Source organism: Streptococcus australis, from assembly GCF_019930045.1.
GTDB lineage: Bacteria > Bacillota > Bacilli > Lactobacillales > Streptococcaceae > Streptococcus > Streptococcus australis_D.
On record NZ_JAHZQQ010000005.1, the window covers coordinates 1 to 57,671 of the forward strand.

Here is a 57,671-nt window from a genome sequence, read left to right on the forward strand (position 1 = left end):
CTGACACACTTGAAAGCTTATTTGATTAACACTCCGCAACTTTACTTGAGTGTTTACACAAAATTATTGACAGAATCAGATATAGAGAGCAAGTCCACCTAAGACAACTGCTAAGACAATACTTACAATCGAAACAACCGTACCCGTACTTGGCAAGAATTTCTTCTGAACTGGACGTCCAGGTTTTTCTGGTGTTGATGGCGGTGTTGACGGTGGAGTCGATGGCGGTGTTGATGGCGGTGTTGATGGCGGTGTTGACGGTGGTGTTGATGGTGGTGTTGACGGTGGTGTTGATGGTGGTGTTGATGGTGGCACTGTTGGTTTGTGCTTATTGGTCAAGATCACATTACTTGGATCTTCCTGCACTTTTGTACCTTCATAACCCGCTGGAACCACCATTTCACTTGCCGTATAGACAATGGCTTTTCCTTTTGCTTTCTCTGGAAGTTTTGAGAAAGTATAGGTCCATTTATTGGCTTCACTGAGCTCAATTTCGCTTCCAACTTTCTTACCATCTGCAAAGAGTTGAACCTTGATGCTCTTCGGACGGATGCCCGCTTTATTATTTTCATCATCCCAACGTTTCGTCACGGTTAGGTGAGTCTCACCTGGCTTGTGAGTATTGGTGATGACATAGTTGGTTTGATCGATGTCAGCTGTATAGTTGGCTACTTTTTCTTCTTCAAGGGTGTAGACAATGGCTTTTCCTGCCTCGTATTTTGGAAGGTTTTCAAAGATTCCTGCCCAGCCAGTTTCAGCTGTGAGGGTCTGACTAGCTACCTTCTTACCATTTGCCAACAGGTTCACTACGATTGACTCTGGACGAAGACCGTCTTGGTTGCCATCGTCTTGCCATACCTTGCTGAATGGAATGGCAGTCCGTTCAGGAGTATGGGTATTGGTGAGGTTAGTTTCTTCTACACTGGTTTCATAACCCGGAACAGCTTCTTCATCTACAGAGTAAACAATTTCTTGTCCATTCTCATATTTTGGAAGATCTTTAAACTCATAAGCCCACTTGTCTTTTGCTGTGACCTCTTTACGAGCGACTTCTACTGCTTCTGATCCAGCTAGAGCTTTTTTCAAGATAACAGTGATTTTTTCTGGACGAAGTCCATCACGGTTGTCAGCGTCCTTCCAAGTCTTGCTTCCTTTAACGGAAACAGTGGCCGGTGTATGGCTATTGATGAGGTTGGTCCCCTCTACCTTGCTACTGTATCCCGGAACTTTTTCTTCCGAAATTGTGTAGGTGATTTCCTTACCATCTTTGTATTTTGGAAGGTTTTGGAAACGGTAGGTCCAATTACCGCTTGCATCTGGGCTAACAGTAGCACTGTCCACTTTCTCCCCATCTGCAAGAAGGTTGACAGTGATTTGACTCGGACGAAGGCCGTCACGGTTGTTGTCATCCTTCCAGGTCTTGCTTCCTTCAATAGAAACAGTGGCTGGAGTGTAGGTATTGGTGAGGTTGGTTCCCTCTAGCTGACTGGTATAGCCTTCAACTGCTTCCTCAGATACCGTATAGACAATCTCTTTTCCATCCTTGTATTTTGGAAGACCCTTGAAGCTGTACGTCCAGTTCCCATCCTTGTCAGCTTTCACTTTTAGGCTGTCTACTTTTTCTCCATCTGCAAGGAGATTGACAGTGATCTGGCTTGGACGTTTTCCATCGCGGTTGTTGTCGTCCTTCCAGGTCTTGCTACCAGAGACTTCTCTTGTTTCAAGACTATTGACAAGTCGGATGCTATCTTTTGCTTCTGATTCAACAGTTGCGACATAGCCGGTTACATCGACTTCTTGGACTGAGTAATTGCCAGTTTCATCTAGATCTGTGAAGGCCCCTGTCCAATGATTGTCCTCGCTCAAGACCAGACTCTTACCTTCGACGACGACACCGTCTTTCAAGAGGTTGACAGTCACAGATGCTGGACGAGTCTTGTATTGATTCTTTTTATCATTCCATTTCTTAGTGACCTTGAGTTGACGGTTGTTTTGTTTCTTATTGCTAATCACAACTGTCAAGATTTTACTAGTCACATCGAAATTCGGATTACCTTGGGCAAAATCATTCTCTGAGATGGTCACCGGGTCTTTGAGCAATTGATAACCATTTGGCGCTGCCACTTCTGTAACGGTGTAATCATCCTTGAGCAAGCCTGGTACATTCAAATCCCCATTTTCATCTGAAGTGAAGATATCGGTTTCTTTTCCATCCACTGTATGAGTGAGGGTTTGTTTGTTGGCATTTCGGACGATCTTGAATTGAGCCCCTTGAAGTGGCTCACCAGCTTCGTTTTGCTTGTGGAGTTTGATATGGTAGGCATAGCCTTCTACATTACCTCCACCTTTTTGCCAGAGAACACGCGCTTCGGCATTCTTCACAATCGAATCTTCACCGTTTAACGTAGCATTGTTGACAAATTTTTCATTATCTCGAGGAACATAACCTAGCTGAACGTTGTAGCGAATACGGTACATTTCTTTGTCTGTGATATTTGCAATCTTAATCACAAAAGACTTATCATCTGGAAAATCAATTTCATAGATGGCTGGCTCAGCATCTTTGAAAACCCAAGTGGCATTTTCCCATACCCATTGCCCTTTTTCAACGATGAAGGAATTCCGATCGTAGTGGGCATTGGTGAATTGTAAGGTATCTTTTAAAACCGCATTTTTGATATTGAGTGGTTTGCGGTTGATGGCAATGGTGTAGTTAAGGGTTGGAGTGGTTGCTTCCCGGTTATAAGAACCAACCTTGTTGAGGGTATAAGTGTCAGGTTTCTTAACCCCAATGTAGTCTACTGGTGGTTGAGGAGGTTCATTTGGAACGACCTTGTTTTCTACTGTTATACTAATTGGAATCTTCTCTGCATTTGGAACGAGCAAGTGGTCCACACGAACATAGAAGAAGAAACTACCTTTGACATCTGAATTCTTTTCAGCAAAGTCTGTATAGGTCAAGGTCAACTTTTTGTAGGTTGGGTCGACATGAGCATAAGCAGCAATTTGTTCTTTGCCATCCTTGTCTTTCCCTTTTAGTTCAAAGTCCGTACTGTTGATAATCAACTGAGATGGAACTGAAACTGTTGTAGTATCCCCTGCGTGAATTTTATTATTTGGCAAGGCAAAGGTCGCGTTGATCTTAAAGGTCGCCCAAGGCTCGAGTGACCAGTTCAGTTCTCCGCCTTCATTGTTGGTATATTTGATGCTCGTGATGACATCATCTACAGCTTTTGGAGCGCGAGGTGCTGCTGCTCGATCGGCTCCTGATGGTGCTAGCGCCCCAGTCGCACTACTAGTTGCTTCTGTCGCACTGCTAGATGCCTCTGTTGCTGACTCTGGCTGAACTGCCTCGGTACTAGGCGTCGTCCCTTCACTTGTCTCTGCTATGGTGACAAGCGGGGTCGAAAACATCGAAAACACCAGCAAGAATAGACTTGCTGCATTTAGGAATTTTGACATGAATTGCTTCATTTGTCTTTCCTTTTTCATATGATTCTCCTCTCTTCTTTCGCATGGTTCGCAAAATCATCCCACACAGTATAGTTGGATTTAAATGGAACTAATCCTCAAATTATTTTCCCTATAAAACCTTTTATACACTTTGCATTATAATACTTTTCTAAACCAATTTCAATAAAATAGATGCAATATTTTCAAAAAAATGTTTTTTACGTTCATTTAATTTAAAAAGAACTTCAAACTAGTAGTATTTCCGAATGATTTTTTTTGAGTTGTCTGATTAATTCCGATTCGTGGCTAACGTTTTTTAAATTACACTAGTTAATCATAAACGAAACCCGAACCTATCACTAATTAGTTTTTTATTTTCCCAAGCTTTTCCAAAAGCAACTCGCTGGCCTCTAATCTAAGCTGGCCTCAGGAGAAAAAACGACAAAAAAACAGTCCCTAGCTTGCTAGGAACTGCTCTTCTTTTAATAATAACGTGGCGTTGCAAATCCACGGATATTGCCATGGCCGACACGATAGACCTGGCGACGGACGGCACCATTGGAGTTTCCTTCGATGGTATGGATTATGCCATTTTGGACACTTTCAACAATCCCGATGTGATCTGCCCAACCGTCGTTTTGTTGGCTATTTTGATCCCAGTTAAAGGTGATGATATCCCCTGCCTTTGGCGTCGTCAAGCCATTCTCATTCCAGATCCCTAAGCGCTTAAAGATCTGGATATGGCGTTCAACCCCGCATTCGCGACCGATCAAGTGGCTCAAACCTTCCCGCTGGAAGACGGTAGTCACAAAGACATCACACCAGTCGTCTGAGTTTTTGACAGTATAACCTACAGGGAGAGGTTTGACACTATTATAGTCTGAGACCAACTGGCGATGGGCTGCGCTACCTGCGGTCACTCCTACGAGATTTGCTGCAGCACGGAGGGACACGATCTCGTTGCCCTCTGGCTACAACTGGAGACAAGCCTGTTTGCCCCAGGTTAATCCCCTCGACAGTACCATCGGTATAGTCCACGTAGACATGGGTGGTGTAATCTCCTTGGCGGTAGCCATGGTTGGCAGCATTCACCTGTACCTCTGTACGGCCACCCACAGAAGGAGTGGTATACCAGTGAAGGTTTTCTTGGTGGGCTTGCGACCAGACAGCCACACGGACATCCTTGATTTGACGCCCTTGAGGAGCTTGATCTACTTCGACTGTGAAAGTCCCAGAGGTCGGATTGACATACTTGATCTTAGCTTGAGTCTTGGTCTTGGCTTGGCGGAATTCTACATCGGTCGTTGCCGTAGAGACACCAACCCGAGTTCCGTCCGCTTGGACGTAGTAGAGATGGACATGGTAGCGTCCTGTCGAATTTTTATGGTCTGTTGCTTTGACAGAGACTTTATAACTACCGTCTGACTGACGATGCCCACTGTACCAGATAACGTCATCCTGGCCGTCCTTGTCAGACCAGATCGGCACTTGGACAGATTGAACACCTTTTGGACTAAAGACATCAGAGATAATGACGTCAAAAGTACCGGTCTCCTTGTTGTTGTTTTGGATGGTTAGGGTACCAGTCGGCTTGCTAAAACGAACTTCCGTAGCTGTACTAGAAAGGTACTCCTTCTCTCCACTCTTGTTTACCAAGTAAGCATGAACTAGGTAACGCCCTTGCGATTGTTTGTGTTCACTCGCCTTGATGGTCGCACGGTAGGAACCATCTGACTGACGGATTGCCTTATGCCAAACCAAATCATCTTGGCCATTTACTTCACTCCAAGATGGAACAAGGATTTCTTCCAAACCAGTCGGAGCTACTACATTGCGAATAACAGCATCAAAGGTACCAGTGTTCTGATTGTTGTTTTCAATGGAGACCATCCCTCTGGCGCGAACCTGACGGACCACTGTTGCTGTACTTGTTATATAATCCTTTTGCCCTTCATGGTTGACGTAATAAGCATGGACCAAGTATTTCCCTTCAGAATTCTTGTGCTGGCTAGCCTTAATGGTCACGCGGTAGCTTCCATCTCCTTGTAAGCTAGCTTTATGCCAAACCAAATCATCTTGGCCATTTACTTCACTCCAAGATGGGATGAGAACTTCTTTTAACCCATTCGGTGCAAAGACATTGCGAACCACTGCATCAAAGGTACCAGTGATGAAATTATTATTTTCAATGATTAAGTTCCCTTTAGGGCCCGAATATTGAACGGTAGTGGCTGTGCTAGCTACAAATTTCTTTTCATCTTTTGCTGTGACATAATAAGCATGAACTAAGTATTTGCCTTCAGAATATTTGTGGTCACTAGCTTTGATTGTTACTCGATAGCTTCCATCTTCTTGTAAGCTAGCCTTGTGCCAGATCAAATCATCTTGCCCTTCATCTTGACTCCAGCTTGGGATCAAAACTTCTTTCAATCCCTCTGGAGAAACAACCTTGTTGACTACCGCATCAAACGTCCCTGTAGCCGGATTGTTATTTTCAATCGTAAGCGTTCCACTTGGTTTTTGATTGACATTCTCATTTACTGGATCTGCAGGCTTTTCTTGATTAGGTTTGCTTGGGTTACTTGGCTGTGGGTCGTAGATTGGCGTTGGTTGTTTAGGCACTTCTGGGACAGTTGGTTGTTCTGGTTGAGGTGTCACGGGACTCTCTTCCTTTGGTCCATCTGTCGGACTGGAGCTTGTAGGTGTGGAATTGTTCGAGAGAACATTTGTTGGTCGATGATCATCAACACTTGCTCTATTCTGTTCATCTGCAAGAACAGAAGGCGTCGTGAGTGCGAGCAAGGCAGCTGCACTAGCAAAATAGATAATATCTTTCTTTTTCATGAAACTTCCCTTTTTAGATTTGAAAAAGCCTCTCTCTTAGTTCTATCAAAGAGCGATGCTTCCTCATTTTATACTCTCCTATTGTACCACAGGAGAGCCCAATCTAAAAAGAAATTCTATCAAAAATGAGGAGTTTCCGAATAATAAAAAAGTGAAGCTAACTCAATGTATCAGCTCCACTTGTATGATTGAAAGATGTCTATGAGATAGATAGACTTTAGGCAAAGATTGAGAAGAAAGGTGATCCTAATTTTGTATCCATCGGATCTGTACTCTTCAATGAATGGATATAATCAATACCATACCAGCCGTTGTTGGCTGCATTAAATGGATCTCTGACATAAGTTTTACCATTATCGTAGCCATGAAGGACAATTTCATGGGTATATGGAGCATTGATAAAACGACTAGGTCCGACTGCTGCAAGGACATGTTTCCCAGCTTGCAAGGAAGCCGCAATGGTAGAAGCCCCTGTCAACATTTGGCTATTGAGTCCCCATTTTTGTGTTGCTGAAACAATTCCCTGGGCATCTGTACCAGCTCCAGATGTCTTATTAAATGTATCCGTTTGGTTGTACAAATAATCGGCTACTGCTGTCGGAGTCACTCCAACTCCCAAGATATCCGTAAAGGTCATGGCTAACGAAGTTGGGACACAGCCAGATTGGTCCATGTTACTAATCCCATACCACTTAGAACCCCAACGAGGATCCCGCTGAGAATAGTAGGTCGTTTTAGGATTTACCTTCTGATTCTGAGGGGATAGACTGGTCTTACCAAGGTTAAAGCCTTCTACTGTGTTGTCCGTATAATCGACATAAACGTGGGTCGTGTAATCACCTTTTTGATTGCCATGGTGAATGGCCGAAACCGCCACTTCTGTGTGCGTACCACTAGAAGCAGTGGAGTACCAGTAAAGGTTTTCTTGGTTCGGTTGAGACCAGACTGCCACACGGACTTGTTTGATCCGACGACCTTGAGGAGCTTGGTCGACTGCTACTGTATAGGTCCCTGCAGAGGCATTGACGTTGGTGATATAGGCTTTGGTTTTATTGGTGAGATTTTGATAAGTCACTTCTGTTGCACTAGTCGCAACACCCACTCTGGTCCCATCTTCTTGGATGTAGTAGAGATGGATATGGTACTTACCAGTCGAATTCTTATGGTCGCTAGCCTTGACAGAGACTTTATATGTCCCGTCTGTCTGACGATTGCCATTGTACCAGATAATATCATCCTGACCGTCCTTGTCAGACCAAATCGGTACTTGAACCGTCTTCACTCCTTTCGGACTGAAGACATCTGATACGATGACATCAAAGGTTCCCACTTCTGAATTCTTATTGGTAATGGTTAAAGTTCCTGTCACCTTGCTTTGGCGAACAGTGGTTCCCGTGCTTGCTACATATTCTTTCGTTCCCGTATCCGTCACGTAATAGGCATGAACCAGATATTTACCTTGGGAGTTCTTGTGCTCACTCGCCTTAATGGTTACACGATAGCTCCCATCTGCTTGCTGAGTTGCTTTATGCCATACTAGGTCATCCTGGCCATTGACTTCGCTCCAAGCCGGTACCAATACTTCTTTCAAGCCATTTGGTGAGACGATATCTCGGATAACAGCATCAAAACTACCGGTGGTCGAGTTGTTATTTTCAATAGTCAGGGTTCCAGCTGAACGCCTTTGCCGAACTGTAGTAGACGTACTCGTCACATATTCTTTCGTTCCTGTTTCAGTTAGGTAATAGGCGTGAACTAGGTATTTCCCTTGAGAGTACTTATGGTCACTCGCTTTGATCGTCACTCGGTAAGAGCCATCTGACTGGCGGACTGCCTTATGCCAGACCAGATCATCCTGGCCATTGACCTCACTCCAAGTTGGAAGCAAGACTTCTTGTAAACCTGTAGGGGCGACGACATCGCGAATGACTGCATCAAAGGTCCCAGCAATATCATTCTTATTTTCAATCGTCAAATTACCAGTTGGTTTGACGTGATGAACAGTCGCTCCTGTGCTTGCGACATATTCCTTGTCTCCTATCGGCGTCACGTAATAGGCATGGACCAAATACTTCCCTTGGGAGTTCTTATGCTCGCTAGCCTTGATTGTTGCTCGGTAAGAACCATCTGACTGGCGGACTGCCTTATGCCAGACTAGATCATCTTGGCCATTGGCCTCACTCCAGACGGGAAGCAAGACTTCTTTCACACCATTTGGTGCGACGACATCACGAACCACTGCATCAAAGGTCCCAGTAGAGCCATTATTATTTTCAATCGTTAGGCGCCCACTTGCTTTTTCATTGCTTACAGTCCCACTTGGACTTTCAACAGTACGGTCCTTGCCGGTAGCTAACTCTGTTGTCGTTGCAGCTACACCGACGGATTGGCCATTTAATTGGTTGTAATAAAGGTGAACGTGGTACTTGCCCCGTGAATTTTTATGGTCACTAGCTTTGACACTGACCTTGTAGGTTCCATTTACCTGTTTGGTAGCAGTATACCAGACCAAATCATCTTGGCCATTGATATCTGACCAGACAGGGACAGAAACTGTGAGGACCCCATTTGGAGCGGTTACGTTTGAAATTAGGACATCAAAACGCCCTGCTGCATCATCTTTATTTTCAATGCTGATCTTACCATTCAAGTTTCCTCTAGTCGGATCAGCAATTGGTTTGGCATTGGTCGTGAAGCGACCAGAATAGTCGACGCTCTGGTCAAAGACGTGCTTACCAGGCAATAATTCTGCTTGAGAGGTAAACTGCCAAGCTCCTGCCCCACCGTTGTAACGCAAGTTCTTTGCATCATTGACAGAGAGTTTTGGAGATGGGTATTGAGCCACCCAGAAGTTTTTCAGGCCAAACTGAGCAGTCGAAACAGGACCTTTTTTGCGAAGATTGTTTTCATCAATCCAGCTAGCACTGGTGTAGTACATGAGATTGGTATAACCATTCTTACGCATCTCATCTGTCCAGGCTTGAGTATTGCGGTTGATGTTGGCCTGCATCTTAGCATCTTCCATGTCATTGACCATGACAGTTGTCGTAGGCAGGTTCAAGCGTTTGGCAACTGAGATATAGTGGCGGGCTTCCGCCTTAGCTTGCTCCTCGCTTGTATAGCGTGAGAAAGCATAGGTAGACACTTGGAGGCCAGCTGTTTGTGCATTTCGAACTTGGCCTTCCGCATAGGGATTAGTATAGGTCGTTCCTTCTGTCAGCTTGACAACGACACCTCCCACGCCTTTTCTAGCCAAGACCTGATAGTCTTCGACACTGATGTAGCCATTGTGACTGCTGACATCGACAAAGGATTTAGGCTGCACTGCTACATCTGTCGAGCGACCATTTGGAGCTTGTGAAGAAGCAGTGAAGAAGGTGCTTCCAGCTCGTGTTTCAGGCTTGGCAACCTCTTCTGTAGAGGTTGTAGCTTCCTCTTTTTCTACTGAAGCTCCTGTCCCTTGCTCTTGAGTCTTTTCGCTTACTCCTGATTCATTAGAAAGCTCCGTAACCGTCGCTGGAGCAGGATAACTAAGGCTCGTCTCCTTAGCAGCATCTTCTACTGTTGAAGCTGAAAGATCTGGAGAAGCTAACCTTTGTTCGTTTTCAACTTGGGCTGGATCTTTACCAGTCAGTTCATCTGCTTGAGCTACCTGTGTTGAAGCAGCCATCAAGACAGCTGCACTTGCAACATAAATCAAATCTTTTTTTCTCATTGTTATTCCCTTTGATGTAGTAATAATACTCTTCTTATTTTATCACAAGTCTGATTGTCTGAACAGTTAAAACAAAAACCCTCTAGAAAAAATTATCAAGCCTTTAATCAGGCAAAACAAAAAGTGCTAGAAGGGCAACTGCATCCTAACACTCTTTCTTGTCGCTTATCCAGTCATACAGAGCGACAGTCTGACTTCTTCCCTAGTTCTTAACCAAAGTCGCTTTTAACTCTGAAATATTTACCACACGCAAGGCTAAAATAAGTCCAGCGTAGATTAAGCCACCCGCTCCTGAGTAAATTAGAACATTTAGGGTCGGCGAAAAATGGAGGACAATTTGCAAGAGGCTCAAGGCTCCATACATGACAAGTGAAGCTACAATGATTTTCAACATAGCCGGCAAGATGGATACTTCCCGTAGATACTCTCTAGCAAAATACATTTCGAAACACCACCCTAAGACTTCTGTCAGCACTGCAACAATCGAAGCTCCGATATAACCAAATGGCGGAATCAAAAGGAGATTCAAGGCTACACTGACAAAAGCTGGAATAGTGGTAGAGAGCATGAATTCACGGTGTTTGTTGTGTGCAATCAGAATCTGTACTCCGATAATATTGGTCCAACCGACAAAGAACATCCTAAACACCATGATAGCAATGGCATAGCGTGCATTCTGGAAGTCCAGACCGAAGAAAAAGCTCACAAAGTCATTCTTAACAATTAGAATCCCAGCAATCATAGGGAAAATGACGAGATTGTAGATAAGAAAAGAAATCTCGTACATCTTGTTCACCGCTTTGTGATCGCCCTCAGCAATCAAACTCGCAACACGCGGGAGCATCACACTCCCTAAAGTCGTCACCAGGGTCAATAAAATATTGATAATTTTCAAGGCCTGATCATAAATCCCGACATCTGTCGCCGAAGATAAGGCTCCTAACATAGTTTTATCTAGGGTTACATATAAGGAAACGGCAATTTGGGGGAGGAAGAGAACAATGACTGGTTTTACGTGTTTCTTGCTATTGGCCCAGTCGATATACGGTTTGCCAATATACCGTTTGGCTGGAAGCCACATACTAATCTGTCCGATGAGTTCCGCAGCGGATAGGATGAAAACATAGAGGTAGAGATCTTTCTCTGATTTCACAAATAGGAAAATAGAAGTAACCCCGATTAAGCGAACGGAGGTATTTCGAATGGTAATCCGTCGAAAATCTTCCAAACCTTGAAAGAGCCAAGAAATGTCTAAACTCTTGGAAAGCAAACTAATCCCCAAAATGTAGGCTACTGGATTTCTCATTCCCGGAACGAATGCACATAATAAAATGTAGAGGAGCATAGACAACATGGAAGATCGCAACTGTAGGGTGTAAATCCCCCAAAAATTCTTTCGAACTTCCTTTCGATGACCGGAAATCTCCTTGGTCCCATAATTATTGACTCCAAGAGTCGCCAACAAAATAAAGTAGGTCACAATGGAATTAAAGTAACCATATATCCCTAGATCACTAGAAGAGAAAATCCGAGTGACATAAGGGGTGGTAATAATGGGAAGAATAATAACTAATAATTGATAAGATAAATTATAAGCATAATTTTTTAAGACTTTCATTGGACTCCTTCAACTCCTTGAAATAGAAGCTAGGACTCCTATTCCTTTTTAGAAATGTTCTATTCCATCCATTCGATGAGGGTTTCTACGGCTCTTTCTAGTGAGAAGCCTTTTAGATCCTTGCTACCCTTACGAGCCAGATCATGGCGGAGATCAGCATCCTCAATAGCTCGCAAGATATTGGCTGCAAGGGCTTGAGGATCATTGACTGGAGACAACAAAGCATTGGTATCATTTGCATATTCAAAGACACCCTTATAGGCGGTTGAAACCAAAGCACAGCCACAGGCCATACTCTCTGCTCCGGTCAGACCAAATCCTTCATTGACACTAGCACAGACAAAAATCGCCGCCTGATTATAGAGAGCTCTCAATTGAAGGGCTGTTTGGTTTTGATGATAGCTGATCCACTCTTTATCAATATCCTCTCTCTTTTCACGCGCACCAAACATGGTCACATGGAGGTCTGGATAACGTTTGCGAACCAATTCCAAAGCTTCTAGTGCGACTGGAATTCCCTTGTGTTCTCCATAGTGATAGAGCATAGCAATTTCCAGTGGATTTCTTTCTTCGATGGGCTTGACTACAGAAAAAGCATTGGTGTCAATCGGATTCTTAAGGAGCTTCACTTCTGGATCATAGGGGCGAACCATATCACAGAGCCACTGAGAGACGACAATATTGGTCATCCCCATTTGGTAGGTCTGGTAGACCTCCTCATCCGAAAAGGACCAATTCTCAAAATCTTGAATCAGATAATACTTGCGCCCACATCGCTTGGGTAAGTCATGGACGATCTCTGCTGTATTGACAGCTGTCGCAAAAACCACATCTGCATCCGGAAAGTGGGTCTCATCGCGATAAGGGGTCGCGATTTTTTTGACCCGTTTATCGAGAGGAAACCACTTGGGATAAAAATGTTTATAAATATAGGACAAGTAATATTTGATGGTATAATTCTTAATTCTTGTAAACTTTTGATTGGTAAAGCAAACAAGGGAGACTTCATGCCCTTTATCGACCAGTCGATTAGCATATTCAAAGACGACCTTAAAGCCACCAACCGGCACATCTGGTAAAGACGGCAAGCAAAAAGTAATTTTCATTGATTTCTCCTATTGTAGGCTACTTGATTCTGTTTTGGTTCCCACTCGTGCAGCCATGACTCCCCATACCATGTAGAACAAGAAAAGGGTGATATTGTTTGCGAAAAAGTCAAAAAAGAACATTTCAATCAAGGTCATGACTAAAAATAGGAAGATAAAGCGATCAAAAGGCTCCTTGGTGTCTAAAGAAATAAGATAAATAACCAAGCCAACTGTTAGCAAGATAGAGCCAATTATACCGGCTTCTACCAAATAGGTGGTCAACATAGAATCTGTTGTTTGAAAACCAGCAAAAAATGAATACTTAGGTAAAAAATCATATACTGTAGAGGCATATCCACTTCCTACCAAGGCTTTAAGAGGGCGCTCGGCCATATAAGGAGAAACATTTTGCAAGGTCCCAAATCTCTGTCCTAAAGATCCATCCGAGAACCCCATGGAAAAGATCCGGCTGAATCGGGTCGAAACAAGAGCTGCCACTCGTCCAACAATCCCTGTCACATACAAGGCAATCAATGTGATTGGTGTCCCGATCACCCAAGTCAGCCTAGCCTTTCGTGCAAAAAATAGATAATAAATCGCCATGAGGGCAATAAAGGTGATCCAGGCCATCCGAGACTGGCTGACAATCAGGGCAAAGAGAACTGCCCCCTTATAGAGGTAATCAATTACTTTGTTCTTACTTGGGAAACTTAAGCCTAAGAGCCATCCCACTAAGAGGACATAGGCAAAATAGGTATAGTGAGTGAAGAAGGAGCTAGGGTAATACACAATATGTGAAAATTCATTCATCCGATTAATCCACTCTGCGGCCCCTGTAGAAATAAAACTGGAAATTGGATTATGTCTTACATTCCACTCATAGATTCCAAAGAGTGCAAAAAACATAACAAAAGACTTGAGGCATTGAACAAAGAATAATTTAGATTTATTGCCATTTACCACCAATAAGCTAGCAACATAAAAAGCTATGATTGGTAACATTACATAACGAATGACTAAATTTGTAAAACTAGCGGATGAGCGAAAAAAGGCCCCACTGACAAAAATATAATAAACAGCAAACAATACTAAATAAACACTATTTTTGTTTAAGCGAATGATGAGCCCTTTTGAAAAAATCCTATGAATCAGCACTAAAACAAACATAGGGAGGATAAGAGTTAAATTCATATTACGATAATATGCAACTCCAATAATAATCCAAAGAGAAAATATCATATAGGTAATGAGTCTACTTCTTTGGGATAATCTATTCATGTTTTCTCCATTCTTGGATCTATTTTAACGTTTTTATAATATTTTTAATTGATGGAATTCTTAAATAGTAGTAAAGAATATAGTGAAAATAATGTTGGACTTTTGATTCTCGATTCAACTGTCTTAAAAAAGTGACCATTGATGGTTCAATTTTCGGAAATTTAATCCGTTTCAAACCAAAAATATTTGTCTTCGTACCAAAACCAATCGTATTGTTTTCATGAATACGATATCTTATTAATTTTTCATTTAAAAAACATACTTTTCCAATTTTTGAAGCAATTAATAATAATTGATGATCGTGATACAAGGTTCTATTATCAATTTTCAAATACAGTTCTCGTGTCTTCTTTGAAATACAATATGTAGCACCTTGGACAACATTCCCCAACATAAGGTAATCAAATGATAGATCAATAATTCTATCATTCTTTTTCTCTAATTCTGTGAAAAAACGATTGGGAACAAATTGTGCTGTAGTTTTTAATTCACTACCATTTTTATCGATTAGGCTAAAATTTGTACAAACAGCTTCACACTTGTACTCCTTCATAACTTCCATTGTTTTTTCAACTTTATCAAACTCCCAAACATCGTCTTGGTCCGCTAAAAAAATGAAATCTCCAGTACAAGCTTCAATCGCATTATAAAAATTTTGAATATATCCTACATTTTCCCGATTCCGAATGAATTTCACCCTAGAATCTTGTACTTTTGATATAACACCAGCTGTATTATCGGTCGAACAATCATCGAAGATAATGACCTCATCAACTTCTACACTTTGATTTAAGATAGACTGTAGCTGAGTAATCACATAATCTGCACCATTATAGGTTGTCATTGCTACAGAAATCATTTTATGAGCTCCTTCATAATTTTTTTATAATAAGTCCCATCTTTCATCGTTTCAGATTCATCAAACTTATAGGTTAATTTATGAAAAGGTGTTGTCAATAATAGATTGTCCCACCACGTTTGGTTATAATCTTCAAATAAATTAAGCAAAAGAATATGTGGCAAAGTATTGGATGCCGGAAAAACTTCTTTCCACTTTTCAGGATAGGTTTCAATTGCCAATTGAAACATTAAATGGAAAATGAAATAGTCTTTCACATAATCATATTTTTCCCAATATTTATACAATAAATACTTTGTTAATTCCAATAATTCATTGTGAGTTTCAGAGGTGATAAACCAATTAGAAATTTGCATCACATGACCATCGATTGGCTTTAAACCTTGAAACACAAATAGATTGGAATCTAACATATAACTTGGAACATCTGGAGATGTACAAAAAACTGTAGAATCAATCCAGGTCCCGCCATGTCGGGTTAATAATTCCAACCTCAGTAAGTCAGAAAAATGTGTCGGACTTATAATTCCTTTAGCAAATTTGTTCATAACATGCTCAGGAAATTCAACATATTGCGAATAGTTTTCTTCCGTGATTAGAACAATATCCCTATCAGGAAGATTCTCTTGGATAGATGCGACGCACCTTTGAACAAGTTCAGGTGCATTTTCTAATCCTTGCATCCAACAAATCCACACCTTGTTACTTTTCTTTTTATCAAATAATTTCTGTGAGGAAAGAAATTCTTTAATTACAGGTGCATTTTCTTTTCTCAATTTTTTCATGAGCTTATAACGTACAATTAAACGCACTAGTTCAAGACCTTTTCTATCCCGTCCTATGAAAAGCGTCCCCAGCGTTAATGGAAAAAAAGTCCCATTCTTTAAGGATGTCAGTAATATTTCTTTTTTATTTATCTTCTTTTTCATTATTTCTCATATATTTTTTATACAATTTACTAAATAGAATCACTGCTCTACTCAAGGTTTTGACTGGTTTACCCCAATCAATCTTTTCAGACCGAACTTTCTTGACCGCATAAAACCCACCCCGTTGGATGATCGCTTCGACCTGGTCCAAAAGCTTTTGTTCCGAATCAGAACTTACTTGTTTTTTCAGTAAACGCGTAGCCACCAAGGTCTGTCTGTAAGTCAGGGCATGGTCCTTGGCTAGTTCATTCACCTTGGATAAGCGTTTAAAAATGCGACTCCATTTAAAATTGTACTCGTGTTTACTAGTGACATTGCTTCCATAACGACGATAGCCCATCACTGTTTCAGGATAAAAGTAGACCTTGCCTTGCAAAGCTGCTACCTTTGTCGTGAAATTATCATGTGATAGATAGGCCAATTCGGGGGCATCATTTGCCAACTCTGGAAGAATCGAAAACAGTTCCCGGTTGAAAAAGGTATTGCATCCATAGACCTTGTGAGCCATGAAGGCAGAAATCGGATTGGTATAGTGAATCCCCATCAACTGGTCCATACTCGGATAGGTTTCCTTACCAGCTCCGTCAATGATTCTCATATCCGCATAAATCAGGGTTGGTCCACCCGTATGAACTTCTTGATAGAAATCTTGCAACCGTTCTAACTTGTCTGGATCCCAAACATCATCCTGGTCCGCAAATACATAATAATCAGAATGAGCGCCCTGCTGACGAACTGCATTGATTAATCCGAAGAAGTTGTAATAGGCCCCATGAAAATCAGATTCATTTTGAATCAACTGAATCCGTTCATCCTTTGCCATGTATTCTTGGATAATGTCAACCGTCTGATCTGAAGAATGGTCATCTCGAATGATGAGGCTCCAATCCGTCACAGTTTGACGGAGGATACTATCCAACTGCTCTCGAAGAAAGGCCTCTCCATTATAAGTCGCCATCATGATCAATAACTTATTTGTTTGCACGAGCGAACTCCTTTAAAATTTGATAGGTATGGCCAAAACCGGTCTTAGCATCAAACAATCCTTTCCAGCCTAAACCTTCGAGTTTATCACTGGTCAGACTGGCATTTTGCATAGGATTGGCCTGTTTACGATCTTGTTCTGTTGGAAGATCCATCACCAAGGCCACCTCTCCAACTTGGGCAATCACTTCTGCCATCTGCTTGATGGTAATAATCGAAGTGGAATTTGAAATATTATAGGCTTGACTTGAGGTTCCTGCCAACAAGACCGTCAAAATTGCACTGGCACAATCGAGACTATAACAATAGGATCTCAATTGGCTTCCTGTACTTTTCATTACGAGATCCCGTCCTGCGAGGGCTTCGTTCATAAAGAATGAAGAGACCCGATTGTCTGATCCCTTGGCACTTGGTCCGTAAATATGACCTGGCCGAACGATGCTAATCTTTAAATCATATTCCGAAGCGAAGCTGACACAGAGGGTTTCCGTCGCTCGTTTAGAACTAGCGTAGGAAGAACGGACATGGAGATGGTCAACCTCCCCAATAAAATCCTCAGCTAGCGGTTGAGCCGTCGAACTTGCCCCATAGACCTCGCTCGAGGATACATAGACCAGATTTGAAACACCTGCATCCTTGGCATAACTTAAGAGATGGTACATACCCATAAAATTACTGGTCATGGTTTCGACTGGTTGTTGAACATAGAGTTCTGGACTAGCTGGGCTGGCTGCATGGATGACAAAATCGACAGTCATCTTAAAATCAGGGACTTGAGTGGCATCATAAAAGATAAAGTGCAAGTAACTTGTTTCCTTGCCAAAGCGCTCTTCTAAAGAGGACAGATTCCGACCACAGCAGTAAATCTCTATGTCAAAGTCTCTGACCTGATTGAGAAATAAGAGCTGGTCGACCAGGGTTGAGCCAATTAAACCAGAAGCTCCTGTTATGAGGACCGATTTCCCTCTCAGCTCATCGAGACAAACGATTGAGGACAAGGAGTGCTCAACGTCTTTTCTATAGGTGGCGTTAGCTAATAATTCCATTGTTATTTGATCCAATTATCCCGTGTTGAACTTAGTAAGGCTTTAAAAATATCTAAATCTTCAACAGTTGTAATTTTAAGATTTTTCTCTGATCCGAGTGAGAAATAGCTCTTCTCACCAAACAATTGCATCATTTGGCAAGAAGCTGCGACATCTGTAATCCCTTGTTCTAAGGCTTTGTGATGAAGGGACAAAATCTTGTCCAGATGGTAGACATGAGGTGTCTGAGTACGAAGCAACAAATCACGGTTCAAGGATTCAGATGAAGAAGTTGATTGAGGCTCATCCAAGACAAAGACAACCTCTGTTGTTGGAATGGCTGCAACCGCATTTCCAAATTGTTGGTAGGTCGCCAAAGCATCGCTAATAATCTCATTGCTGACCAAAGGACGGTTCCCATCATGGATCAAGACAGTTACATCTTCGTCTGGATGAGCTTCTTTAACAGCTGTCAAGCCCTTGAAGATTGACTCTTGCCCAGAAGCTCCTCCGGTTGTAATGATTTTCAACTTGGTGATCCCGAATTGTTCGGCATAGGCTTTTACCATTTGCTCCCATCCCTTTAAGATGACGATACAAATTTCATCGATTTCTGGATGGTGTTGGAATTTTTCAAGAGTATAAATAATAACTGGTTTATTTTCCACATGGATAAACTGTTTTGGGATATCCTGTCCAATACGGCTACCAATACCAGATGCTGTTAAAATTGCGATATTCATTATTCTTCTCCATATTTTAACTCTAGGAACAAGTGTTGTTCTCTCTTATCTGCAGAAGGAACCACCATGTAATCTTTGCCATAAAACATTTCCAAATATTCTTCAGACCAGACTGGAATATTGACCATCTCTGTCTCGAAAGGAACTTTCTTATAAACGTTCATGTTTTCACGTAGATAAGTCTCTCGTCTAAAGTGTTTGCGCCCTGTCGGGATAGAAACATATTTTGTATGAGGATCTTTACAACTGGAGTTGCACTTGTCTAACCAGGTTAACCAAGTCTTCATCGGAATAATCCCAAAGAACCAGCCCACCATCAACTTACCAGCTGAATAGTTAAGCTTTCTCCCCTCTAAGCGAAACATCTCTTTCATCAAAGCATGATTCTTTGTTTCACGCACAGAGGCCAAGGCAAAGGTTAGAAACATACTGGTAAAACCTTGGAAAAAGCGTTTGATGGGTTGATCAAAGACATTTTCCACAATATATAAGTCGATGGAGATCCCACATTCTTTGGCTGCGTAATCATATTTCCTACGAGCCACTGTCCCTTTTTTGCGAATCTGTGAGACATGAAGCCCAAGCTCTGGGTGGGTTTTAGGGCTTTGAAGATAGTAGTGAGAACTAAAATCCTGATCCGTTTCAAATAAGGCGACTAGTTTATCATAACTTTCTCGTGGAATATTGATATCGACATCATCATCCCAAGGGATAAAACCTTTGTGGCGAACGGCTCCTAAAATACTCCCGCCACTCAATGAATACTGAATCCCATGCTCATCGAAAAACTTGAAAACATCGGAAATCATCTTAAGGAGTTCCGCTTGGTACCGTTTCAAGCCCTCATCGTCTAAAAAGATAATATCTGATTTGTCGTATTTTAATTTTTCTGCCATTCTTTTTTATCCCTTAAACTCTTTCTCATAATCGGCTACGATCTTTTCCCAAGTAAAGGCTTTTGCGATGCGTCGGCTTGATTTCTCATTGAGGGCTTCAATTGCTTGAGCGTCTAATTGCTCAGCCTCATTGATGACCCTTGCCAACTGGTCTTTGGCCCAATAGAGAGCCCCATCTTCTCCCACTTCTCGGTTGAAACCAACATCTAACAACAAGTTGAGCTTGGTTGATTCCAAAGCTTCAAGAAGAGAGGGGTTGGTCCCGCCTACCTCATGACCATGGAAATAAGCAAAAGCTTGTTCGCGAATGTACTTCAATAATTCCTGATCATAGACCGTCCCGACAAACTTCACTCGAGGATCTTGATCAAATCCAGTATCTTTACGCAACTGTTCATAGAACTTGTTTTGTTCTACATTGGTAATTAGAACAAAATCTTTTTGGGAGTTTGACTGCATAAAGCCACGAATCATGGCCTCATAGTTGTTTTCCGGTACAAAACGTCCCACGACAAGGTAGTAATCTCCTTCAGTAACTTGCTTATCTGCAAACCAAGTCCGTACTTTCTCGTCTTCTTTACTCAGGATAGACTTGCTTGTATCGGTTCCATAAGCAATATAGGTCGTCTGTGGCTGATACTTAGCATAATCCTTCTGAATATAAGCCTCGATATTCTTGCTATCGCAGATCAAAAGATCGGCGTTTTTAACCATGAGTTGTTCAGAAAACTTCCAGTATTTACGGACTGGAAGACTCCATTTCGCACGAAGCCATTCATGTCCATCCGGATTGACCATCAGAGTCCCTCCGATCGCCTTGATTTTCTTCTTGATACCAGCGATAAAAGGGCCAATCCGACATGCCAAAACATAGAAGATAGGGGCTTGATCCTTGTTTTCTTTTGCGATTTCAATAGCTTTATTGAGAGCTGCAATATCATAAGCAATAGCACGTGCAGGACCGATATTAGGGACATCAATGTTGTAGCAAATTGCGCCGTTATGTTCAAAAGTATCTGCAGTAATCCCTGATTTTGCAGAATTCTCCCGCATACATGCCACATAGTACTGAATCTCTCGATCTTGTTGGCACTCTGTCAGCTTTTCGACAAAAGTTTCAAAACCACCATATTTCGCTGGAATTCCCTTAGAACCAACGATATAAACTGACTGTTTCATTTTTCTCCTTACATGGAAAGGACGAAGCAGGAATTTCCTACTTCGCTCCATCTCGTTTAAATACAACTTTGATCGTTTTCAGCAAGATTTTAATATCTGACCAGATGGTCCAGTCATCGATATAGGACACATCTAAGCGAACCACTTCATCAAAGTCTGTAATTTCGCTACGTCCACTCACTTGCCAAAGCCCTGTAATTCCAGGTTTGAAACTCAAACGACGTTTTTGTTCTGGAGTATACTTCTCATACTCATCCACTGTTGGAGGACGGGTTCCAACTAGGCTCATATCACCTTTTAGGACATTAAAGAATTGTGGCAGCTCATCCAGACTGGTCTTGCGGATAAAGCGACCAATCGGCGTAATCCGAGGATCATTATCCATCTTGAACATACCACCGGTCATGGTGTTTTGATCCATCAATTCTTTTTTCCGTTCTTCTGCATCGACATACATGGAACGGAACTTATAAAACTTGAAATAGCGGCCATTTTTCCCGACCCGCTTTTGGGCGAAAATAGCCGGTCCTCCATCCTTGCGAATCAAGGGCACCAATACAATCGCCACCAAGCCGCATAGGAGCAAGCCCACCAAAGAACCACATATATCAATTACACGTTTCGCGGTCACATGGCTAGGTTTGTAGAAGTTGGTCGAGAAGGTGACAACATTGAGGCCAGCTACTTCGCAAATTCGTTTGTTGCCGGCAAAGTTTAAATCAAAAGCATTGAGGTTGACGGTAACGTCGATCCCCATGGTCTCAAATTGTGAAACATACTCCCCAATTTCATACTCTTCACTTGGAAGATTGAGAAATACTTCATCTACCACTTCATAGGTCGCATAGGCCAACAGGTCTTCCTTTGGAACAACCTGAACAAAGGGGTGTTGAAAGTCTGGCCGGTCTAATACAGTGACCGCAACCACTTCCCCTCCGCTATCATTGGACGAAAGAAGTCGATCCAGGACTTTATCCAGACGAGAATTCGCTGTAATCAAGAGAATCTTGTGACTTCCTTTGAGACTGTAATAGAAGCGACGCCAATACCGTTTAATGAAGTAATTCATTAAATAAAGGACAAGAGTCAGAAGAAACAGAAAATAAATCATTCCCCGGCGGGAGAGGGAGAACTTCTCCTCCAAAAAGAAGCTCGAAAAACTGATGGCTAACGCGAAGCACAAGCTGTATTTCAAAGTTTGTAAGAATTCAACTAGATGCCCACGTTTGAAGTAATCTTGGTTGTAATCACTGACGTAGAAGGCTACGAAATGCAATAAATACAGATAGAAAATTGTATTAGAGTGGATTTCTGTCTCTGTCACAAAACTAAACAAATAAGCCACAACTAAGACTGGTAAGCTTTGGACAAAGGCCAAAGCAAATTTGTGAAATCCCCTTCCTTCTGTCATAATATCCCGATCCTATTCTTTATCTTTTTTTCCCGTAATTGCCATAGTTCCCGTAATTACCATAAGAACCATATTTTTCTAATTGAATATCAAATTTATTGAGGACCACTCCTAGGAATGGTGTCCCCGTCTGCTCTAGTTGCTCTTTGGCCTTTTGAACAGCCTTGCGACTAACAGCTCCTGCTGCTGTCACAATCAAGCTACCATCACAGCGTTGAGCAATAATCGCCGCATCAATCACCATCCCAATTGGTGGGGTGTCGACAACGATATAGTCATAGTGATTGCGAAGTGCCTCAATGATGACCTCGAAGTTTTTACTTTGCAAGAGACCCGTTGGATTTGGAGAAACCTGCCCTGACAGGAGCACATCCAGTTTTGGATAATCTGTCGTCGCAATTGCTTGCGAAATCTCACTCTTCCCAGAAAGTACTTCTGTCAAACCAGCAACACGACCTTGGCTCTTGAAGACACCTGTCATGACCGAGTTACGGATATCCGCATCGATCAACAAGGTACGATAGCCCGCACGCGCAAAGGCTGTCGCCAAATTCGTAGAAATGGTTGATTTTCCTTCGTTTGGTTGCACAGATGAGATGGCAACGACCTTAATATTGGTCCCACTCAACTGAATATTGGTACTCAAGGCATTAAAATACTCTTCAGCCTGAGTCATCGCTGCTAATTTGCTTTTTACAATTTCTAAGGTTGCCATGAATTCTCCCTCTTACAGTTTCTTCACACTAGGGATCACACCTAATAGAGTGATGCCCATCACTTCTTCGACATCTTCTGGTTTCTTCACACGGTCATCCAATACCTCTGACAAGATCACCAGGATGGAAATCAAGACACCCCCAAGGACAAAGCCAATAACGACATTTCGCTTAATATTTGGTGAAGAAGGGTTTTGCGGTACGACAGCCTCATCCAAAGTCGTCACGTCAGATACCTTGGTTACAGCGATAATTTTTTCGGCCGCTACATCTTTCAATCCATTCGCGATACGAGCTGCTTCTTGTGGATCTGGGTCTGAGGCTGTGATGGACAAAATCCGAGTATCCGCTGGAACTGCCACTGAGACTTTCTTAGCAAGCTCTGCTGGAGTCATTTCCAACTTCAACTCTTCAATAGCCTGGTTCAAGACATTTTGAGAAAGAATAATCTCGCGATAGTCTTTAACCAAGTAGGATCCCGCTTGAAGATCTTGGTTGGTCAAGGCATTGTTTTCTTGGTTCTGACGGCTGACCACATAGATACGACTGGTACTTTGGTAGATTTTCTTCGCCACAAATGCGCTGTACCCTAGGGCACCAATCGCAAATAGCAAGGCCGTAATCAGAATTGAGAATTTACGACGCCATAAGGTTTTAAAGAGGGAGACCACATCCAATTCGATCTCTTTGCTCTCTTGGTTTTTCATATTCACTTTCTCCTTTTCAATCCCCGTGATGGAACTTGATTGTTAAAATAATTCGTTATCCAGTAATGCTTGTTGATTTTCAATAAAGAGGGCACGCGCTCGGTTACTTCCGTAACGTTTTTCAATCAACTGATAAGCCTTTTCCATGTATGGAGGGCGCTGATCGACATTGTGCATATCGCTCGCAACAAAATGGACCAAATCCTTGTCCAAGAAATATTGGGCACGATGTTTCATGAACTTGTAGCGATCGCCAAACAACTTAGGCTTGAGCACACTCGAACTATTGATTTGGGTATAGCATCCCATTCGGATCAATTCCCGCACCCGTTTTTCATTCTTTTCCAAACAGTGGTACCGTTCAATATGGGCAACTACCGGAGTCACTCCTAAGCGCAAGACCGCACTTAAGGCTTGATGAATCTCCTTGTAGGGCGTTGCCATACTAAACTCGATCAAGGCAAAGCTGGTTTCAGCAAGCGTTGGAATAGTCCCAGCTTCCAGTTTTTCAAGAATATCTCGTGTATAGTAGATTTCTGCTCCAAAATGCAAGGTCATTTCCGGTAGATAGGTCGCCACCATCTCTTTTACTGCCAAGTAGTTTTGATAGATCTTTTCTTCTGGGGTTTCAAACATCCCTTTCCGACGATGGGACGTCGAAACGATGGTTCGGATCCCTTGACGGTAGCTTTCCTCGATGAGGAGTTTGCTATCCTCAATCGTCTTTGGTCCATCATCCACATCAAAGACAATGTGTGAATGAATATCAATCATTGTTTTTTCCTTCCATGGTTTGGTTTATCTTTTCTTTGGCTTGTGCCACGCTATCAGCATTCAACTCCATCATATAAAGAGCAGATCCTGGCATCGCATATGAAGGCAAGTCATTTCGTCCTTGTCCAGTGACAGCTTGTGAAGTCACCTTGTAGCTTCCACCAGTCTCCAACTGTGTATTGACCAAATTCATAATGGTTGGCAAAGGCATATTGGTTTGCAAGGAATCTTGTAAACCAGAAACGATTTCGTTGTAATTGCTCAATGCTTTGGTCGATGTTAATTTATGGATAATGGCTGCGATGACTTTTTCTTGGTTCTTCCCACGGTCGTTGTCTCCACCTTCGAGAGAGTAGCGTTCACGGACAAAGCCAAGAGCTTGTTCCGAATCCAAGTGGACTTTTCCTACAGGGAAGTGGTAGTTCCCGTGTAGACTTGTAAACTCTTGATCATTTTCTACATCAATCCCTCCGACGAGGTCGACAAGCTTTAAGAAAGAAGTGAAATTCAAGCGGACATAGTAGTCAATCTTGATGTCGTACAGATTTTCTAAGGTATGAATAGACGCATCTACTCCGTAAATCCCAGCGTGGGTCAATTTATCCCCTTGGTTGTTCCCACCATCTGCGATCGGTACATAGGCGTCACGCGGAGTCGTGGTCAGCAAGACTTGCTTGGTCTTTCGATTGACCGTCATGATAATATTGACATCAGATCGAGAAACCGAAGTGACTGGGCCATAGGTGTCAATCCCACTGACATAGATGTTAAAGGTATCCGCATTGGCATCCGCCTTTGCCTTGGTTTCCACTTGGCGACGGATCTTGTAAGAATAGATTTTCTTTAATTTTTTCGCGTAGTCAGCATCCACACTGGCAATGGTATCTTCAAAGGTACTATTCAAAGCAATGGCTTGTGTCTTATCTTCTTGTAGGGCCTGGTAGGCTGCCACGTAAGATTCCACATCTTCGATGGTCAAGTCATGCTGGCGCGTTTTCTTCACTTCCTCTACCAAGGCTAGAAGATCATCTGCATTATTATTCCCCGTAGGCGCTGCTACACTGCTGATTTCTTTGATATCTTGGATTGGACTATCTGCTTTGACATAGACAGCCATTTCAAATTCCGTATAGTTGGCATTTCGGTTCACATTTCCAGCGACATCGACCAATTGCTGGGTAACAAATGTCCCCACGGAGGTCCCTAGCAAGCCTAAAACCAATAAAAATAGCGTCGTCTTTTTAGCCTTGCCTGCAAGGATCAAACCCAAGGTTAAAAAAAGTCCGCCAATTAACAATACCGTCACAAGAATATTCAAATAACGGAAAGCTAGGATATTGTAGCTAAAGACATTATAAAGAAAGAGCCCAGCTACAAGTAGCGTTAAAACCCAGAGACCACTATTTACAATGCGTAGCTGATCCCAACCGCTTGTTCTATTTGAATGTTTGTTTTTTCTACTTCGATTCATTTTATCCCCCATACTATTTTCTTAAATATTATAACATAAAATTGGCCTACAGATCAGAATCTATGCCCATTTCTCCACTATTAATTTTATACTATTCCTAACTTTCTGTACAGTAACATAAGAAAAAATGAGCAAATAAAAAAGGTGAGTTTCCTCACCTTTTTTATAGGTTTATACTTTATCTTTTGAGGTTGAACTTGTATCTGAATCCTTGCTAGTCGAAGAATCACTCTTTGAAGAATTGCTTCCTTTACGAGTTTCAGCTCCATCAGCAGAGTATTCGTTTACAAAGATTTCCTTACGTAGTTCAAGGAAGCTTTCATCACTAAGGATATAACGCCCTTCTTTGGTTTTTGTCAATTCCAAAGTGTACTCACGTGGTTCGATGTACCCAAAATCTTCGTTCAAACGATCAAAGGCATAGTAGAACAAGAAGTTGTTCAATAAAGACAAACGTTTTTCCAGATCTGGATCTGTGTTGTCTTCTAATTTTTTAACATCTTCAATTCCGTTTTCAAACAGACTAGATTTTGCGCGGTTGATCAAGTTAGCCAAGTCACGTGTTGCAATTGCACGAGATTTGAAGGTAACCGTCGCAATATCTCCTTCGTCTTCAACCTTGGTGATTTCATAGTCATCACCGATCGTTGCTAACACTTTGAAACGAGCTTGGTCAAACAATTCCAAGATTTTTTCTGGAGTGAATGTTTCAGTTGTGAGTTCAAGTGTGTAGTTTTCTGCTGGTAAATATTTTGATGCATTTTCATCGACAAATTTTTCGGTGATTTGTTTTTTCCACTTGTCAACTGATGTACCCATCAAAGTTGTGAAACCAGAAGAATGATCTGTAAAGATGGCACGAAGAATAATATCCCCATCTTTTTCAATTTGTTTTTTTGTCTTTTCTTCTTTTGATTCACTAGATTGTTCTACTTTATCCTCTTTAGTTTGAGGTTTTTCAACAACTGGTTTTGATGAACAAGCTACTAACATCAATAAACAGGCTGGTAAAACACCATATTTTACAAGCTTTTTCATAAGTTCTCCTTATTTTTTATAGATTATGTTCATTATATCAAAAATTACCCTTTGAGAATTCTCAGATAAGTGTATGTAAACAAATTGTAATATTTCATTACACACTTCACACTAACAAGCCCTCCTTCCCCTAAGAAGGGCTCAATTCGCCTATAACATTGGTGCAAACAACTGCATAATCTCTTTGATCAAATGCTGGTACCAGGTAATCCGGAAAGTGTCTAGCTTGATTTGCTGAGATACAGAGAAAATCTCTCCAAAGTCCGCTCGGATCTTGGTCAATTCTGGACTTCGATACATCCAGACAGCATTCTCATAGTGGTGTACTAGGCTCCGATAGTCAAAGTTGATGGTCCCGACTACTGCGACTTCATCGTCGGCCAATACTTGCTTGCTATGGATAAAGCCTGGAGTGTATTCATAGATTTTCACCCCTGCTTCCATGAGGTCTGGATAAGCCCCTCGTGTAACGATTTGGATCAGTTTTTTATCTGGAATGAAAGGAGTCACGATGCGTACATCGACCCCTCGTAGAGCCGCATTTCGAATATCTTCTGTCAAATCATAATCAATGATTAGATAAGGGGTCGTAATGTAGACATAATCCGTCGCCTGATTGATGATATTCTGATAAACAGACTTACCAACTTGGGACTTGTAGATGGGTTTAGGGCCGCTACCAAAGGGAATATAGAAGCCTTCACCCTCTACCGCTTGGTTTTCCATATGGTATTTATCAAAATCTTCAATTTCCCCCTGGTTGATGTACCAGTTCATGAGAAAGAGCCGCGTCAAGGCCTTAACCGCTCGACCATCTAAGCGCACTGCACTATCCTTCCAATGACCGAAGCGCTCTATCTGATTGATATACTCATCCGCTAGGTTAACCCCACCTGTATAGCCAATCTGACCATCAATGACCAAGATCTTGCGGTGGTCTCGATTGTTATAAGCCACCGTCAATCGTGGCACCACCTTGTTGAACTTATGGGCGTCAATGCCTAATTTTCGCAAGCGTCTGGTGTAGTTCCCCTTCAGGGTCGCCATACAGCCGATATCATCGTAGAGCAATTTCACCTCTACCCCTTCTTTAACCTTTTCAAGTAGGATATCTAGGATACTATTCCACATCAGGCCTTCCTCGATGATGTAGAATTCGAGAAAGATAAATTTCTTAGCTGAGCGCAAATCCTCCAACAATTGCGGGAGCATCTGATCCCCTAGCGGGAAGAAAGTCGAAGCCGTCCCGTTGTACAGGTCTGCATTGTGGTCCATGGATAGAATAGACTTGACCATCCCATAGACGCTCTTACTCTCTTCTTTCAACTGGAGGCGAAGCTCGTGGCTATTATCCTCACGGAAATTCATGGATTCCATATTTTCCAACTGGACCATTTCTTTTTTGGACAGACGCCGCTCCCCAAACATGAGGTAAAGAAGGGAACCAAAAACGGGGATGACGGCAATTAAGAGCCAGGTCACCTTGCTCTCTGGAGGCATATTCCGGTTAACAATCGCCAAAATGGTCGAGATATACAAGAGGACCATGATGGTGACAGACATCCAATTGGGGAACCATTCATTTAGCCAAAAGAAGGCTGCAAAGGACAACCAGAGTTCAAACCCCATAAAGAGGATACTGAACCCATATTTGGACATTAACAATCGAATTTTTCGAAAACTCACCCTCGTTCTCCTTCTTTTCTAATCCCTACTAGTATACCAGTTCTAAGAAGGGAGCGCAAACCCGATAAAATGAAAAAAAGGCTGGGACAAAAGTCCTAGCCTCTCAATTGTCTTTGGATTATCGAGCAAGACGCAGTGGTTGAGTGGGCTCTACCACGCTGATTTCATCAGCTTTCACAGCCCTACCCAACTATGCGGAGGTGGGACGACGAAATCGAATTCTAACGAATTACCAATTTCTGTCCCACTCTCACTTCTGCTATTTTATTGCTTGGTCAAAACAATCGTATCATCATCATAGAGCTCTTGGTCAAAGTCTTCCAGAGTCAATTGTTGCCCCTCTAGTCGATAGCGGTAGGCATCATCTCCAATGATAATCGACTGGTTGGCAGCATCTAGTTTCACTGGCTTGATTTCTTGTTCTCCGTCAGGCTCCACAGCTGTCCAAGTTCCTGTATTTCCTGTGACAACTAAGGTAATCTGGTCCGCTTCATCTACCCCTTTGTAGGTTCCATCAATATTACCTTGAGTCACTTGAGTGTTTGTAGTATTTAAACTAGATGAATTTGAGCTTCCATCAGAAGAACTTCCTTGTGTATTTGTTGTCTTTGCTTCGGAATCAGTCACCTGAATATTAGACTGTGAAGAAGATGGTGTTTGCTGATTCGAACACGCTCCAAGTAGGAGGACTGTAGCTGTTGCCAATAAAGCAGTCACTTTCTTTGCCATTGATGGTCTCCTTTCGCGCCAACCTTTTAAGGGACTTCCCCGTTTATTTGTGGCTCACCTTTAGTATACGATAGAATCTGTTTTTGGTCAATCTTTATGATTGAGCGTTGAATACCATCGCCTATAAAGGGTTCTTTCCTTGCTCCAATAGATAAGCGCGAACTTCCGAAATAAAGTAAAGAGAACCGGTGACAAAGAGCACCTCTTGACCATCTTGTCGGCTATAAAAATCTTGCAAATAATTTCTGAAATCTGCTACATAAGGATAACCTAAGCCATCCGCCTCTTGGACCACTTCCCCATAAGCAAAGGTCGTCACCGTCAAGTCCGCCTCCGGCAAGTCGCTTACAAAGATCTCCAACATCCCTTGGTAATCCTTGCGTTTTAAAGCACCAAAAAGGATCTTCACGCGCTTATCTGAAAAGGTACGGGCATATTCGACCAAGCGATGGATGGCATGGGGGTTATGAGCGCCATCTAGATAGACGCCCTGGTCAAAATTCTCCAGACGTCCCGGCCAGCTAGTCGCTTGCAAAGCCTCCCGAACACCGTTTTCATCGACCGCCAGACCTCTCTGCTCCATGAAGAGGAGAAAGGCTTCAAGAGCCACCGCAGCATTCTCTTCCTGATAAGCTCCATTGAGCCCAATTTTCAGTGAGTCAAACCGATGGTGCGCATCTTGAAAGACGCCCTTTATCAGTTGGAAATCTTCTCCATAGCGAGCCAGTGGACAGCCTATTGCCTGGACCTTTTCTATGCAGACTTGCTCAGCCTCTTTAGCCAGTGGACCGATAACAGCCGGCTTCCCGGCTTTAAAGATTCCAGCTTTTTGCCTAGCAATGGCCTCTAGGCTTCCTCCCAAGGTCTCCTGATGATCCAGCCCTACTGAGGTGATCACTGCTACCTCTCCTGTGATGACATTGGTCGTATCAAGGAGGCCTCCGATCCCAACCTCGATCAAGGCCAGGTCTACTTTTTGTTCATGGAAATACAAAAAGGCCAAGAGGGTGATGATCTCAAAGTAAGAGAGTTGGTCGTGGGTCTCGAGAAGCTGAGACTCCATCGCTTGGATGCTCTGACCCAAGCGAATCAGATCTTGATCCGAAATTGGTTGCCCATTGATACAAATCCGATCATGCATACTAACGATATGTGGAGAAGTAAAGGTCCCTACTTTCAGACCATGCTGTTGGAATAGTTGGCGCATAAACGCAATGGTTGAGCCCTTCCCGTTAGTCCCCGTCACATGGATCATCGGAACAGCTTCATGAGGATCCCCTAAGAGCTTTACAGCCTGTTGCATCCGCCCCAAGCCTGAACGAAAATTGAGTCCAATTCGGCTATTCATCCATTCTTCAATTTGATTCATTTCTTTCTCCTAAAAGAAAAGAGCGATCAAGCCTTCTTGCTGGCTCACGCTCTGCTATTTCTTTGGTTTCTTATTTCACTTCCAATATTTTTAAAAGCTGGGCTAAAAACATCCACTGGATGTTTCAACTCTTTCTAGTTTCTAGGAGTTGAGGTGATACAGTCTCCCAGACTTACTTGCGGTTTTCATTTCCAGCGCAAGGCTAAAAACGTCCCCCGGACTTCCTGCTTTTTCTTGTTTCTTGAAGCAGGGCTAAAAACATCCACTGGATGTTTTTACTCCTCCATAAAGCTGTTGAAGACTTCTTCAATCATGTTCCATTCATCATCTGAATCTTCTGGGATTGGTTGAAGGTCGCCTTCTGTTCCGTCTTCGTTTTCAGTAAATGAGTAAGCTTGGATTTCTACTTCACCGTTTTCATCTTCTTCTGCATTTGCAGGAATCAAAAGAACATAGTTTTTACCAAATTCTTCTTTTCCATCAATGGTCAAAAGGATTTCAAACAAGGTTTCGTTTCCTTGCTCATCTACCAATGTAATCAATTCGCGTTCGTCATGGTTGTGGTCATGATCATGATTGTGTGCCATCTTATTTCCTCTTTTTTCTAAAATTTTCGATCTAAATAATTTTGCAAAATCAACTGGGCAGCCAATTTATCAATTACTTTTTTTCGCTTATTTCGGCTGATATCCGCTTGCTCAATCAGCATACGCTCCGCTGCGACAGTTGTTAATCGCTCATCCTGGTACTCAACTGGCAATCCAAACAAGTCTTCAATTCGCTTGCCATAAGCTTGGCTAGCTTCTACTCGCGGTCCACTTGTGTTGTTCATATTCTTGGGTAATCCAACGACAAAGCGGTCCACTTTGTATTCTTTGACCAACTCAGCAAGGCGGTCAAGACCAAACTCTCCTTTGTCCTCATTAATCTGAATAATCTCCAGACCTTGAGCCGTAAAACCTAACGGATCACTGATAGCCACTCCTACTGTCTTAGAGCCAACGTCTAGTCCCATAATTCTCATTAGAGGTCGAGTCCTTGCCCTTTCAAGTAGTAGCGAACCAATTCTTCTACAATTTCATCGCGTTCGTATTTCCGGATTTGGTTCCGAGCGTTGTTATAACGAGGTACATAAGCAGGATCACCACTGAGTACATAACCAACGATTTGATTGATTGGATTGTAGCCCTTCTCATCCAAAGATAAGTAGACATCCTTTAATGTATCACTAATTTCTTTACGGTTTGAATCGTCAAGATTAAAACGTACTGTTTCGTCTGTAAATCCCACAATACCACCCTCTTTCTTTATATTCATACTATTATATCATAATTTCCATACTTTCTCAAACGAAAATTACTGATTTCATGGGCTTTCTTGGACTTTTCATCACTTGTTTCCGAAAGCAATCTTCTACAGTTTTCAATGACTTTATTTTACTTCTTTAAAACCATTTTTTTCCATGTTTTTGATGAAGAGCGTTGGAGAATAGGTCTTGATCATTTTGCAAATTTCTCCCAAGTCTTCGCTGTTTTTAATGTCATCGAAGTCTACTTTATCAGGATCAATCTCAATCTCAGAGATCATTGCTTCACCTGTCCAATCTGATGTCACGGTGATTCCATCGTAGTCTCTCAATTCATCAATGCCACCTTCACCTTCGTAACCTTCGATCAAGGCTTGTTTGGCACCTTCTTTATCATCCTCAGCATCGATCAATTTCTTGACTTCATCTTTGAATTCGTCCGACACATGAGTCGCTAGTTTGATAGAAACTTTCTTGTATTTCTTACCTTGGTAGGATACGGTTACTGTAATTTCCTGTTTGGCTACCTCGTCAGCTTCATTGACATCTCTGTTAATCTTAAAGGTCCGAGTGACGACGCTATCTTTCGATAAGGACTTGCCCCCTTTTGATTGAGAATTCCCACAACCTGCCAAGATAAGCAATCCAGCAACGACTAGTAATAGAAATTTTTTCATGTTTTCTCCTTATTCTTCTTTTGCTCCATTACGGAGTAGATTATTCATATATTCTGTTGGTGTCAACTTCAACAATTCTGCAATATTAGCCGATTTGAAGTACTCTAACTCAACCGCTTTTTTAGTATCCAACTGGGTGAAATCATAGGTGATGACCGTTTGGTATTCATTTTCATTTGGTACGGTCAGTTCAATGGTAAAGCCTGGAAGAGTCCGGGCTTGTTTGAGTTGTTCATCCTTGTCCATCGACTCCACCATCAATCGTTGGGCTTCTTCGAGGCCGACCTCTTGAATGGCTTTTTTCAATTCATCACTAGCAGGAGTGGTATTGGTCATGACCAATTTTTGTAATTGTTCCCCTTGATAGGTGATGGTCTGCTCTTGGCGAATACCTTTCTCATCTGTCGGAAGGACAAAATGTTTGGTAAAGACTTGCTGCTCTTCAGCCTTCTCTAACAAATTTCGATTTTCTTTATTGAACGATTCAATTTTAGCACTGTTGGATTTTTGAACACTGGAAGAATCGGTTTTCCCATGTTTCTTCTGTCCACAAGCTGTCAGCGTCAGGAGCAAGACTCCGAGACAAATAAGCTTCTTTTTCATGTTTTCTCCTTTGATAAGCTTCTATAAAAGGGATTTTCCCCACAGAAGTATTGTACCATAGAATGCCCAGCAAAAACATTCTTACAACCATTTTTTCGTGGATTCTTTGGCCAGATACAAAAGAAAAAGTCGAGATCTTGACATCTCGACTCTTCTCAGTAGCTCAATGTTTGGCTACTTGTTCTTATAAGGCTGCTCTTAAGCGAGCCTCTGCATTTTCAACATTTCGTACAGAGCGTGGTAAAAAGGCCCGAATATCATCTTCCTTATAACCAACTTGAAGTCGCTTGTTATCCACTAGGATAGGACTTTTCAAGATCCGTGGTGTTTCTAAGATGATATCGATGACTTCATTCATGCTGAGATCTTCAATATCGACACCTAGATTCTTAGCGTATCGGTTTTTTGAAGAAACGATACTTGCAATGCCATTTTCTGTTTTGGTCAAAATATCGAGTAATTCTTCTTTTGTAATCCCTTCTTTACCAAGGTTTTGTTCTTTATAGATCAACTGATGAGCATTTAGCCAAGTTTTGGCTTTTTTACAACTCGTGCAACTTGAAACTGTGTAAATTTTAATCATGCATGCACTCCTTTCGCCACACGATAATAACATTGTAGTATATTATACCATAAAAACCATCAGTCTTTCGACCTATTTTGAAAAAAAATTACTCTTCAATCTCAATGGCATCATCAAGATCTAGTGTTACTTCTTCAACAAGTGGGCTTTCAGCTACTTCATCTTGTGCAACTACAGCAGTGTCATCATCAATCAAACCGAAGCGCACGCGCACTTGGTGGTCAATCTCATCAAAAATTTCTGGATGGTCTGCCAAGTACTTCTTAGCATTTTCAGAACCTTGGCCAATCTTCTCACCGTTATAAGAAAACCAAGCACCAGCTTTTTGGATCAAATCAAGATCTGTCGCAATTTTTAGCAATTCACCTGTACGTGAAATTCCTTCCCCGTACATGATTTCAACCATGGCTTCTTTGAACGGTGGGGCTACCTTGTTCTTCACAACCTTGATCTTGGTTTCCTTACCAACGTTGGTATCTTTTTGGTCCCCAGTACCCTTGATTTGAGTATTTCCACGGACATCTAGACGAACAGAAGCGTAGAATTTAAGGGCACGACCACCAGGTGTGGTTTCTGGATTCCCAAACATGACCCCAACTTTTTCACGCAATTGGTTGATAAAGATAGCAATGGTCTTGGTCTTGTTGATCGAAGCTCCGAGCTTACGCATAGCCTGGCTCATCATCCGAGCTTGCAAACCAACGTGGCTATCACCGATATCACCATCGATTTCTGCGCGTGGGACCAAGGCAGCAACAGAGTCGATAACGACCAAGTCAACGGCACCAGAGTCAATCAATTTACCCGCAATTTCAAGTCCTTGTTCTCCTGAGTCTGGTTGAGACAAGAGGAGTTCATCAATATTAACCCCAAGAGCTGCAGCATAAGATGGGTCCAAAGCGTGCTCGGCATCGATGAAGGCAGCAATGCCTCCTTCTTTCTGTGCTTGCGCTACTGCATGGAGGGCAACGGTTGTTTTACCTGATGATTCTGGACCATAGATTTCGATGATCCGACCTTTTGGATAACCACCAGCACCCAAGGCAATATCAAGAGCCAAGGAACCAGAGCTCATGACTTGAACTTTTTGCTCTGCGCGTTCGCCCAGACGCATGATGGATCCTTTACCAAAGTCTTTTTCAATCAACTTTAGGGCATCATTGAGCGCTTTTTCACGCTCATCTCCAAATTTCTTAGAGATATCATCTAATTTTTTCTGTTTTTTCGCCATTCTTTTCTCCTATATTCAAAGCGTAATGCTATACAAGCTTCTTATCATTATAGCAAATTTTCATCTAATAATACAGTCCGGCGTACCAGATTAAAGGCATGGAGGACTGCAACTTTACGAACATCCATACGACTCCGGCCAGCGATATTGACCTTGATCGATTGGACTCCTTTAGGACCTGCAATTCCAATAAAAACGGTCCCTGCTGGGTGGCCTTCTAGACTGTCTGGGCCAGCAACACCTGTCAGACTGACTCCATAGTCAGCCCCTGTTAAGAGACGAGCTTGCGCTGCCATCCGCTCAGCTGTATGGGCAGAGACCACTCCATGTTCTTGCAACTCAGCTAGGGGGATTTGGAGCATTTTGCTCTTTTCCTCTATGCTGTAAGTGACGAAACCTCCTGGTAGGACTGCTGAGGCTCCTGAGAAATTAGCCAGAGTCGACTGGAACATCCCGGCCGTCAAGCTCTCTGCTGCGGTTAGGGCCAAGCCTCTCTCGCGCAAGAGTTCAAAAGCAACCTTGGCTAGGGAATTGTCATCTCCATAGCCATAGAAGAGCTGGCTCAAGGCTTGACCATCCAAAGTCTCATGACGGAGGATCACTTGCTCCAACTGATCCAATTTCTGATCTGCTTGCTCTTGTGACGCAGCCTTGGTCGACAAGCGCAAGGTCACTTCCCCGGTCTTGGCGTAAGGAGCCACTGTCGGGTCCGTCTGGCCATCAATCACATCGGCTAGGACTGTTACTAGCTGGCTTTCCCCAATCCCAAAGAAGCGCAAGACACGTGAGTAGAGCTTCTCGCCTGTGGCTAGCAAGGGCACTAACTCATCAGTAACCATGGGTTTCAATTCACTAGGGGGACCAGGCAAGACAACATAGCTAACGCCCTCTACTTCAATCAGCCCTCCCACTGCCAAACCGGTCAGATTTTGGAGCGGTGTTGAGCCTGTCACTATTTGCGCTTGTCTCAGATTGTTGGGAGTTCGGACATGGTCTGGCCGACTGGCAAAGAAGCGGTCCAACTTGGCCATTGCTTCTGGATCAAATGTCAAGTCTCTATCCAAGAACTGGGCTAGGGTCTGCTTGGTCAGATCGTCTTCGGTCGGTCCGAGGCCTCCCGTGAGGATGACGAGATCACTTCGATCACGCGCAATCGCAAGAACAGACAAGAGACGATCGGCATTATCCCCAACTGCAGTTTGGAAATAAACGTCGATTCCTAGACCGGCCAACTTTTCTGATAAGAATTGCGCATTGGTATTGACAATCTGTCCTGTGAGAATTTCGGTTCCCACTGCAATGATCTCTGCTTTCATAACGCCTCCACTTATACTATTCGTAATTTTTCTTCATTGTAACACAATTTCCTAAATTATTTTAAAAACAGATTGAAGAAAAAGTTCATTTTAGGTAATTTTCTTCAATCTTTTTCTTTTAGAGTATTATAAAGTAAAAAACTCTTATAAATTCCGTTACATCAATATTCCTAAGAGATTTAACTACGTGGTAACCAACTTCTAGAAGGGCTTGCCTATATTCTGAAGTAAGCACATCGAGCGGTTATTTTTATATTGCTTTATTGACATAAAATCGTATCTCTAACGCTATTCCTTATATTTTTCTATCACTTTTTATGATACAATAGCATCAATTTATTTTTAGGAGGATAATATATGACTTCTACTATTGGTATTGTAAGTTTATCTAGTGGGACTATGGGTGAAGACTTTGTCAAGCACGAAGTGGACTTGGGTATTCAACGTCTCAAGGACCTCGGACTCAACCCTATCTTTTTACCTCATTCGCTAAAAGGCTTAGATTTTATCAAAGAACATCCTGAAGCTCGTGCAGAGGATTTGATTCAGGCCTTTTCTGATGATAGCATCGACATGATCCTATGCGCCATTGGTGGAAACGATACCTATCGCTTGCTACCTTATCTTTTTGAAAATGACCAACTACAAAAGGTTATCAAACCAAAGATTTTTCTCGGTTTCTCGGATACGACCATGAACCATCTCATGTTGCATAAACTAGGAATCAAGACTTTTTACGGCCAATCATTTCTAGCAGACATTTGTGAGTTAGACAAAGAAATGTTGCCATATAGCCTCCACTACTTCAAAGAATTGATTGAGACGGGAAGAATCTCAGAAATTCGCCCTAGTAACGTTTGGTATGAGGAACGGACTGATTTTAGTCCCAAAGCCTTGGGAACACCTCGTGTCAGCCATGCAAATACAGGTTTTGACTTATTGCAAGGCAATGCTCAGTTCGAGGGAGAAATCCTCGGTGGTTGTCTTGAGTCTCTCTATGATATTTTTGACAACTCTCTACACGCAGATAGCACGGACCTCTGCCAAAAATACAAACTTTTCCCCGACTTGTCAGACTGGGAAGGAAAGATCCTCTTGCTAGAAACAAGCCAAGAAAAGCCTGAACCTGACGACTTCAAAAAGATGTTGCGGACTTTGAAGGACACGGGTATATTCGAGGTCATCAGTGGACTATTAGTCGGAAAACCTATGGATGAAACTTTCTATGACGACTATAAAGAAGCACTTTTGGATATCATCGATAGCAATATCCCGATTGTCTATAATCTGAATGTCGGACACGCAACTCCAAGAACAATTGTTCCCTTTGGAGTCCACGCGTATGTAGATGCAACGGAGCAAGTCATTCGCTTTGACTATAACAAAGAAAGCTGAGATGAATTTCTCAGCTTTTTCTATATTCTCAAATACTTTCGCTATCTGTACTCACTACTTGCCACTTTTCCATTCACAATCATTCTCATGGTCATCAACCAGGCCTGCTGCTTGTAGGTAGGATAAAACTGCGACTGGTCCGGTGAACTTAAAACCACGTTTTTTGAGGTCCTTGGATAATTTCTCAGATAAAGGCGTCTTAGCTGGTGCTTGACTGTAGTCCGAGACATCATTGACGATGGTTTTCCCATCTACAAAAGACCAAAGATAGGTGTCAAAAGAACCATACTCCTTCTGAACTTGTAGAAATGCTTGAGCATTGGTGCGCGTCGCAAATATCTTGGCACGATTGCGGATAATTGCTGGATTATTCATCAGATCTTCCAGTTCCTCATCAGTCATGTCTGCAACAGCTTGAATTTGGTAACCATGAAAAGCTTCACGGAAAGCCTGCCGTTTATTGAGCACCGTTTCCCAAGATAGACCGGCCTGATAAGTTTCCATACAGAGCAACTCAAAAAGGGCTTGATCATCGTGGAGGGGCTGTCCCCACTCCTCATCATGATAGGCCACATAGAGAGGATTGGTCATTTTAACCCATCCACAACGTTTTGGCATCTTCTTCTCCTATTTGACCAACATCTTCAGGGCAGACTTGATGTAGTTTTCAGCCGTATCAGAAGTTCCTTCAAAGAATTTCTTGATTTTCTTGAGTTCCGTTGCCTTGTAGCCCAAAGCCAACATGGCTTCCATAGCTTCTTCAAGAGCTTGGTTTTCTTCTGAAACTTTGGCATTGGACTGAGCCGGTGCATCTTCTAGGTCAAGATTAATCTTACCTTCTAGGTCCAAGACCATCTGTTGGGCTGTTTTCTTGCCGATCTTCGGAAACTTGGTCAAGTAGGTGATGTTCTTGCTTTCAATAGCTTGGACAAGGCCTGCATTGTCATCCGCAGCGATAATAGCTAGAGCTGAGACAGGTCCAATCCCGGAGACTGAGATCAAGTTCAAAAAGAGCTGTTTCTCTTCTTCGGTCGCAAAGCCATAGAGAAGGTGAGCATCTTCACGGACCACTTGGTGCAGATAGACGTGCACCTCTTGATTCATTTTGCCAGAGTAGGCATAAGGATTGGCCACATGCAAGAGATAGCCGATCCCAGCTGTTTCTACCACGATGTATTTGGCAGTGATTTTCGTTAAAATTCCTTTAATGTATTCGTACATAATCTTCCTTTATTCTTTGTTTAATACTTGCCCAATTCCCGTAAACTGGTGTGATTTTCCTGAATGCGTCGGAACATCTTTTCCATATCCGACTTGGTAAAGTTAACCAAGACGGGACGGCCATGAGGGCAGTTATAAGGGTTGTCACATTGGGACAATTGGTAGATGAGATCGCGTGCAGAGTAATCGTCCAGTGTGTGATTGGCCTTGATGGAGCGTTTGCAGGACATCATGATGGCCAACTCAGCCCTGTATTTCTTGATGGACACTTCCTTGGTCAAAAGGAGCATGTCACACATTTCGTAGATACCCGACTCGATCTCTTCTTCCTTCATCCAGATCGGATGCTCCCGCAAGATCAACTGGTTGGCTCCGTACTCTTCAAGATAAACTCCCACTTCTTCTAGGAGGTGTTTGCGCTGTTGCAAGCGGATCAGATCGTCTGCAGGGAACTCAAAGATATAAGGAACCAGCAGTTGTTGCTGACTGCCGTCTACGTCCCCGATGCTCTCCCGGTATTCTTCGTATTTGACCCGCTCTTGGGCCGCATGCTGGTCAATGATGTAGAGGCCCCCATTTCCTTGGGCAAAGAGATAGGTTCCATGCATCTGACCGAAATATTCCAACTCTGGGAAGGTCGAATGTTCTTCTCCTTCCAACTTGTCATAAGCCTTGTCTAGACTAGCTAGATCCAACTCTGGGTGGTCAAGTTGATCATACTGAGGCGCCTTTCGCTCCGCGAATTTGATGGCTGGTGATTTAGCCTCCTGATTTCCCTCTTCTGGGGCAAAGAGAACCGTTTGCTCTGGGGTCAATTCACCACTTGGTTGGGATTCTGCAACCTCTGGACGGACAAAGAAGTCTCCTTTGTCTCGGTCGTAATAAAGGCTATTTTCTTTTAGAGGGAGGCTGGTCTGGACTGGCTTTTCTGTTCGACGAAGCGTTGACTTAGCTAGATTTTCTAGAGCATCTGGAATCAGATCCTGCTCTTTCAAAGCGGAGACAATCGCTTGGGAGATCAAGGCCATCAGTTCTCGTTCTTTAGAAATACGCACCTCTTGCTTGGTCGGGTGGACATTGACATCGGCTAGATAGGGGTCAATCTGGATATTAATCACTGCTATCGGGAAGCGTCCGACCATAAGTTTACTGCCGTAGCCATCCAAGATGGCCCGATTGAGCAAGAAATTCTTGATGTAACGACCGTTGATAAAGAGACTAATGTAATTGCGATTGGCCCGGGTCAATTCTGGCAAAGAGACGAAGCCCGACACTTCAAAGTCCAAATCACCTGTCTCGATGGCAACCATTTTCTTAGCGGTAGCGAGCCCGTAGACTCCTGCGATGGCTTGGCGGAGATTTCCCGTTCCTGCCGTCCGTGTCATTTCATGGCCGTCATTGATCAAGGTAAAGGCAATCTTTGGATGAGCCAGACTCAGGCGGTTGAGAATGTCGACGATATGGGACAACTCTGCCTGTTGGCTCTTCATATATTTGAGGCGGGCTGGTGTATTGAAAAAGAGGTCCTCAACTGTGATTTTAGTCCCCACAGGGCTAGTCGCTGGCTCAAGAGAAGTGATTCCCCCCCCTTTAGCCTCTAGCTTGGTCCCATGACTAGCTCCTTCCTGAGCTGTCAGGATGGTCATGACACTGACAGAGGCAATAGACGGCAAGGCCTCGCCACGGAAGCCTAGTGTCCGAATGCGAAAGAGGTCGGCTTGACTCTTGATCTTACTAGTGGCATGGCGACGAAGGGCTAATTCCATTTCCTCATGGGCAATCCCTTGTCCATTATCCGTGATTTGAATGCTCTTTAAGCCAGCTTCTTCGATCTCTACGACAATCTGACTAGCTCCCGCATCTATGGAGTTTTCAACCAGTTCCTTGACCACACTAGCAGGGCGCTCAATGACCTCACCGGCAGCGATCTGATTGGCTAGAATTTCTGGTAATTCGATAATCTGTGACATAGCTTCCCCTCTTATGTTTTATACGCGCATAGGTAGAACTATTATACCATATCTACAAGGAAGCCCTCCCTTTATAAAACCTTGTGCTCCAGCTCCATTAAAGATACCGTCTTCTACCAGATAAACAGAGAAAATGACCGAATATGCGAAAAACCTTGTCTTGATGCCTGAAAAAGTGTTTAATAGAATTGTAAGCAAGAGGTCCTGCTAGCGGATCGCTTACCTGACGTCAATCACTTAGAAGGGATTTGTATGAAAGTAACAGTTACCATTGACCCCCATTTTCAAGAAGAAGGCGTAGCCATCACAGCGCCACAACCTAGCGAACACATCCAGAAAGTCCAACAATTCATAGAGGAATTGGACCAGAAGGAACGCTTGCGAGCGAAGAAGGAGGGGGAAACCTATCTTGTAGAGACCCACTTGTTTCATCGGTTCTATATTGAAAACCGTCAAGTCGTTGGGGAAACAAAGGATGACCACTTCATCCTCACCGGTCCCCTCTACCAACTCTCTGAAGACTTGCCCATCTACTTTTTAAAAATTTCCCAATCTGAAATTATCAATACCAAAGAAATCGATCATCTGCATTTTACCAGCAGCGGATCGGTCCAAATCAATCTGAAAAACGGGACCATCACCTATTCGTCTCGTCGCTATTTAAAAGCTATTAAGGAGAAATTATCATGTTAAAGACTCATCTATCGAATGCCTCTAAAGGCATCTTCATCGGCCTTACCCTCTCTATCGTCTTTTCTTTCCTAAACTCACCTTCCACTTACATGCCTCTCAGTCCAAGTTCAGGCGTTGGACAATGGATGCAAGCCCACGACGTGCATGGATCCCTTGTCATGCTCTATTGTATCCTTATATGGGCTGGCATCGGCTTGCTCTTCAGCTTAGGAAAAAAACTGTTCAACAAAGACTGGAGCCTCCTCCGTGCGACCCTCAGCCACTACCTTTTGATGCTCTTTGGTTTTCTACCTTTGGCAACCTTGGGAGGCTGGTTCCCAATCCAAATCAGCTTCTACATCTCCGTCATTATAGAGTTTAGCCTTGTGTACTTGGTTATCTGGGCGGTTTCTTATCGCATTTACAAGAAAAAAGTAGAAGAGATCAACCAACAGTTGCAAGGGAAAGCCTGAGGAATTCAAAAAAATGACTTTTATTTTTTAGTCATTCAAGAAGATGAAAAACTTTCCGCTGTGAGAAAAGTGCCTGAAACAACTGTGTTTCAGGCACTCGGGATCATTGAGACCTTAGGCTCAATACGAATTGAACACAGGCTTCGGATTGTGTCAAAAAGATAAGTCCTCCTAGAATCTAAAGATTCTGCGTCGAACTTCCTATTTTGACTTTATCCGAGAACGCCCTTTGTATCTTAATTAATCATGGAACTTCTACGAAGTTCGCTGACGTCCGTACTCACCTAAGGAAAGTTTTTAAAATTACTTTGTCTTCAATCTGAAACAGTTCGAATGAACTGTTTTTTAAATTCTCTTTTTCATCTCAGCAACTGCCATCATGACTTCCATCGGGGTCATGTTGTAGATATCGAGAGTTTTTAATTCTTCTAGTACTGGATGAGTGGCATCTGCTGCAAACAGAGATAACTGTTCTCCAAGCTCTGGAGAGGATTGCTGTGTTGGAGTCGCCATCGACACTTCGTGGCTTTGGCCTTCTAATTGACTCAGGATGGCATCCGCCCGCTTCAAGAGGTCGCTTGGCAGGCCTGCAATCTTGGCCACATGGATCCCGTAGGATTTATCAGCTGGTCCCTCTTCAATCCGGTGCAAGAAGGTCACTTGGCCATCCTTCTCCAAGGTGGCGACGTGGACATTGCGCAAGCGAGATAGGGTCTGCTCCAAGTCGGTTAGCTCATGGTAGTGGGTAGCAAAGAGGGTCTTTGCCCCTGTCCGGTCATGGATGTACTCGATGATGGCTTGAGCCAGAGCCATGCCATCATAGGTCGCTGTTCCCCGTCCCAACTCATCAAACAAGATCAGTGAGGCTGGAGTCGCTTGCCGAATGGCATTGTTGGCCTCCATCATCTCGACCATAAAGGTTGACTGACCGGATACCAAGTCATCTGCTGCCCCAATCCGGGTGTAAATAGCATCAAAGAGAGGGAGGGTCGCCGCCTGAGCCGGTACAAAGGAACCAATCTGGGCCATAATGACAATGATGGCCAACTGACGCATATAGGTGGATTTCCCACTCATATTGGGCCCCGTAACCAACTGGATCTGGCAAGTCTCATCCATGGAAATACTATTGGGAATATAACTTTGAACTCCCATCACCTTCTCAACAACTGGGTGACGGCCCTTTTCAATCCGGATATCACGTGCCTCTTGGAAGACTGGACGGATGAGCTGTTGCTTTTCAGCCACACAGGCCAGACCTTGCAAGACGTCGACCGTTGCTAGGGCTTGGGCTAGTGACTGTAGGCGCTGAATGTACTTGCCGACTTCTTCTCTGATTCGTAGGAAAATCGCATACTCCAGACTGGTCGATTGCTCCCGAGCTTCTAACATTTCTCCTTCGATCCGAGCCAGTTCTTCCGTCCCAAAGCGCTCGGAGTTTTTCAAGGTCGCCTTGCGGAAGAAATGAGCTGGCACACGGGATAATTGAGAGTTGGTTACATGGAAATAGTAACCATCTTTTTTGTTGTAGTCGATTTTAAGTCCGGTAATACCACTGGCTTCACGTTCTTTGGCTTCAATCTCCGCAATCCAGCCGGTCCCTTCTCGGAGGACGACACGGTACTGGTCCAGGGTTGGATCAAAGCCGGTACGGATGATATTGCCTTCTGTCAGAACGATAGGTGCATCCGGGTCAATCGCTGCTTCGATGAGTCGGCAAAGCTCTGGGAGCTCATCTAACTGGGCGATGAGGAGGTCTAGCACCGGCTCGCCCATCTCGACCAAAAGCGATTTGATCAAGGGAACGTGGCGTAGCGTTTCACCCAACTGCAAGAGGTCCTTGGGAGTGGTCTTTCCAAAAGAGACCCGACTGGCCAAGCGCTCTATGTCGTACACACCCTTGAGACGGTCTGCCAGATCACTTCGCTCAAAGAAATGGTCCAAGAAGACTTGGATAATCTTTTGGCGCTCTTCGATCCGATGGCGGTCCATCAAGGGCTTCTGGATCCAAGCCCTCAAGAGACGTCCTCCCATGGCTGTCTTGCTTTCATCTAGGAGCCAGTAGAGGCTGCCATGTTTTTTGCCTGTCCGGGCATTCTCTGTCAAGTCCAAACTCGCCTTAGTCGCATAATCCATCTGCAAGAAATCGCGGACCTCATAGTGATGGGCAGGCTTGATATGATGGAGTTCTCGCTTCTGGGTGTCCTGTACATATTGGAGCAGGCCTCCTGCCGCTATTCTCTCCAAATGAGTCAAGTCAGCCCCTAAAAGCTGGACATCCTCCGCCACTTCTGAGATAGGGGAGAGCAAGAGGTTCATTTGGCCAAGAAGGACTCTTTCTTCCCCTTCTGACAAGGAGTAGGTCAGGACAATCTCCCGTGCCCGTAGGTTACGAATCTCCCCACAGACCATGGCAAAATCATTCAAACTGGTGACCTGAAACTCTCCAGTCACCAAGTCCATATAGGCAAGGCCATAATCCGTCTCATCATGAGACAAGGCTACCAGGAAATTGTTGGAGCTGTCTGGCTTGGTCGAGTCGACAACCGTCCCTGGGGTAATGACTTGGACTACTTCCCGTTTAACTACACCGACAGCTTGCTTGGGATCTTCCATCTGCTCTGCAATGGCCACCTTATAGCCTTTTTCGATCAAGACATCGATGTACTGCTGGGCTGAATGATAGGGAACTCCAGCCATGGGAATCGGATTTTCTGCATTTTTATTCCTTGAGGTCAAGGAAATCTCTAAAATCTGAGCGGCATTGACGGCATCTTCATAAAAGAGCTCGTAAAAATCTCCCATCCGAAAGAGCAAAAAAGCATCCGGATAGTCTTTTTTGATATCTAGGTATTGCTGCATGCCAGGTGATAGTTTTTCTGCTGCCATATTGCTCCTTTTCTATATCATTGCTTTCATTCTGAGAGCTTGCTCCAACTCTAAACTGACATAAAAGGAGGGCCGATCCCTTTCTGGACTGGTCCCTCGCCCTTGACTAGTGACTAGAATGTTGGAGAATAGTCTGCTGGACCGTTTGTGCTACTTCTTGGTCCTTGCAAACAATTAAGAGGGTATTGGCTCCTGCGACGGTGCCAAGGATTTGATCATCTAAAATCTCATCGACTGCGTTGGCTAAAATGGCCGCCTCTCCAAGCTCCGTCCGAACAACCAGTGTGAACTCTGCTCTCGAGACTACTTGTGCATATTGAGCAATCAGTCTAAAAATATCTGTTCGATCAGGTTCATCGGCTAATTTATAATAGAGCCCACCCTTTTCTTTCACCTTGATCAGACCAATTTCTCGCAGATCTCTGGATAAGGTTGTCTGGGTTACTCCCGCCCCTCTCTGATCTAGGCGGTCTTGAATTTCTTTTTGCGTCGATAACTTCTCATTTTGAATAATCTCTCGAATCAAAAGCTGACGTTCATCTTTTTTCATTTTTGCTCCACTTTTGAATAATTATACTTTGATTATACCAAAAAGTTTGAAGAAAGGCCGAATTTTGTGATAGAATAGTAACAAAAGACCAAAGGAGCTACTATGAATCATAAAGAACTTATTGCAAGTGAATTGGCAAAAGTCATTGAAGGCTTAGACCAAGAAACTATCTTAACTTTACTAGAGCAACCAAAATCTTCAGACCTTGGGGATATCGCCTTTCCTGCCTTTTCTTTGGCTAAAATCGAACGCAAAGCTCCTCAAGCAATCGCTGCTGATATTGCGGAAAAAATCGATGCTTCTCACTTTGAAAAAGTCGTTGCTACTGGTCCTTATGTAAACTTCTTCTTAGATAAATCACAAATCTCTGACCAAGTCATCAAATCCGTCATCGAAGCAGGTGCAGACTACGGCCAACAAGACGAAGGACATGGTCAAAACATTACCATCGACCTTTCAAGCCCAAACATCGCAAAACCATTCTCAGTTGGTCACTTGCGTTCAACTGTTATCGGGGATGCTCTTTCAAACATCTTCCGCAAAATGGGCTACAACACGATTAAAATCAACCACTTAGGAGACTGGGGCAAACAGTTCGGTCTCTTGATGGTCGCTTATAAAAAATGGGGTAGCAAGGAAGCTGTTGAAGCTAATCCAATCGATGAATTGTTGAAACTCTATGTCCGCATCAATGCCGAAATCGAAAACGATCCTGCTTTGGATGAGGAAGGACGTCTCTGGTTCAAGAAATTGGAAGATGGAGATCCAGAAGCAACTGAATTGTGGCAATGGTTCCGTGACGAGAGCTTGGTAGAATTCAACCGTATCTACAAACTACTCGGTGTTGAGTTTGATAGCTTAAACGGAGAAGCTTTCTACAATGACAAGATGGATGAAGCTGTCCAAATCCTTGAAGAAAAAGGCTTGTTGAAAGAGTCTAAAGGGGCTAGCATCGTTGAGTTGGATGATGTCAACCTTCCACCAGCTATGATTAAGAAATCAGACGGTGCCACTCTTTATATCACTCGTGATATCGCAACCGCTATCTACCGTGCACGGACCTACAACTTTGTGAAAAACATCTACGCCGTAGGTCAAGAACAATCCAACCACTTCCGTCAGTTGAAAGCTGTTTTGAAGAAAATGGGATTTGAGTGGAGCGACGATATGATCCACGTTGACTTTGGTTTGGTCACAAAGAACCGCCAAAAATTGTCAACTCGTAAAGGAAATATCATCCTACTCGAACCAACTCTTCAAGAAGCTATCTCTCGCGCCAAAGCTCAGATCGAAGAGAAGAATCCTGAACTTGAAAACAAGGAAGAAGTGGCACGTGCAGTCGGTGTTGGTGCGGTTAAATTCTACGATTTGAAGACAGACCGTCGCAATGGGTATGACTTTGACCTCGAAGCCATGGTATCCTTTGAGGGGGAAACTGGACCTTACGTTCAATACGCATACGCTCGTATCCAATCCATCCTTCGCAAAGCCAACTTCACTCCATCAACAGATGCAACTTACAGCTTGAACGATCCAGAAAGCTGGGAAATCATCAAACTTCTCCAAGACTTCTCTCGTGTCGTGAAACGTGCCGCTGAAAACTATGATCCATCCTTGATAGCAAAATATGCCATCAACCTGGCTCAAGCCTTCAACAAGTACTATGCTCACACTCGTATCTTGGATGAAAGTCCAGAACGCGATAGCCGTCTTGCTCTTAGCTACTCAACAGCAGTTGTTTTGAAAGAAGCACTTCGTCTATTGGGTGTAGATGCGCCTGAGAAAATGTAATTTCTTCCTTACTTTTTGATAGGAAACCATCTCTTATAGGGGTGAGAGGAATCGCTAAATAAACCTTATTTAGTTCCATCTCACTCCTTTTTTCATGCTAAATACACCTATATTTTTAGGGATTATCGTTTCCCTCCCCTTTATCCATTATCTTATCCTCTGGAGAACCCTATGAATCAAACTGTTTACATCCTTATTTTGGTTAGTCTACTCATCCTCTTTTTAATCAATAAATACGAGAGAGAAAAACTGCAAAAGATTTTACAAGAGCAACTCTTAAAAGATGAAGCCTTCAAGGCAAGCATCAAGGAACAAATCCAAACGACGGAAAACATCAACGATGTCATTCACGCCATCAATAGGGACTATCGCCTCGGCCTCTTGCTCTCGAAAGAAATCACAGATCAATTAAAATAAGCAGCAAAAAGAGGAGTCATACAAAGTATGCCCCCTCTCTCTTCAACCGTAACAAATAAGAGAGTGGGACAGAAATCGGTAATTCGTTAGAATTCGATTTCGTCGTCCCACCTCCGCACAGTTGAGTAGAGCTGTAAAAGCTGATGAAATCAGCGTGGTAGAGCCCACTCAACCACTGCGTCTTGCTCGATAATCCAAAGACAATTGAGAGGCTAGGACTTTTGTCCCAGCCTCTTTTGTTTTAAAGACGATACAAATCTTCTACAATGCCAGCTACTTTTTTGATATCCCCTAGCATCCCTCGCATCTCAAAGTCTGCTAGCACAGGAAAACCAAAGCGTTGGCTGTACTGCTTGGCCGTTAGGCAATATTGATTGTTGAAGTTGCGATTTCCTGATCCTACAACTCCCAAACATTTAGAGGCATTGTCTCCGTAGGCAATAAAGTCTGCTACATCGGTCGTTAAAATCTCCACATCCCCATTATCAACACCATTTCCTCCTTCTAGGTAGGTCGGCAAAAAGGCGATAAAAGGTGTATCGACTTCAAAGAAAGGCTTTCCTTCTTTGACTAGGTCTTTGACATGGATTTTTTCAATGATCAAGTCAGGATACTGCTCCCATAGATAATCACTGAGGCGACGAACAAAACTTTCAGTATTGCCACTTAAACTGATATAGACAAAACATACTTTCATTTTCTTCTCCAATCAGACCAGCTCCTCTTCTTTGTCCAAGACTTGAGGAGTTTTTTAATGCTATGATCTAAGCTTGAAGGTCGCTAGCTGGTCTATTTTTCAATTTGTAGAGGAGGATTCCCAAGTAAACAAGGGCTACAACCACACTCAAGACAAGTGCATATAAGCTAGAAGCCTGTAACAAAGTCCGCAATTTGTCTGACGTAATCACAGACATGGAAGAACGATAAGACAAGAAATTATGCAAGCTCATGAGGACAAAGGCTCCAATCTGACCCATATAGGCATAAGTTGCCTTGACGATATCCTTTTTAGACAGGAAGAAATAAGCGATTGCAATCAAGCCACCAATCAAAAGTGATAGCAACAACCAAGCAATCGGTCCACGTAAGGCTACGATTAATTTTTCAAGGAAGGCCTTGTATTCTTCCCGTTCAAGTGCAGTGGTCAAGTTCAAAGAAGCTGCCATTTCATCTGTGAGCTCCACTTTGGCCAGTCCAAAGAAGGACTGAGCAGTTAAAAAAGTCCCCATCGTTGAGAGAGCTAGCAATACATACATATAAATCGGATTTTTCTTCATTGTATTTCCCCATTTCTAATATCTATAGTATTTATTATAACGTGAACCCAAGGGAAGCGCAAGTTTAGATTTCCCCAGCGATCCTGTACTAAAAAAGCTCCCTCTAAATCAGGATATGATCCAAAAGGAGCTCTTCTTTGTAAGTATATTGCTTCTAGAATGTTAAAAACAAATTAGTTCAAGTGCCAGATATCTTCGTTGTACTGAGCGATGGTACGGTCAGATGAGAAGAATCCTGCTTTGGCAATGTTGACGATGACTTTATCCAACCATGCATCACGGTCTTCGTAGTCAGCCAACATTTGCTCTTTAACCTTGATGTAGTCTTCCAAGTCAAGAAGGGTCATGAACCAGTCTTTGTTGATCAACTCATTGTGAAGGCGTTCCAAACGTTCTTGGTTACCAACTGCAAGAACAGCGTCGCTGACGATGAAGTCAACCAATGGTTTGATTGCTTCACGATCGTAGAATTCGCTTGATTTGTATGCAGATTTCGCGTAAAGGTCGATAACTGTTTCTGAATCTTCACCGAAGATATAGATGTTTTCGTCGCCAACCAACTCAGCGATTTCAACGTTAGCTCCGTCCATAGTACCAAGAGTCAAAGCTCCGTTCAACATGAATTTCATGTTACCAGTACCTGAAGCTTCTTTAGAAGCCAATGAGATTTGTTCTGAGATATCACATGCTGGGATCAAGAAGCTTGCTGCAGTCACGTTGTAGTTTTCAACCATCACTACTTGCAAGTGTGGAGCTACTGCTGGGTCGTTTGCAATGACTTCTGACAAGCAAAGGATCAAGTGGATGATATCTTGAGCGATGGTGTAGGCAGGAGCTGCTTTACCACCAAAGAAGACTGTGATTGGACGAGCAGGGATATTACCAGCCTTGATGTCCAAGTATTTGTGGATGACATACAAAGCGTTCATTTGTTGACGTTTGTACTCGTGAAGACGTTTGATTTGGATATCAAAGATAGAATTTGGATTGATTTCCACACCTTGGTGATCTTTCAAGTGACGAGCCAATTTACGTTTGTTGTGGGCTTTGATGTTTTCCAATTTTTCTTTGACAGCAGCTTTATCTTCGTATGAGAGAAGATCTTCCAACTTAGAAGCATCATGGTGCCAATCGCGTCCAAGGATCTCATCCAAGTAGTGAGACAAGCTTGGGTTGGCATGCATGAGCCAACGACGGAAGGTGATACCGTTTGTTTTGTTGTTGAATTTTTCTGGGTAAAGGTCATAGAAGGCCTTCAATTCAGAGTTTTTCAAGATCTCAGTATGGAGAGCAGCAACCCCGTTTACACTGTATCCATAGTGAATATCCATGTGGGCCATGTGGACGCGGTCGTTTTCATCAATGATTTGAACAGCTGGATCTTTGTGTTCAGCACGAACACGACGGTCCAATTCTTCAATGATTGGTACCAAGTGAGGAACCACTTCTTGTAAGAATTCAAGTGGCCATTTTTCAAGGGCTTCTGCAAGGATGGTATGGTTAGTGTAAGCAGTCATGCTACGAACGATAGAGATTGCTTCATCAAGTTCGATACCACGTTCAGTCAAAAGACGGATCAACTCAGGAATCACCATTGATGGGTGAGTATCGTTGATTTGTACAACTGCGTAGTCAGCAAGGTCATGCAAGTTGCTTCCTTTTTCGATCGCTTCATCGATGATCAATTGTGCACCGTTTGAAACCATGAAGTATTGTTGGAAGATACGGAGCAATTCACCTTGTTTGTCACTATCGTCTGGGTAAAGGAAAAGAGTCAAGTTGCGATCGATATCTGTCTTATCAAAGTTAATACCTTCTTCGATGATGGAAGAATCAACTGATTCCAAGTCAAACAAGCGCAAACGGTTCTTAGTATCGATCTTGTAGCCAGGTACATCGATATCATAAAGTGTTGAAGTCAATGTGAAGTGTGCGAATGGCACTTGGTAGCTACGGCTTGAACGAACGAGCCAGCTTTGATCAGTCAACCATGCATTTGGAATGGTTTCTTGTTGGTTGTTTTTAAGGACTTGTTGGAACAAACCAAAGTGGTAGTTCAAACCAACCCCGTCACCGTTCAAACCAAGTGTAGCGATTGAGTCGATAAAGCAGGCTGCCAAACGTCCCAAACCACCGTTACCAAGCGATGGTTCCAATTCTACTTCTTCGACTTCGATCAAGTCTTTGCCAGCGTCAGCCAATTCTTTTTTGACATCATCGTAAAGACCCAAGTTGATCAAGTTGTTAGACAAGAGTTTACCAATCAAGAACTCAGCTGAGATATAGTAAACTTTTTTCTTACCAGTGTTTAATTTCTTTTGGGCACTTGCTTGCTTGGTGTAATTAAGCAAAGCAATGTACAATTCTTCGTTTGAACATTCTGCAATTGTTTTTTGATGATGGTCAATCACATATTTTTGTAATGATTCCATGTTGAGTATCTCCTTTGTTCCAACAATTTAATAGGGGGAAGTTTGCTGAAATCAGCAAACTTTCTAAAACGATTATTTTTCTGCTTTTTTCGCTTCTTCTTTCACCAAGTCAGTATTTTCACGACGATAGATGGTTGTGAAATCAAGCAATTCTTGCTCAACAGCCGGCGTCAATTGATCCGCTGTCATCCGCCATGCCCAGTTCCCACCAAGAGTAGATGGGAAGTTCATCCGTGCTGAACCATCCAACTCGAGCAAGTCTTGCATGGTAGCGATGGCCATAAAGCTGACAGAAGCAAAGACGGTACGAAGCATCGCATGTGGAACAGATTCGTATTCTTTCCGGTTGGTATAACGAGCAAGATATTCACGAGTTGGATCGTCAATTTCATTGCGGTACCATCCAAGAACCGTGTTGTTATCATGCGTTCCTGTGTACATAACAGAGTTGTTTGGCGCTAAGTGAGGGCTGTCAATACTTTCATCGTCAGGATTGAAGGCAAATTGAAGAATCTTCATGCCAGGGAAGCCTGTGCGCTCACGAAGCTCGATAACTTCGTCCGTCATGAAGCCAAGGTCTTCTGCGATGATGTTCAAGTCACCGAGTTCTTCTTTCACAGCTGCAAAAAGTTTGTAGCCAGGACCTTTGACCCATTTACCTGGTGCTGCTGTATCAGAACCAGCTGGGATTTCCCAATAAGATTCAAAACCACGGAAGTGGTCGATCCGAACGATGTCATAGATCTTGAAGCTTTCACGCAAGCGTTCAACCCACCATTTATAACCATCTTTGTCCATTGCATCCCAGTCATAGATTGGATTCCCCCAAAGCTGACCAGTTGCTGAGAATTCATCTGGTGGGCATCCTGCAATGCAGGTTGCTTTCCCATTTTCATCCGTTTTAAAGAGGTGAGGGTTGGCCCACATGTCACTTGAATCTTCCGCTACGTAGATTGGCATGTCTCCTACGATTTCAATGTGGTTGTCATTAGCGTATGCTTTCAATTTCAACCATTGTTTAAAGAAGAAATACTGTGTTACTCGATGGTAAGTCAATTTGTCTTCCAATTGAGCGCGGTAAGAGGCAAGGGCTTCCGGTTGACGTGCACGAATCGCCGCATCTGGCCATTCTGTCCATGCTTTTAATTCAAAGTGCTCTTTAATAGCCATGTATTCTGCGAACAATTCCAACCAAGCTGCATTTTGCTCAGCAAAACGGCCGAAGTCATCCCAATCACCGTTTTCAATAAAAGCTTTAACTGCTTTTTCTAGAAGAGGACGACGTTGTTCGAAGATCTTCGCATAGTCTACTTCTGTTGGATCTTGACCAAAATCAACACCTTCAACATCAGATACATCCAAGAGCCCTTGCTCGATCAAGAGATCGAAGTCAATAAAGTGGGTATTCCCTGCAAAAGCCGAGAAGGATTGATATGGAGAATCTCCATAACTGGTTGTTCCGAGAGGCAAAATTTGCCAATACCGTTGCTTAGTCCGAACCAGGAAATCCACAAAATCGTAAGCTACTTGACCAAACGAACCGATTCCATACTTCCCAGGCAAGGATGAAATGTGCATCAAGACACCACTTTGGCGTTTTTTCATTGAGGGTACCACCTTTAGTTTAATATTTTTTGTTTCAAAGAAAAATAGACCAACTTTCTACTCTGTTCTGTTCCAGTTCTCATTCCGACTCTTAGAAGGCATAAGAAGCGACCAATTGTCAGACATAGAAATAAATTTAGCCTATTTATAAATGACCTTAGATCATCGTTATGCAACGTTCAAGGAAAACGTTTGCGTTACGTGTCCATTATAAAGTATTCTTGTGGTTTATGCAAGAGGTTTCCTAAACTTTTATGATTTTTTCTGCAGGTTTCACCCCACGCCTAGTTTATCCCTTTCTCAGTTTCTTGTCAACTATTTGTGTGTATTTAATAGAAGATAAAAATTTTTAAAAAATTTTTGCACAAAGAGCTTGCAAACGTTTTCTCTCTGTGATATACTATTCGTGTTAAGGAAAACGTTTGTCTAAAACGTTTTCAACTAATAATCTTATTTTAATTCTTTAGGAGGAATAAATCATGAAACGCACAATTCTTCGAAGCGCTGCTGTACTTGGTACAGTTGGATTCGCATCACTTCTTTTGGTAGCTTGTGGAGGCAAAAAAGACGACTCTGCTGCTTCTGAAAACGAGTTGACAGTATACGTTGACAATGGCTACAAAGCTTACATGGAAGAAGCTGCGAAAGCTTTTGAAAAAGAAAGTGGAACAAAAGTAACGATCAAGACAGGTGACGCTCTTGGTGGATTGGACAAATTGTCTCTTGACAACCAATCTGGTAAAGCTCCAGACGTTATGATGGCACCATACGACCGTGTAGGTGGCCTTGGTAACGACGGTCAATTGGCTGAAGTGACATTGAACAAAGACAGCAAGACTGACAAAACAACTGAATCACTTGTAACAAACGGTGGTAAAGTATACGGTGCACCAGCAGTTATCGAAACATTGGTTCTTTACTACAACAAAGACCTCATGCAAGAAGCTCCAAAAACATTTGGCGAACTTGAAGAATTGGCAAAAGACAGCAAGTATGACTTCGCTGGTGAAGATGGTAAAAACACTGCCTTCCTTGCTGACTGGACAAACTTCTACTATGCATATGGACTCCTTTCAGGTAACGGTGGCTATGTCTTCGGTAAAGATGGTACAGATCCAAAAGACATTGGTTTGAACAACCAAGGTGCGATCGATGGTATCGAATACGCGAAAACTTGGTATGCTAAATGGCCTAAAGGATTGCAAGACACTAAAGGTGCTGCAAACTTCATCCAAACTCAATTCCAAGAAGGTAAGACAGCTGCCATCATTGATGGTCCATGGAAAGCATCTTCATTGAAAGAAGCAAAAGTAAACTACGGTGTAGCAACAATCCCTACTCTTCCAAACGGAAAAGCTTACTCTGCCTTCGGTGGTGGTAAAGCTTGGGTTATCCCTGCAGGTGCTAACCACCCTGAAGCAGCTCAAAAATTCGTAGACTTCTTGACTTCAACTGATCAACAAAAAGCTTTCTACGATAAGACGAACGAAGTGCCAGCTAACACAGAAGCTCGTGAGTACGCTGTTGGTAAAAACGATGAATTGACAACTGCCGTTGTTAAACAGTTTGAAAATGCACAACCAATGCCAAACATCTCTGAAATGAGTACTGTTTGGGATCCAGCTGCAACTATGCTCTTCGACGCTGTAAGTGGTAAGAAATCTGCTAAAGATGCTGCTGACGGTGCTGTTAAATTAATCAAAGAAACTATCGAACAAAAATTCGGTGGCAAGTAATACAGTTCCCAAGGGGCTGGGAGTGTTTCCCAGCCTTTCGCTGTGATGTGGCCTCTGGTCGCTCACTTATAAGGAGTCGATATGGAAACACAACAAAATCCAAAAAAGGCAATGTGGTTATCCCTCATTCCTGGCTTGGGACAAATCTATAACAAACAGAAAGCAAAAGGATACATCTTTCTCGGTGTAACACTTGTCTTTCTCGCTTACTTTTTCGGGCTTGGTTTGGAGGAATTGTCTAAACTCGTTACCCTCGGTACTGTCCGTGGAAAAGATAATTCTCTTTTTATCTTGATTCGTGGGGCCTTCCACTTAATTATCACCGTCGTTTATTTGATGTTCTACGCCTTGAATATCAAAGATGCGGGTACTGTAGCTAAGCGGATTAATAACGGTATTCGAGTGCCGAAGACCCTAAAAGAGATGGTGAATGCTATCTATGAAAATGGCTTCCCTTATCTCTTGATCATCCCTTCTTATATTGCCATGACCTTTGCAATCATCTTCCCTGTTTTGGTTACCTTGATGATTGCCTTTACCAACTACGACTTTAAGCATACAGCTCGCTTTACGCTCCTTGATTGGATCGGACTTCAAAACTTCACCAACATGTGGACTTTGAGTACCTTCCGTTCTGCCTTTACATCTGTATTGGGCTGGACCTTGATCTGGGCCTTGGCAGCTTCTACTCTTCAAATCGTTCTTGGTATCCTAACGGCTATTATTGCCAACCAACCATTCATTAAAGGAAAACGCATCTTCGGTGTTATCTTCCTTCTTCCTTGGGCGGTTCCTGCCTTCATTACGATTTTGACCTTCTCAAACATGTTCAACGATAGTATCGGGGCCATCAATGCGCAAGTCCTTCCGCTCTTTGCGAAGATTTTCCCATTCTTGGATGGGGTTCTCATTCCTTGGAAAACTGATCCTACCTGGACGAAGATTGCTTTGATTATGATGCAAGGTTGGCTCGGCTTCCCTTACATTTACGTCTTGACACTCGGAATCTTGCAATCTATTCCAAACGACCTTTACGAAGCAGCCTATATTGATGGGGCCAACGCTTGGCAAAAATTCCGCAACATTACCTTCCCAATGATTTTGGCGGTTGCGGCACCAACGCTCATCAGCCAATACACCTTCAACTTTAACAACTTCTCCATTATCTACCTCTTTAACGATGGTGGACCTGGATCTGTTGGTGGTAATGCTGGTTCGACAGATATCTTGATTTCTTGGATCTATAAATTGACAACGAACTCATCACCTCAATACTCAATGGCTGCTGCGGTTACGTTGATTATCTCTCTGATTGTCATCTCGATCTCGATGATTGCCTTCAAGAAACTGCACGCATTTGATATGGAGGATGTGTAAAATGAAAAATTCAGTTCAATTTAAACGCCGCCTTAATCATTTCTTGACTTACCTCTACTTGGTTGTCCTTTCCATCATCATCATCTATCCATTGTTGATCACGGTTCTTTCAGCCTTCAAAACGGGTAACGTCAGTGCCTTTACACTTGATTTCAGTGGCAGTCTCAGCTTTGATAACTTCCAAAAACTCTTTACGGACACCTTATATGGTACTTGGTATCTCAATACCTTGATCATCGCCATTATTACCATGGTCGCTCAAACATCTATCATTACCTTGGCAGGATATGCATACAGCCGCTACAACTTCTTGGCTCGTAAGCAAAGTTTGGTCTTCTTCTTGATTATCCAAATGGTGCCTACCATGGCTGCTTTGACTGCCTTCTTCGTTATGGCCTTGATGTTGAATGCCTTGAACCACAGCTGGTTCCTCATCTTCCTCTATGTCGGTGGGGGAATCCCGATGAACGCTTGGTTGATGAAGGGTTACTTCGATACAGTCCCAATTTCACTTGATGAATCTGCAAAATTGGATGGTGCTGGACACTTCCGTCGCTTCTGGCAAATCGTCCTTCCATTGGTTCGCCCAATGATTGCGGTCCAAGCTCTTTGGGCCTTCATGGGACCTTTTGGAGACTACATCTTGTCTAAATTCTTGCTTCGCGATGAAATCAATTACACGGTAGCTGTTGGTCTTCAAACCTTTATCAGCGACCAAAAAAATCAAAAGATTGCCTTCTTTGCGGCAGGTGCGATTCTGATTGCAGTCCCAATCTGTGTACTGTTCTTCTTCCTTCAAAAGAACTTTGTTTCAGGCTTGACAGCTGGTGGAGATAAAGGATAAAATAAACTTTTCTAAAACCTTCCAGCAATGATGAAAAGGACGAGATCCTCTCTCGTGCTTTTCTCCCAGTCACATTAATTTTATCTTTAAGGAAAGGATGGGAGTGGGACAAGGATAGCAAGTTGATTGATTTGCTACCAGTTTCTCTCCCATCTTTGGTTAAGGATAAAATCTTGTTATGCTCTCCATACAAGGGAAATCCATCCCGGAGATTAGAAAGGTCTCTTCATGCCCTATCCATTTAACTATTTTTCCAGCCTTTTTCAGGTAAGAAAAGCATTTGCCAACCGCAAACAACTTAATTGGTTCCAAATGATCTTCACCTCACTCTTTCTTCTATCCTTGACCCTGATTCCTGTTGCCGTTCAAAATGCGGAATTACAGACCTACCCCTTAACCACCTTTGTTAGCGATGTCTTTGATCCCTTAACAGAGGATGTTATGAAGGACTTGAAAGAAAATGTCCGTATTGAACAGCATGAACTAGTCTATAACAGTCATTTTGGAGTTCATAAGAACAAAGCTGGCCATGTTATCATTGGTCATCACGAAGGGACTCCATTAGGTGAAAAATTAACCCTCTATTTCGATAAGACCCAACTAGTGATCAGCAGAGAAAATAAAGAACTTGCAAGCATTCCTTATCAGGCAATCAATCAAAAGAGTCTTGAAAACAAAGATGCTTTAAGCCAAGCCATTTCCAAAGATTGGTTCCAAGCCAATCGATTGGCAGTTAGTCTCTTCCTCGTCCTCTTCTCAGGTTTCTTATCTGCTGTGAATTTTGCAATTTTAGT

General features: G+C 42.9%; 47 protein-coding genes and 1 pseudogene (1 of these 48 running past the window's edge). 9 read left to right on the forward strand and 39 right to left on the reverse strand.

Annotation, left to right across the window (positions count from 1 at the left end; all coding sequences use genetic code 11):
• Positions 1 to 75: 75 nt before the first annotated feature.
• From K1J10_RS01915 to K1J10_RS02060, 30 genes and pseudogenes are all read right to left on the reverse strand, one after another.
• Positions 76 to 3,492, reverse strand: a complete 3,417-nt coding sequence (locus K1J10_RS01915) for a Cna B-type domain-containing protein (RefSeq protein ID WP_223355686.1) — start codon at positions 3,490 to 3,492, stop codon at positions 76 to 78.
• A 443-nt stretch (positions 3,493 to 3,935) separates the two neighbouring features.
• A pseudogene (locus K1J10_RS01920) lies at positions 3,936 to 6,054 on the reverse strand (GBS Bsp-like repeat-containing protein).
• 460 nt (positions 6,055 to 6,514) lie between these two features.
• A complete protein-coding gene (locus K1J10_RS01925) occupies positions 6,515 to 10,012 on the reverse strand; it encodes a GBS Bsp-like repeat-containing protein (protein ID WP_223355687.1) in 3,498 nt (1,165 codons plus the stop codon).
• 202 nt (positions 10,013 to 10,214) lie between these two features.
• On the reverse strand, positions 10,215 to 11,630 hold the full coding sequence (locus K1J10_RS01930) for a flippase (protein WP_223355688.1): 1,416 nt from the start codon (positions 11,628 to 11,630) through the stop codon (positions 10,215 to 10,217).
• A gap of 59 nt (positions 11,631 to 11,689) precedes the next feature.
• Positions 11,690 to 12,736: a glycosyltransferase family 4 protein gene (locus K1J10_RS01935; protein ID WP_223355689.1), complete on the reverse strand. Its 1,047-nt coding sequence runs from the start codon at positions 12,734 to 12,736 to the stop codon at positions 11,690 to 11,692.
• Between the two features lie 9 nt (positions 12,737 to 12,745).
• Positions 12,746 to 13,528, reverse strand: a complete 783-nt coding sequence (locus K1J10_RS01940; RefSeq protein ID WP_223355690.1) for an O-antigen ligase family protein — start codon at positions 13,526 to 13,528, stop codon at positions 12,746 to 12,748.
• A 487-nt stretch (positions 13,529 to 14,015) separates the two neighbouring features.
• Entirely contained in the window at positions 14,016 to 14,855 is an 840-nt protein-coding gene (locus K1J10_RS01945; RefSeq protein WP_223355691.1) for a glycosyltransferase, read from the reverse strand.
• Positions 14,852 to 15,784: a capsular polysaccharide synthesis protein gene (locus K1J10_RS01950; RefSeq protein WP_223355692.1), complete on the reverse strand. Its 933-nt coding sequence runs from the start codon at positions 15,782 to 15,784 to the stop codon at positions 14,852 to 14,854. The genes K1J10_RS01945 and K1J10_RS01950 overlap by 4 nt, the downstream gene beginning before the upstream one ends.
• On the reverse strand, positions 15,765 to 16,769 hold the full coding sequence (locus K1J10_RS01955; RefSeq protein WP_223355693.1) for a glycosyltransferase family 2 protein: 1,005 nt from the start codon (positions 16,767 to 16,769) through the stop codon (positions 15,765 to 15,767). Before K1J10_RS01955 ends, K1J10_RS01950 begins: the two co-directional genes overlap by 20 nt.
• Positions 16,756 to 17,814: an NAD-dependent epimerase/dehydratase family protein gene (locus K1J10_RS01960; protein WP_223355694.1), complete on the reverse strand. Its 1,059-nt coding sequence runs from the start codon at positions 17,812 to 17,814 to the stop codon at positions 16,756 to 16,758. Before K1J10_RS01960 ends, K1J10_RS01955 begins: the two co-directional genes overlap by 14 nt.
• A 2-nt stretch (positions 17,815 to 17,816) precedes the next feature.
• Entirely contained in the window at positions 17,817 to 18,536 is a 720-nt protein-coding gene (locus K1J10_RS01965; RefSeq protein WP_223355695.1) for an IspD/TarI family cytidylyltransferase, read from the reverse strand.
• A complete protein-coding gene (locus K1J10_RS01970; RefSeq protein ID WP_223355696.1) occupies positions 18,536 to 19,432 on the reverse strand; it encodes a LicD family protein in 897 nt (298 codons plus the stop codon). The genes K1J10_RS01965 and K1J10_RS01970 overlap by 1 nt, the downstream gene beginning before the upstream one ends.
• A 6-nt stretch (positions 19,433 to 19,438) precedes the next feature.
• Positions 19,439 to 20,611: a beta 1-4 rhamnosyltransferase Cps2T gene (cps2T, locus tag K1J10_RS01975; RefSeq protein WP_223355697.1), complete on the reverse strand. Its 1,173-nt coding sequence runs from the start codon at positions 20,609 to 20,611 to the stop codon at positions 19,439 to 19,441.
• 37 nt (positions 20,612 to 20,648) lie between these two features.
• The gene (locus tag K1J10_RS01980; protein WP_223355698.1) at positions 20,649 to 22,022 is read right to left on the reverse strand and encodes a sugar transferase; all 1,374 of its coding nucleotides are present in this window, start codon (positions 22,020 to 22,022) and stop codon (positions 20,649 to 20,651) included.
• A gap of 19 nt (positions 22,023 to 22,041) precedes the next feature.
• The gene (locus K1J10_RS01985; protein ID WP_223355699.1) at positions 22,042 to 22,737 is read right to left on the reverse strand and encodes a tyrosine-protein kinase; all 696 of its coding nucleotides are present in this window, start codon (positions 22,735 to 22,737) and stop codon (positions 22,042 to 22,044) included.
• 12 nt (positions 22,738 to 22,749) lie between these two features.
• Positions 22,750 to 23,445, reverse strand: coding sequence for a Wzz/FepE/Etk N-terminal domain-containing protein (locus tag K1J10_RS01990; protein WP_048690221.1), 696 nt, complete (start codon positions 23,443 to 23,445; stop codon positions 22,750 to 22,752).
• 42 nt (positions 23,446 to 23,487) lie between these two features.
• Positions 23,488 to 24,219 (reverse strand): capsular polysaccharide biosynthesis protein Cps4B, encoded by a 732-nt coding sequence (gene cps4B, locus K1J10_RS01995; protein ID WP_223355700.1) that lies wholly within the window; start codon positions 24,217 to 24,219, stop codon positions 23,488 to 23,490.
• On the reverse strand, positions 24,212 to 25,702 hold the full coding sequence (gene cpsA / locus K1J10_RS02000) for an LCP family glycopolymer transferase CpsA (RefSeq protein WP_125329282.1): 1,491 nt from the start codon (positions 25,700 to 25,702) through the stop codon (positions 24,212 to 24,214). The genes cps4B and cpsA overlap by 8 nt, the downstream gene beginning before the upstream one ends.
• A gap of 159 nt (positions 25,703 to 25,861) precedes the next feature.
• Positions 25,862 to 26,728, reverse strand: coding sequence for a hypothetical protein (locus tag K1J10_RS02005; protein WP_061564486.1), 867 nt, complete (start codon positions 26,726 to 26,728; stop codon positions 25,862 to 25,864).
• A 150-nt stretch (positions 26,729 to 26,878) separates the two neighbouring features.
• The gene (gene cls, locus K1J10_RS02010) at positions 26,879 to 28,414 is read right to left on the reverse strand and encodes a cardiolipin synthase (RefSeq protein ID WP_048789887.1); all 1,536 of its coding nucleotides are present in this window, start codon (positions 28,412 to 28,414) and stop codon (positions 26,879 to 26,881) included.
• Between the two features lie 264 nt (positions 28,415 to 28,678).
• Positions 28,679 to 29,143: an SP_0198 family lipoprotein gene (locus tag K1J10_RS02015; protein WP_048789888.1), complete on the reverse strand. Its 465-nt coding sequence runs from the start codon at positions 29,141 to 29,143 to the stop codon at positions 28,679 to 28,681.
• Positions 29,144 to 29,264: 121 nt separating this feature from the next.
• Positions 29,265 to 30,512, reverse strand: a complete 1,248-nt coding sequence (locus K1J10_RS02020; protein ID WP_223355701.1) for a bifunctional folylpolyglutamate synthase/dihydrofolate synthase — start codon at positions 30,510 to 30,512, stop codon at positions 29,265 to 29,267.
• Positions 30,513 to 30,787: 275 nt separating this feature from the next.
• A complete protein-coding gene (locus K1J10_RS02025; protein WP_006595405.1) occupies positions 30,788 to 31,099 on the reverse strand; it encodes a DUF1292 domain-containing protein in 312 nt (103 codons plus the stop codon).
• Between the two features lie 17 nt (positions 31,100 to 31,116).
• A complete protein-coding gene (gene ruvX / locus K1J10_RS02030) occupies positions 31,117 to 31,536 on the reverse strand; it encodes a Holliday junction resolvase RuvX (RefSeq protein WP_135783000.1) in 420 nt (139 codons plus the stop codon).
• Positions 31,536 to 31,802: an IreB family regulatory phosphoprotein gene (locus K1J10_RS02035; protein ID WP_135783001.1), complete on the reverse strand. Its 267-nt coding sequence runs from the start codon at positions 31,800 to 31,802 to the stop codon at positions 31,536 to 31,538. Before K1J10_RS02035 ends, ruvX begins: the two co-directional genes overlap by 1 nt.
• Positions 31,803 to 31,943: 141 nt before the next feature.
• Positions 31,944 to 32,495, reverse strand: coding sequence for a hypothetical protein (locus K1J10_RS02040; protein WP_048715629.1), 552 nt, complete (start codon positions 32,493 to 32,495; stop codon positions 31,944 to 31,946).
• A 9-nt stretch (positions 32,496 to 32,504) separates the two neighbouring features.
• A complete protein-coding gene (locus K1J10_RS02045) occupies positions 32,505 to 33,098 on the reverse strand; it encodes an SP0191 family lipoprotein (RefSeq protein ID WP_048715631.1) in 594 nt (197 codons plus the stop codon).
• Between the two features lie 184 nt (positions 33,099 to 33,282).
• Complete coding sequence (spx, locus tag K1J10_RS02050; RefSeq protein ID WP_006595399.1) at positions 33,283 to 33,681, reverse strand: transcriptional regulator Spx; 399 nt, start codon at positions 33,679 to 33,681, stop codon at positions 33,283 to 33,285.
• An 88-nt stretch (positions 33,682 to 33,769) separates the two neighbouring features.
• Positions 33,770 to 34,912, reverse strand: coding sequence for a recombinase RecA (gene recA / locus K1J10_RS02055; RefSeq protein WP_223355702.1), 1,143 nt, complete (start codon positions 34,910 to 34,912; stop codon positions 33,770 to 33,772).
• 47 nt (positions 34,913 to 34,959) lie between these two features.
• On the reverse strand, positions 34,960 to 36,228 hold the full coding sequence (locus K1J10_RS02060; RefSeq protein ID WP_223355703.1) for a competence/damage-inducible protein A: 1,269 nt from the start codon (positions 36,226 to 36,228) through the stop codon (positions 34,960 to 34,962).
• A gap of 357 nt (positions 36,229 to 36,585) precedes the next feature.
• Between K1J10_RS02060 and K1J10_RS02065 the strand changes: the two genes are divergently transcribed.
• Positions 36,586 to 37,623, forward strand: coding sequence for a S66 family peptidase (locus K1J10_RS02065; RefSeq protein WP_223355704.1), 1,038 nt, complete (start codon positions 36,586 to 36,588; stop codon positions 37,621 to 37,623).
• A 54-nt stretch (positions 37,624 to 37,677) separates the two neighbouring features.
• Here K1J10_RS02065 and K1J10_RS02070 read toward each other — a convergent pair whose 3' ends face one another.
• The 3 genes from K1J10_RS02070 to mutL are packed head-to-tail and all read right to left on the reverse strand — an operon-like array spanning position 37,678 to position 40,814.
• Positions 37,678 to 38,241, reverse strand: coding sequence for a DNA-3-methyladenine glycosylase I (locus tag K1J10_RS02070; RefSeq protein WP_061564492.1), 564 nt, complete (start codon positions 38,239 to 38,241; stop codon positions 37,678 to 37,680).
• Between the two features lie 9 nt (positions 38,242 to 38,250).
• Positions 38,251 to 38,844 carry a Holliday junction branch migration protein RuvA gene (ruvA, locus tag K1J10_RS02075; protein WP_048715638.1) on the reverse strand — a complete coding sequence of 198 codons (594 nt, stop codon included), beginning with the start codon at positions 38,842 to 38,844 and terminating at the stop codon, positions 38,251 to 38,253.
• Between the two features lie 20 nt (positions 38,845 to 38,864).
• Complete coding sequence (mutL, locus tag K1J10_RS02080) at positions 38,865 to 40,814, reverse strand: DNA mismatch repair endonuclease MutL (RefSeq protein ID WP_223355705.1); 1,950 nt, start codon at positions 40,812 to 40,814, stop codon at positions 38,865 to 38,867.
• Positions 40,815 to 41,066: 252 nt separating this feature from the next.
• Between mutL and K1J10_RS02085 the strand changes: the two genes are divergently transcribed.
• Both K1J10_RS02085 and K1J10_RS02090 read left to right on the forward strand, forming a co-directional pair.
• Complete coding sequence (locus tag K1J10_RS02085) at positions 41,067 to 41,507, forward strand: LytTR family DNA-binding domain-containing protein (protein ID WP_129822580.1); 441 nt, start codon at positions 41,067 to 41,069, stop codon at positions 41,505 to 41,507.
• On the forward strand, positions 41,501 to 41,959 hold the full coding sequence (locus tag K1J10_RS02090; RefSeq protein WP_107849212.1) for a DUF3021 domain-containing protein: 459 nt from the start codon (positions 41,501 to 41,503) through the stop codon (positions 41,957 to 41,959). Before K1J10_RS02085 ends, K1J10_RS02090 begins: the two co-directional genes overlap by 7 nt.
• A 345-nt stretch (positions 41,960 to 42,304) precedes the next feature.
• On the opposite strand, the gene mutS is transcribed toward K1J10_RS02090, so the two are convergent.
• Both mutS and argR read right to left on the reverse strand, forming a co-directional pair.
• On the reverse strand, positions 42,305 to 44,848 hold the full coding sequence (gene mutS, locus K1J10_RS02095) for a DNA mismatch repair protein MutS (protein WP_223355706.1): 2,544 nt from the start codon (positions 44,846 to 44,848) through the stop codon (positions 42,305 to 42,307).
• Positions 44,849 to 44,954: 106 nt separating this feature from the next.
• The gene (gene argR / locus K1J10_RS02100; protein WP_023024723.1) at positions 44,955 to 45,398 is read right to left on the reverse strand and encodes an arginine repressor; all 444 of its coding nucleotides are present in this window, start codon (positions 45,396 to 45,398) and stop codon (positions 44,955 to 44,957) included.
• A gap of 102 nt (positions 45,399 to 45,500) precedes the next feature.
• Between argR and argS the strand changes: the two genes are divergently transcribed.
• On the forward strand, positions 45,501 to 47,189 hold the full coding sequence (gene argS, locus K1J10_RS02105; RefSeq protein WP_223355707.1) for an arginine--tRNA ligase: 1,689 nt from the start codon (positions 45,501 to 45,503) through the stop codon (positions 47,187 to 47,189).
• Positions 47,190 to 47,360: 171 nt separating this feature from the next.
• The gene (locus K1J10_RS02110; RefSeq protein WP_223355708.1) at positions 47,361 to 47,606 is read left to right on the forward strand and encodes a MarR family transcriptional regulator; all 246 of its coding nucleotides are present in this window, start codon (positions 47,361 to 47,363) and stop codon (positions 47,604 to 47,606) included.
• Positions 47,607 to 47,847: 241 nt separating this feature from the next.
• Here K1J10_RS02110 and nrdI read toward each other — a convergent pair whose 3' ends face one another.
• The 4 genes from nrdI to malQ all read right to left on the reverse strand — a co-directional run bounded on the left by nrdI (position 47,848) and on the right by malQ (position 52,920).
• Positions 47,848 to 48,315 carry a class Ib ribonucleoside-diphosphate reductase assembly flavoprotein NrdI gene (gene nrdI / locus K1J10_RS02115; protein ID WP_223355709.1) on the reverse strand — a complete coding sequence of 156 codons (468 nt, stop codon included), beginning with the start codon at positions 48,313 to 48,315 and terminating at the stop codon, positions 47,848 to 47,850.
• A 55-nt stretch (positions 48,316 to 48,370) separates the two neighbouring features.
• A complete protein-coding gene (locus tag K1J10_RS02120) occupies positions 48,371 to 48,883 on the reverse strand; it encodes an ABC transporter permease (protein ID WP_223355710.1) in 513 nt (170 codons plus the stop codon).
• A 173-nt stretch (positions 48,884 to 49,056) separates the two neighbouring features.
• Entirely contained in the window at positions 49,057 to 51,315 is a 2,259-nt protein-coding gene (glgP, locus tag K1J10_RS02125) for a glycogen/starch/alpha-glucan family phosphorylase (RefSeq protein ID WP_223355711.1), read from the reverse strand.
• A 72-nt stretch (positions 51,316 to 51,387) separates the two neighbouring features.
• Complete coding sequence (gene malQ, locus K1J10_RS02130; RefSeq protein WP_223355712.1) at positions 51,388 to 52,920, reverse strand: 4-alpha-glucanotransferase; 1,533 nt, start codon at positions 52,918 to 52,920, stop codon at positions 51,388 to 51,390.
• A gap of 479 nt (positions 52,921 to 53,399) precedes the next feature.
• Between malQ and K1J10_RS02135 the strand changes: the two genes are divergently transcribed.
• The 4 genes from K1J10_RS02135 to K1J10_RS02150 all read left to right on the forward strand — a co-directional run.
• Positions 53,400 to 54,656 (forward strand): extracellular solute-binding protein, encoded by a 1,257-nt coding sequence (locus tag K1J10_RS02135; RefSeq protein ID WP_129269756.1) that lies wholly within the window; start codon positions 53,400 to 53,402, stop codon positions 54,654 to 54,656.
• Positions 54,657 to 54,737: 81 nt separating this feature from the next.
• On the forward strand, positions 54,738 to 56,033 hold the full coding sequence (locus K1J10_RS02140; RefSeq protein WP_223355713.1) for a sugar ABC transporter permease: 1,296 nt from the start codon (positions 54,738 to 54,740) through the stop codon (positions 56,031 to 56,033).
• A 1-nt stretch (position 56,034) separates the two neighbouring features.
• Positions 56,035 to 56,877 carry a sugar ABC transporter permease gene (locus tag K1J10_RS02145; RefSeq protein ID WP_006596980.1) on the forward strand — a complete coding sequence of 281 codons (843 nt, stop codon included), beginning with the start codon at positions 56,035 to 56,037 and terminating at the stop codon, positions 56,875 to 56,877.
• A gap of 228 nt (positions 56,878 to 57,105) precedes the next feature.
• Positions 57,106 to 57,671, forward strand: partial view of a DUF1189 domain-containing protein gene (locus K1J10_RS02150; protein WP_223355714.1) — the 5' portion only. Its footprint extends 247 nt past the window's final position; only the first 566 of its 813 coding nucleotides appear in the window; its start codon is at positions 57,106 to 57,108; its stop codon lies off the right edge, out of view.

Bases quoted from the DNA above. Each gene is read 5' to 3' on its own strand.
- ruvX (WP_135783000.1), bottom strand. From the start codon at position 31,536: ATGAGAATTATGGGACTAGACGTTGGCTCTAAGACAGTAGGAGTGGCT.
- K1J10_RS02070 (WP_061564492.1), bottom strand. From the start codon at position 38,241: ATGCCAAAACGTTGTGGATGGGTTAAAATGACCAATCCTCTCTATGTG.
- K1J10_RS01945 (WP_223355691.1), bottom strand. From the start codon at position 14,855: ATGATTTCTGTAGCAATGACAACCTATAATGGTGCAGATTATGTGATT.
- cps2T (WP_223355697.1), bottom strand. From the start codon at position 20,611: ATGAAACAGTCAGTTTATATCGTTGGTTCTAAGGGAATTCCAGCGAAA.
- K1J10_RS02145 (WP_006596980.1), top strand. From the start codon at position 56,035: ATGAAAAATTCAGTTCAATTTAAACGCCGCCTTAATCATTTCTTGACT.
- K1J10_RS01930 (WP_223355688.1), bottom strand. From the start codon at position 11,630: ATGAAAGTCTTAAAAAATTATGCTTATAATTTATCTTATCAATTATTA.
- K1J10_RS01965 (WP_223355695.1), bottom strand. From the start codon at position 18,536: ATGAATATCGCAATTTTAACAGCATCTGGTATTGGTAGCCGTATTGGA.
- K1J10_RS02085 (WP_129822580.1), top strand. From the start codon at position 41,067: ATGAAAGTAACAGTTACCATTGACCCCCATTTTCAAGAAGAAGGCGTA.
- K1J10_RS02025 (WP_006595405.1), bottom strand. From the start codon at position 31,099: ATGGCACACAATCATGATCATGACCACAACCATGACGAACGCGAATTG.
- cps4B (WP_223355700.1), bottom strand. From the start codon at position 24,219: ATGATTGATATTCATTCACACATTGTCTTTGATGTGGATGATGGACCA.
- K1J10_RS02015 (WP_048789888.1), bottom strand. From the start codon at position 29,143: ATGGCAAAGAAAGTGACTGCTTTATTGGCAACAGCTACAGTCCTCCTA.
- K1J10_RS01925 (WP_223355687.1), bottom strand. From the start codon at position 10,012: ATGAGAAAAAAAGATTTGATTTATGTTGCAAGTGCAGCTGTCTTGATG.
- spx (WP_006595399.1), bottom strand. From the start codon at position 33,681: ATGATTAAAATTTACACAGTTTCAAGTTGCACGAGTTGTAAAAAAGCC.
- K1J10_RS02110 (WP_223355708.1), top strand. From the start codon at position 47,361: ATGAATCAAACTGTTTACATCCTTATTTTGGTTAGTCTACTCATCCTC.
- cpsA (WP_125329282.1), bottom strand. From the start codon at position 25,702: ATGGGGGATAAAATGAATCGAAGTAGAAAAAACAAACATTCAAATAGA.
- malQ (WP_223355712.1), bottom strand. From the start codon at position 52,920: ATGAAAAAACGCCAAAGTGGTGTCTTGATGCACATTTCATCCTTGCCT.
- K1J10_RS02140 (WP_223355713.1), top strand. From the start codon at position 54,738: ATGGAAACACAACAAAATCCAAAAAAGGCAATGTGGTTATCCCTCATT.
- K1J10_RS01985 (WP_223355699.1), bottom strand. From the start codon at position 22,737: ATGGCAACCTTAGAAATTGTAAAAAGCAAATTAGCAGCGATGACTCAG.
- K1J10_RS01980 (WP_223355698.1), bottom strand. From the start codon at position 22,022: ATGACAGAAGGAAGGGGATTTCACAAATTTGCTTTGGCCTTTGTCCAA.
- K1J10_RS02045 (WP_048715631.1), bottom strand. From the start codon at position 33,098: ATGAAAAAGAAGCTTATTTGTCTCGGAGTCTTGCTCCTGACGCTGACA.
- argR (WP_023024723.1), bottom strand. From the start codon at position 45,398: ATGAAAAAAGATGAACGTCAGCTTTTGATTCGAGAGATTATTCAAAAT.
- K1J10_RS02065 (WP_223355704.1), top strand. From the start codon at position 36,586: ATGACTTCTACTATTGGTATTGTAAGTTTATCTAGTGGGACTATGGGT.
- recA (WP_223355702.1), bottom strand. From the start codon at position 34,912: ATGGCGAAAAAACAGAAAAAATTAGATGATATCTCTAAGAAATTTGGA.
- K1J10_RS01970 (WP_223355696.1), bottom strand. From the start codon at position 19,432: ATGGCAGAAAAATTAAAATACGACAAATCAGATATTATCTTTTTAGAC.
- glgP (WP_223355711.1), bottom strand. From the start codon at position 51,315: ATGGAATCATTACAAAAATATGTGATTGACCATCATCAAAAAACAATT.
- K1J10_RS02120 (WP_223355710.1), bottom strand. From the start codon at position 48,883: ATGAAGAAAAATCCGATTTATATGTATGTATTGCTAGCTCTCTCAACG.
- K1J10_RS01990 (WP_048690221.1), bottom strand. From the start codon at position 23,445: ATGAAAAACCAAGAGAGCAAAGAGATCGAATTGGATGTGGTCTCCCTC.
- K1J10_RS01950 (WP_223355692.1), bottom strand. From the start codon at position 15,784: ATGAAAAAGAAGATAAATAAAAAAGAAATATTACTGACATCCTTAAAG.
- mutS (WP_223355706.1), bottom strand. From the start codon at position 44,848: ATGGCAGCAGAAAAACTATCACCTGGCATGCAGCAATACCTAGATATC.
- K1J10_RS01915 (WP_223355686.1), bottom strand. From the start codon at position 3,492: ATGAAAAAGGAAAGACAAATGAAGCAATTCATGTCAAAATTCCTAAAT.
- K1J10_RS02020 (WP_223355701.1), bottom strand. From the start codon at position 30,512: ATGAATCAAATTGAAGAATGGATGAATAGCCGAATTGGACTCAATTTT.
- K1J10_RS01940 (WP_223355690.1), bottom strand. From the start codon at position 13,528: ATGAATGAATTTTCACATATTGTGTATTACCCTAGCTCCTTCTTCACT.
- K1J10_RS02060 (WP_223355703.1), bottom strand. From the start codon at position 36,228: ATGAAAGCAGAGATCATTGCAGTGGGAACCGAAATTCTCACAGGACAG.
- K1J10_RS02090 (WP_107849212.1), top strand. From the start codon at position 41,501: ATGTTAAAGACTCATCTATCGAATGCCTCTAAAGGCATCTTCATCGGC.
- K1J10_RS01960 (WP_223355694.1), bottom strand. From the start codon at position 17,814: ATGGAATTATTAGCTAACGCCACCTATAGAAAAGACGTTGAGCACTCC.
- K1J10_RS02040 (WP_048715629.1), bottom strand. From the start codon at position 32,495: ATGAAAAAATTTCTATTACTAGTCGTTGCTGGATTGCTTATCTTGGCA.
- K1J10_RS02005 (WP_061564486.1), bottom strand. From the start codon at position 26,728: ATGAAAAAGCTTGTAAAATATGGTGTTTTACCAGCCTGTTTATTGATG.
- ruvA (WP_048715638.1), bottom strand. From the start codon at position 38,844: ATGTACGAATACATTAAAGGAATTTTAACGAAAATCACTGCCAAATAC.
- K1J10_RS02135 (WP_129269756.1), top strand. From the start codon at position 53,400: ATGAAACGCACAATTCTTCGAAGCGCTGCTGTACTTGGTACAGTTGGA.
- argS (WP_223355707.1), top strand. From the start codon at position 45,501: ATGAATCATAAAGAACTTATTGCAAGTGAATTGGCAAAAGTCATTGAA.
- K1J10_RS01935 (WP_223355689.1), bottom strand. From the start codon at position 12,736: ATGAAAATTACTTTTTGCTTGCCGTCTTTACCAGATGTGCCGGTTGGT.
- mutL (WP_223355705.1), bottom strand. From the start codon at position 40,814: ATGTCACAGATTATCGAATTACCAGAAATTCTAGCCAATCAGATCGCT.